Genomic DNA, 57671 nt, shown 5'->3' on the forward strand with positions numbered 1-57671 from the left:
TGCGGGAACGGCCTATTTGCTCAATGTGTTCGGCTGAGATCGGAAATCAACCCTTTAGCGATTTTTTATACCGCCTGCCGCCTCAGAACGGCCGTTGACGAGTTTGGGGGGTTGACGTTATTGTCAACCCCCCAAATACCAACCAGCTATACGATCACCAAAGACGCGAGCTCAAGCATGATGGGCATGGCGACGAGCGACAGAATCGTGGACAGCGTCACCAAACCGATTCCAAACTTATAGTTGCCGCCGTATTTCTCGGACAAGATGGCCGCGAACGATGCGACAGGTGCACCGAGAGCGATAAGCATCGTGAGGCGAACCTTGGCATCAATCCACGGGAAGAGCGCCAATATGCCAACAACGATCGCCGGGATGATGACGAGTCTCACCAAGCTAACGAGATAGGCCTTTTTGCTCGTAACGACAGCGCGCATATCGCTCTGCGCCAAATAGGCTCCAAGCACAAGCATCACAAGGCCCGTATTGAGCGCACCCAGGTCATCGAGAATCGTCGCCATCAACGCGGGCGGATGGATTGAAAAGAAAAAGCAAACAAGACCAATCAAGATCATGATGAGATTGGGGTTAGTAATGCAGTTCTTAAAGGACATCTGGCTCTTATCACCCGAAACCAACCATACGCCATACGTCCAAATGAAAAACGTGAGGCATGAGACTCCGATGGAGAGGTAGAAGACGTATTCGGACCCGAACACGCCCATAACAATGGGAACCCCGATAAAGCCGCTGTTGGAGAAGATGGCACCGTAACGGGCGACACCATCCTCCTTTTTAAAAAACAGACGCGTGAGCGGAATCGAAATTAGTGTGACCACAACGGTAAGCACAAAGCAAAATCCCGCGTCGCGGATCATGTTGGGTTCGAAGTCGACCATAAGGGTTCTCAGCGTAATGCAGGGATACGCCACATAGATGACCACATTGGCCATCTGGCTCGTGCCCTTGCGGTCGATAATCTTCATGCGGTAGAGAAAATAGCCGATCGCCATCAGGATAAACATGATGACGATCTGACTGATAAGCGCGGCAACCGCTCCTCCCATTACAGCTCCTCGCCGTTGGTCTCAATAACCTTCTTGTACCAGTAGAAGCTCTTTTTACGCGAGCGCTCCATAGTACCGGTGCCGTCATCGTGCTTATCGACATAAACAAACCCGTAGCGCTTGGCCATCTCTCCATCGGCATTGCTCACCAGGTCGATGCAGCCCCAAGGCGTGTAGCCCCAGACCTCAACACCATCCTTGATGGCCTCGGCCATGGCCTTGATGTGATCGCGCAAGTACTCGATACGATAGTCGTCGTCGATGGATCCATCCGGATTGACCTCGTCGCAGCAGCCGAGGCCGTTCTCAACCACCATAATGGGAATTTGATAGCGCTCGTACACCTGGTTGAGCATGATACGCAGACCCATAGGGTCGATTGGCCACTCCCATGCAGTCTCCTTGAGGTAAGGATTCTTGGCGCCCCCGAGAAGGTTACCGCTCGTCTCCTCGGCAGGGTCAGTGCTTGCGCACTGGCTCTGATAGTAGCTGTGCGTATAGAAATCGACCGTACCCTCTTTGAGAATCTTACGGTCCTCGTCGGTGATATCGAGCGTCACGCCCTCCTCGTCCCAGATGCGCTGGGCAAAGTAGGGGTACTCGCCGCGCACTTGGACATCTGAACAGTAGTAGTTGCGATACTGGTTACGCTCGCGGGCAAGCTCGACGTCCGCAGGATTGGGCGTGAGCGGATAGGCCAGCATGTAGGCAATCATACAACCCATCTTGTTGTCGGGGTCGATCTCGTGCCCCGCCTTGACCGCAAGAGCACTTGCGACAAACTGATGGTGCAGCGCCTGCAAACGCTTCTGCGGGTCATCTTTCTGATGGCGAAGGTCAAAGGAGCCCGGATTCAGAATGCCGAGACTCATGTAGTTGCCAAGGGACATCATGCCGCAATTGATCTCGTTGAACGTGAGCCAGTAGCGACACTTGCCCTTGAAATGCTCCATGACGGTCTTGGCATACTTCACGTAGCAGTCAATAGCCTCGCGCGAAGCCCAGCCATCGACTTTCTGGCACATGGCAAAAGGCATCTCGTAATGACTCAGCGTCACGAGCGGTTCGATGCCGTACTTATGGCACTCGTCCATCACGCAATCGTAAAACGCAAGGCCAGCCGCGTTGGGCTCATCTTCGAATCCCGTTGGGAAGACGCGAGGCCAGTTCATCGAGAAACGAAAGACCTTGAATCCCATCTCGGCGAGCAAGGCGATGTCCTCTTTGTAGTGATGGTAGAAATCGACACCATCGTGACAGGGATAGAGCTTGTTGGGGTCGAGCTCGGGCGTGATCTCGCGCGGGTGGTGATGGTTGCCGTTAGTGGCCATATCCATGCAACTCGGACCCTTGCCGTCTACGTCCCAGGCTCCCTCGAACTGATTGGCAGCAGTCGCGCCGCCCCAAAGAAAGTCTTTTGGAAAAACACCCATGGTCGTCCTCTTTTCTATAGGAAACGGGCCGTCATCGCGACGGCCCTCACACTTGTTGAATGAAAGCTAGTCGAGGTCAGCACCGTTGGTGGCGATAACCTTCTGGTACCAATCGAAGCTCTTCTTCTTAGAGCGTGCATAGGTACCGTTGCCCTCATTGTCGAGGTCAACATAGATAAAGCCGTACCGTTTGTCCATTTCGCACGTCGACATCGAGACCAGGTCGATGCACCCCCACGGGGTATAGCCCATCACGTCGACACCTTCCTCGATAGCAGCGCCGATGGCCTTAATGTGCTCACGGAAGTAGTCGATGCGATAGTCATCGTCAATCGTGCCGTCTTCGTTGACCTTATCGTAGGCGCCAAGACCGTTCTCGACGATAAAGAGCGGCTTATGGTAGCGGTCCTGCATATCGATCAACGCGTAGGTGAGGCCATCGGGGTCGACCTGCCAACCCCAGTCAGAAATGGGCAGGAAGGGGTTCTTGACGCCGGTAGCAAGGTTTCCTCCGACTTTCTCGCGCTTGTCCGCATCAATGGAGTCAACCATCGACATGTAATAAGAAAACGAGACGAAGTCGACCGGATACTGCTTGAGAATGGCCTCGTCACCCATGCCGAACTCGACGTGGATGCCCTTGCGCTTCCAATAGTTGAGCACATGCTGCGGATACTCGCCAAGTACCTGGACATCGCTATAGAAGTAGTTATCGCGGTTGTCCTTCTGCGCAAGCAGCATGTTTTTGGGATTGCAGTTCTCGGGATAGGTGAGGGTGCGCGTGACCATGCAGCCCATCTGAGCACCGGGAACCATCTCGTGCAGCATCTTGGTGGCAAGGGCGCTCGCCACAAACTGATTGTGCACGCACTGGTAGATAAGCTCCTCGCGCTTATCCTCGGGATAACGCTCGGTGCAAACGCCGATCGTGGTCCAGGGGTGGCGGAACACAGAGTCGATCTCATTGAATGTGAGCCAATAGGTAACGTACTTTCCAAACTCGCGGAAGCAGACTTTGCAGAAGCGCAAGAAGAAGTCGATGACTTCGCGCTTGCCCCAACCATCGTAGTGGTTTGCCAAATAGAGCGGCATCTCGTAGTGGTGAAGCGTCACAAGTGGCTCAATGCCCGCATCCTTCATGGTGCGGAACAGGTCGCGGTAGTAGTCGATGCCGGCCTGGAGCGGCTCTTCCTCTGTACCCGTGGGGAACAGGCGAGTCCACTGGATGGATACGCGCAGCGTCTTGAAGCCCATCTCCTGGAAAAGCGCAATGTCCTCCTTGTAGCGATGAAAGAAGTCGATGCCGTGACGCTTGGGGTACACGTGGATATCGGTCGAAGCCTCGGCCTCCTTGATCTGTTCGTCAGTGATGCCGTGAAGGGCCGCGTAGTCCTTTTTGTCGACCTCGGGCTTATAGGTGGTGCAGTCGGCGACCGAAAGGCCCTTGCCATCCACATCCCAAGCACCCTCGCACTGGTTGGCGGCAGTGGCACCGCCCCACAAAAAGCCTTCTGGGAACACGTAGCTCATAGTTATCTCCTTAGTTAAAAAGAGGGGCACGGCGCTCCCGTGCACCGCGCCCCTCGAAGTTACAGGCATATTATCGGACAGCCGATAGGTGTAGCCATTAGGCCTGAGCAGCCTCTTCCTGCTCCTTCTTGGCCAGCTTGCTGTTGGCGAGGACGAAGGGGATCCAGATAAGGACGCCCACGACGAGCTCGACGACTTGGACCACAACACCCTGCCAGCCATGGCCAACAAAGGCATTAAGCAGGATGGGCACACCAAAGGGCACGTCAACGGTGTTGCAGGGAAGGAAGCCGATAGAGGTGGCGAACATGGCGATGGCGACGCAGATACCGGAACCAAAGGCAAACGGAATCGCGTAGATCGGGTTCAAGACCAGAGGGATACCGAAGACGACGGGCTCGGAGATGCCGCAGATGCCAGGCAGGAAACCGAGCTTGGCGATAGCCTTTTCCTCATCGCGCTTGGAGCACAGGAAAATAGCGATGATGAGGCAGAGGGTCATACCGGCGCCACCGGGAGCAACGAAGCAGTTCCAAAAACCCATGGTGAACGGAGAATCGGGCATGGTGCCAGCGGCAAGGGCGGCGGTGTTGGCGGCGATTGCGGCATTGAACATGGGGTTGCGCACCGGGGAAACAATGAGACCGCCATGGATACCGAGAACCCAGAAGAGCTGGGACACGACAACGATGATGACAACGCCAGCCGGAGTCTTGAAGGCCGCCTCGAGCGGAGCCTGCATAAGGCCGTAGATCCAATCGTTGATATAGGAGCCGGTAAGGGCCTGGAAGCCAAGGCCGAAGATAGCGCTCACGACGAGGACAATAAAGACCGGGATCATAACGTTGAAGGACTGGGAGATACCAGAGGGAACCGAAGGAGGCATCTTGATCTTGATCTGGTCGATCTTAGAGAGCCAGCAGAAAAGCGAACCGAACACAACGGCCGTGATCATGCCGACAAAAAGACCCTGAGCGCCCATCTGAGTGGTAAGAAGACCAGACACCGGAGCCTCGAGAGCCGTGCCGGCACCGTCGACCTTGATAGAGGTGCAAATCATGGAGATGTAGGCCGCCACGGAGACGAGCGCCGTCGGATACTCCGGAGCCTTCTTGGCACGGGCCAGGTAAAGGCCAATCAGGAAGGTGATGGGCACCGTCATGAAGGACATGGTGCAGTAGTTGATAGCGGAAAATGCCGGCTCAAGCCCCGCGAGCGCGGGCACCCATTGTGCAAGCCCCGTCGTGGTGGAAGAGACCAACGTCTTGAGCAGCGTGCCCATAGAACCCACGATAACGAAGGGCATAAACGCGGTAAAGGCATCCTTAATTGCGGAGAGATATACGTTGTCGCCTACTTTTTCTGCGACAACCATCATCACATCTTCGAATTTCTCGGAGAAAGCCATATGATGTACCTGCTTTCGAAAGTTAATGACGTGCTTTCGGATGTAGACCGCTGTCGAGTGCTAGTCGCACAGCGGCGATTTTGGGCTATTGAGCCCTTATGCCTTGGCGACCAGGTCCTCCGCCTGCTTGAGGACCTTGGCGCCATCGCAGCTGCCGTAGGCAACCGGATCGATTACGGCAACGGGAGCTTTGCCGTCAACGACTTTGGTGAGCTTGCGCTGAAGATGGCGGACCTGCGGGCCAAGCAGCAAAACGTCAAAGTTTCCGAGTTCCTCGGCAACCTGGCCTTGCTCGACGGCCCAAATCTTGTAATCATCCTTGCCCTGGGCCTTAGCGGCCTCCTCCATCTTGCTCACAACGAGCGAGGTGCTCATACCAGCACAGCAAGCCAACATGATGTTCATAACGGACTCCTTTCAAAAGCGCTCATCTTGGGCGCCCGATTGACCAAACTCGGTATTTTAGGGTTACTTGCCCTCGTACTTATCGCGATAAAGCTCGATAAAGCGCTCGGCAAAATCACTCGCCATGATGGCCATCGTCAGATGGTCTTCGGCATGGATCAAGATGATGTTGATATCGACGGTATTGCCGTTCGCTTCAGCCTGAGTGAGCTCGAACTGCATCTTGTGGGCAGCGCTCATCTCGGACTGCGCCTCGGCGAGCTGTTTCTCGGCCTCTTCGAAATCGCCATCATGGGCGGCGTCGATTGCCATGAGCGCGGCGGACTTGGCGTTGCCCGCATGCAGGATGATTTGAAGGGCATTTTCATATTTGCTCTCGTCCATCGGTGTCTCCTTCTACTCGTTGTTGTCTGTTTTTCCATACATATTCAAAAGCTTGACGACGGTCTCCCATCGTTGGTTGTCGACAAGCCCCTGGATAGCCTCTTTGCTGGTAAGCATCTTGGCCATACTGCGGTAGAAACGGTCAAGCTTCTTGTCCTTAGCCTTTGAGACTGATACTAGAAAGACCGCCCGCACCGCTTGCCCGTTCCATTCGACCGGCTCGCGCAGCAGTCCAACGCAAACAAACGTCTCGTCCGTCACGGCCTTGACCGAATGGGGCATGGCGACCTGATTGCCAAAACTCGTCTGCGCGAGTTCCTCGCGACGCATGACCAGCTGCTTAAACTCGTCAGGCACGTTACGCATGGCGGCGACCTGCTCGCATAGAATTGAGATGACCTCGTTCTTGTCTGCAGCGACCATATCGGAGACAAAAAGGTCAGCCGAAAAATAAGGTGCAAGGTCACCGGTAACATTTGCACCGGCAAGAATCTCACGAACATCGTGCATATCATCGGCATCGAGAAAGAAGCTCACCTCGCGCACGGGCACCGGAAGCGCTCGATGCAGGGGCACCGTGGTAAAAACGTAATCGATACCCGTCATATCAATACTGTCGACATGGGAGGCATCGCAGGTCACAATCTTGTCCACGAGAGCACCGAACTCTTGGCGGTATCGGTACTCAAGGAGCTTGGCGCTTCCCTGTCCGCTCGCGCACACTACGAGGATATTCTTACGCGGGACCTCGCTCTTCTGGCGCTCAAGCGCCAAGGCGAAGGCGAGTGCGATATAGCCGATCTCGTCATCCGAAAGACGACTACCGTAGTGCTCGGCAAGGATGACCGACGAATCGAGTGCCATCGAATACGCGAGCGCGAATCTCTCCTTGATATCGGCAAGCAGCGGATTATCGATATGCATGCGATATTTGAGACGCACGGCAAGCGGAACGATATGACGCGCGAGGTTCATGCGGAGCTCAAGATCGCCGCGAAAATCAAAGTGATAGGAATCCCAGATGCACTCGAGCATCTCAGTGACCACATCCCAAACCTCGTCGGAAATTACGAGACCTTCATCTGCACCGTCGGAACTAGCATACAGAGATTGCTTTCCCGCAAGGTGAATGGCGATGTAGGCAACCTCCTCCTCTGGGAGCCGAATGTCGAAAGCTTTCTCGATACGCAAAGCCACACAACCGGCCACCGCAAACTCGCGCGCTGTACGCAGCTTCTCAATATGTTCGGCTTCGAGCGGGACGTAGCACTGCTCGCGGATTCGCCAAATGGCGACCGCGATATGAACCAGCAAGTTTTGATAGGCCGCTGAGTTGATTTGGAAGCCTTCCTCGGCAATGACCTCATTCACACAGGTGGCAATCGTGTCGAGGGTCACCTGGTTCTGAGAATCGCTCTCACGATGCTCTGCAAGCTTGTCGAGCGTAATGCTTGCCAAGCAGAGGCGACGCGACATCTCCGAGCCGCTCACGCGAATCCCGTAATGAGGACGCCGTTCAAGCTTGAGATCGAACTTGGCCAGCTGTGCCTCAACCCGCTTGAGATCGCCTGAAATAGCATTGCGGGATACATAGAGGATCTCCGAAAGATCGTCCAGGGTGATCCAGTCGACGCGACTCAACAGGTCGTTCAGCAAGTACTCAACGCGCCCCTCGCTCGTAGAGGGAATTGACTTGAGACCCCCATTGGATGCATCGTCCTTGATCGAGCGGTATGCGTCGCAATCGCTGATATTGAGGGTATAACCCCCGCCACGGTGTTTATGGATATGGGCCTGAGGCTCGAGGACAGCGTTGAGCTTCTTGACATAAGTACGAATCGTGCGATCGCTCACGCCAAACTCTTCGCAAAGACGAGCGGGCGAAACATCGTGATTAGCCTCTATGTAGTCAAGTACTTTTTGAACCTGTGAATCTAACACCAACGTTTCACCTCCCCGTATCTATCCGACAATTAGAAAGATACAAGGTTTATGAAAGGTGTTCCACAATCCCGATTTCCCCAGAAGTCGGAAGTCTCTTGGGTGGAAACGGAAACTGTCTAGCGCATGAACGGGTTGCACATGAGTTCACGCGCCATAGTGGTCGAGGGACCGTGGCCAGTCAAACAAACGGTATCGGGTGGAAGCATGTGGGCGAGCTTGGAGAGCGAACGCAGAATCGCCGCCTCGTCGCCACCGGCAAGATCGGTGCGGCCGTGGCTGCCCGGGAATAGCGTGTCGCCCACAAAGGCAATGTTCCCCTGCTCGGTGGCAGCAAACAAGACGATCCCTCCCGGCGTATGCCCTGGCGTCTCGATCACCTGCAGGCAGATATCGCCCACCTCGATAGCATCGCCCTCGGCGAGCAGGCGCGTCGGCTCCCCGGGGTCAGGCGTCTCAATGCCCCACATTGCTCGCTGTTCCTCGATATTCGCATGCGGCACCGCCACATCCTTAGCACACAGCTCATACTGACAGCCCTCGCCAACGGTGGTTCGTACGCCGACAACACCACCAACATGGTCGGCATGGCCATGAGTGCATACGGCGCCAAGCGCGCGTACGCCGGGATGCTCGGCTCGAATATGCTCCACCAAGCGCTCGCCTTCCCATGCGGGGTCGATAATCACGCACTCATTGTCCGAAATAACAGCATAGCTATTGGTCTGAATGGGACCGTTTACGAGCGTCTCAATCTCGACCGATCCCTTGGGAGTTAAATCCAAGGACACAGCACTCATGTCCCTCTCCTCTCTATAGAACTCGAGGCATCAAACGATGCCTCGAGTGTAGCGAATATCGATAATGTGGCACGTTCGTCGCGACTAAACGCGGCGCTTAAGCTGGGCTCCACCCTCGCCGGGCATCAGGCGGCGCGCGTCGTAGACCGAGTCAACGCTGCTGATGGAGGCCAGCAGCGGATCCAGACCACTCGCGTCCGAAATCTCGACCATAAAGCGCAGGGTTGCAATACCCTCGCGGTTGGTCGACGTGGCGGCAGAAAGGATATTGCCGCCCGCATCGCCAATGGCGATGGTGACGTCCTTGAGCAAGCCCATGCGATCCAGGCACTCGACCACGATCTCGACCTGGAAGAGGGTGTCGGCAGCGCCGTCCCACTCCACTTCGATCATGCGCTCGGGATGCTCCATAAGACCCTTGACGTTGGGGCAGTTGGCGCGATGCACCGAGACGCCGCGACCGCGCGTGATGAAGCCGACGATATCGTCGCCCGTCACCGGATTGCAGCAATGCGCCAAACGGACCAGCAGACCGCTGTTGCTCTCGCCCTTGACGATGATACCGTTGCTGGCGCTCTTGCCACGCTTTTGGGGCTTGCGGTTGGATCCGCGCGCGGGCTGCTTCACGACCTCGGCAATGGCCTCGGCCTTGGCGAGCTGCTCCTCGGGCTTGGGATCCAAGATCTGCTCGACTTTGTTGCCCACGGCACGCGGGGCGACTTTGCCCGCCCCAACGGCTGCGAACAGGTCCTCGAGCTGCTTGTAGTTAAACTGCTCTGCCACGGCATTGAGCGCACGCGTAGATCGCGGCGTAGAGATGCCGTACCCGCGCTTGCGCAGGTCCTTGGCCAGTATATCGCGGCCGGCGGCAGCGTCATCGTCTTTGGTCGCGGCAGCGAAGTAACGGCGAATCTTCGACTTGGCCGAAGGTGTCTTAACGATCTTGAGCCAATCACGCGACGGCTTGGAACTCTTGTTGGTCAGAATCTCGACACGGTCGCCCGTCTTGATCTCGTGCGTGAGCGGGGCCACCGCACCGTTGATCTTAGCGCCGACGCAGTGGTTGCCCACCTCGGTGTGAACGGCATAGGCAAAGTCGAGCGGCGTGGAGCCGGCACGAAGCGCCATGACCTCGCCCTTGGGCGTAAAGACGAAGATCTCCTGATCGAACAGATCGACCTTCAGCGAATGCAGGTATTCCTTGGCGTCGGTGATCTCATCAGACGCAGCCCAATCGAGCGAATGTTTGAGCCAGTTAATCTGGTCGTCCAAGCGCTGGGCATCATTGGTCTTAGACGCAGACGATCCGCCCGACTTCTTATAGAGCCAGTGAGCGGCAATACCGTACTCGGCCTGCTCGTGCATCTCGTAGGTACGAATCTGAATCTCGAGCGGACGAGCCGTGGGGCCGATAACCGTCGTGTGGAGCGACTGGTAGTTATTGACCTTGGGCATGGCGATATAGTCTTTAAAGCGCCCGGGCATGGGGTGCCACAGCGTATGCACCGCACCGAGCGTGGAGTAGCAATCGCGCACCGAATGGGTGATAACGCGCAGCGCCACCAAGTCATAAATCTCGGAGAATTCCTTGCCCTTGCGCTTCATCTTTTGGTAGATGGACCAATAGTGCTTGGAACGGCCGTTGATCTGGAAGTCTTCCAGACCAATGCGGTTAAGCTCGTCGGTGAGCGTCTTGATGGTCTCGGCCAGATAGCGCTCACGGACCTCGCGCGACTCCGCCACCATGCGTGCGATGCGCTGGTAGGCGTCGGGCTCCAAATAGAAGAAGGACAGGTCCTCGAGTTCCCATTTAATGGAGCTCATGCCCAGACGGTCGGCCAGGGGCGCATACACGTCCATGGTCTCGCGGGCCTTAAACAGGCGACGGTCCTCACGCAGGGCCGCAAGGGTGCGCATGTTGTGCAGACGGTCGGCAAGCTTAACGATGATGACGCGGATGTCCTTGGACATGGCGAGGAACATCTTTCGCAGCGTGAGCGCCTGTTTCTCGTCCATGCTGTCGACTTCGATGTTGGTGAGCTTGGTCACGCCATCGACGAGCTCGGCCACCGTATCGCCAAACAGGCCGGAAACATCGGCAAGCGAGGTCTCGGTGTCCTCGACGGTATCGTGCAGCAGCGCGGCGCACACCACATCGCAGTCCATCTTGAGATCGGCCAAAATGATGGCCACCTCGACGGGATGGTTGATGTACATCTCACCCGAGCGGCGCTTTTGGTTGCAGTGCTTCTCGGCAGCAAAGCAATAGGCCTGCTCCACCTTAGAAAAGTCGTCCTCATTCATATATTTGAGGCACAGGCGCTCCAGCTTGTCGTAGCTGTCCGCCATAATCTCGGGCGGCAGCTCATCGGCATGCTTATAGTGCTCCATCTCCGAGAACGGCTGGAGGGCGGAATCATGGGCGGTACGGGCTGCGGCATCCATCGAGGTCCCCTTCCCCTAGGCCCGCGGTACGATCGGGCGGTTAACTTTGGCTAGCATATCAGAAGCGCACGAATCGAGCGCCCAACTCCGGAAAGCCGAGAACTCCATGCGCGAACGCAAACCCTCCAAATAGCGAATTGACCTGCTCAATTGCACACGGCCGGGGTTTTCGGCCATCGCGATGCGACGGGTGTCGTCAAACCCCGAAACGCGACAGAAGCCAAGCTCTTCGAAGATTCCCAGGCCACTTTCCACCGAGCGCTCGTCGACCGGCGTGCGAGCATCGATGGCAAGGCACATCTGCGCGATGTCGATATCGCTCGCGCTAAAGGAATCGTCCCCGGTCTTGCCGCGGTTGGAGCGCCACATGGTTTGCAGCGCGCGATAGAGCGTGACGAGCTCGTCGCGCTCAGGCGCATAGCAGTCGAGTAGGCGCTCGTTAATGCGGGCGTCGCGCGACGAATAGAGCAGGTGAATCACGGCGGGCTGTCCATCGCGACCGGCGCGGCCACTCATCTGGTTAAACTCAATCGCGCCAAACGGCATGTGATAGAGCACGACATGGCGAATATCGGGAAGGTTGACGCCCTCGCCAAAGGCCGAAGTCGAGACGATGCAACTGAGGCTGCCATCTCGAAACGCCTCTTCGACGCGGCGGCGATCGGAGCGCGCAAGCCCGGCGTTATAGAACGCGATATGGGTCGCACAGTCTGGTACGCGCTTGCGCAACGTCTTGGCAAGCGCCACGGACTGGTCGCGCGAGTTGACGTAAATGACGGTCTTCTCCCCCGTCGCCACAATCGACACCAGGCGATTTTCGCGGCTCGCAAGGTCGCGATCGTCCTCGAGCTGCAGGTTCTCGCGAACGGTCTCGTCAACCACCGTGCTGGTAATCGGCAATACGCGAGCGAGCTCTGCCACGACCGGAGCCGTCGCGGTGGCAGTCGTGGCCAGAACGACCGGATCGCCCAGGGCCTTGAGGATATCGGGCATGTCGAGGTATGCGCTTCGGTCGCCGCCCTTGGCAAGACCGGCATGATGCGCCTCATCGATAACGACAAAACCGATGCGCCCCGAACGCGCAAAGCGGTCGCGGTGAATAGACAGGAACTCAGGCGTCGTGAGTACGATGCCGGTGCGGCCCGAAGCCAGGCCGGCAAACACGTCATCGCGTGCGGCCTCCACGGTCTCGCCGGTCAACACGCCCACGCCAATGCCGAGCGCAGCCATCGTCGATGAGAGGTGATAGGCCTGGTCGGCAACGAGCGCACGCAGCGGATAGACAAAGATGCTCGCACGCCCACGAAGGACCGCCTCGCGCGCGGCGTGCACGTGGAAAATCAGAGACTTGCCGCGGCCCGTTCCCATAACGGCCAAGACGCTCTTGTGGTCAGCCAGGGCGTCAAGCGCCTCGACCTGCGCGCGGTGCGGCTGGTTCGATCCGATAAAGCTGTGAATGAGCGAGCGCGTGAGCTCGGTATAGGAAAGCTGGGCGAGCGTTTGGCGCTTGCGGGACTCCAGACGAAGACCGGCGTCCGCAGGCTCCACGCCGCGGCGAAGCTCACATGCCGGGTCGTCAACGCTGGGCGCCGTGGTATCGCGGACCAAGACATCCTTGATCATGAGCTTTGGCTTTACGCGACCTTGCCAATGCTCGGCCACGGCCTCGAACACCAAGTCGACGGCGCTGTCGCAATTGATGAGCCTATCGATCTGCGGCACGCGAAACATGATGGCCGGCACACTCGCGGCGCCATCGGTCGCCACAAAGCGCATGTGCTCGCCGGTTTTGCCCACCACGGCGCGATCGCACATCGTCACGCCCTCGGCGGCCAGAAGCGGCACCTTATTGCCCTGGCCAAACGGCTCAAGACGAGAAATCTGCTCGATAGTCTCGATATTCAGCTCGGAGAGGTCGACGGTGGCGGCAACCTCGTCGGTGTCCTCAAAGTCCTCGGCGGGAAGCTCGGACAGCACGGCGGAAAGGCGACGACGGAACTCATCGAGCTTGGACGCCTCGATGGTCACGCCCACCGCACCGGCATGCCCGCCGCGGCGAATCAGCAGGTCGGAGCAACGCTCGACGGCGTCGAACAGGTTGACTTTGCCCACCGAGCGGCCCGATCCGCGTGCAATGCCGTCCTCAATCGAGAAGAGCAGCGCCGGCACGTGGTAGCGATTGGTCAGGCGGCTCGCCACGATGCCCTTGACGCCCTCGTGCCAGCCCTCACCGCCCACGACGATTGCGCGCCCGCCGTCATAAGTCTCCTCGACCTTCGCCACGGCATCGCGCGTAAGCTCGGCCTCGATCTCGCGGCGTTGGCGATTGATTTCCTCGAGCTCGGCGGCAAGAGCGCTCGCTTCGATGGGGTCGCGGGCAAGCAGCAGGTCGAGCGCCAGCTTGGGATCAGCCATGCGGCCGGCAGCATTCAGACGAGGGATGAGCGAAAACGACAGGCCGTCGGCCGTAATGGTAGAAAGGTCGGCCTTGGCAAGTGCGGCAAGCGCGATATAGCCGGGGCGGGCCGTCACGCGCATCTGCTGGATGCCCTCGGCGACCAGTGCGCGATTCTCGGGCGTGAGCGGCATCATGTCGGACACGGTGCCCAGCGCTGCGACCTCTATCAGCGAACGCCAATACGACGGCTTGCCCAAACGCTCGCCCAGGACCTGCACCAGCTTGAGCGCCACGCCGGCACCGGCAAGCTCGCGCGAGGGACCCTCGTCCTCGAGCTTGGGGTCGGTCAGGGGCACGCCCTGCGGCACCTGGTCGGAGGGCTCGTGATGGTCCGTGACCACCAAATCGATCCCCAGGCTCTCCAGATAGGAAACCTCTTCCTTGGCGGCAATGCCGTTATCGACGGTCACAATCAGGTTGGGTTGGGCGAGCTCGTTGACGCGGTCGAGCGCCGCACGCGACAGGCCGTAGCCCTCGTCAAAGCGATGCGGAATAAACGGCGTGACATCGGCGCCAAACGTGCGCAATGCCTCGGTCAACAGGCAGGTCGACGTAATACCGTCAACATCAAAATCGCCAAAGACCGCAATGTGCTCGTGGCTGCGAATAGCGCGCTCGACGCGGTCGGCGACGACCGCCATGCCCGGAATAACGAGCGGGTCGGCCCAGTCGCGATCGAGCGAAGGCGTCAAAAACAGCTGGCCTTCCTCGATGGATGCAATGCCGTGCGCAACCATAATGCGCGCCACCAGCCCGGGTATGCCCAGGCCAGCCGAAAACTCCTTTTCGAGCTCGGGGTTTTGCCGAGCGACCGCCCAGCGATGCGTCGTCTTAAGCGATGACATAGGCGCCCACCCCCGATAGGGGCAGGTCGCCGCGATACCTCTCACGGTTCATAGCGATGAGTCCTCTGTGTATGCCCGCTTCGGCAGGCAGATCTGTTGAACGGATTTATTATACCGTGCGGCACGGACGCACAACGTCCAGCACGCCGCGGTTTCGATAAACGAGGGCGGTAATAGCCTCGAAATATTCGAGCGTTTCTGACGCACGGACGCATGCGAGCGTCTAGCATATCCATTCAAAACGGATTCACGAGCAAAGGGAGTCACAAGAGCATATGAAGCAATGGGTTGGACTGGGCAAGTTTCTCGCGGGGCACATGCAGGTCATCGTTCCGATTTGCGTGACGCTCGGCGTGCTCTTTCCCCAGCAGATCGGCGTGCTCAAGCCAATCGTTCCCGCCCTGTTTGCCTTTATGACGTTCCAAGGTGCGCTCAGCAACACCTTTCACCAGGTGGCCGAGGTGTTCCGCCGTCCCCTGCATCTGATTTTGGCGTTATTTGTCTCGGCCGTGCTCATCCCCATCGCGGCGTATGCCATGGGCTCACTGTTCTTTGGTTCCAACCCAAACCTTGTCTGCGGCATCGTGCTCGAGTACAGCGTACCCGTGGCAGTCACCGCCTTTATGTGGATCAGCATGTTCGGCGGCAACGGCCCGCTCGCGCTCACCATCATCCTGACGTCCTCGGTCATCTCGCCCGTCACGATTCCGCTCACGCTTAAGCTCCTGCTGGGTGCCACCGTTGCAATCGATGTTACGGGCATGATGCAGAACATGGCCTTTATGATCGCCATCCCCGCCGTGCTCGGCATCGTGATCAACGAGTTCACGCGCGGATGGGGACACGAGAAACTCTCCCCCGCGCTTTCGCCCGCCTGCAAGTTTATGATGATGGGTGTCATCGCCTCCAACTCCACCGCCATGAGCGAGTACGTGCTACACATGAATGCGGTGCGCCTGGAAGTCGCCCTCTTTATTTTGACCTTCGCCATCAGCGGCTTTGTCGTCGGCATTCTGGTCGCCCGCGCGTTGCACCTGCCGTATAGCGAGACGACCACCATGTGCTTTACCTGCGGCATGCGCAATATCTCTTCGGGCGCCGTCATCGCCACGCAGCATTTTCCCGGCGAGGTCGTGTTTCCCGTCATGTGCGGAACGCTGTTTCAGCAGGTGCTCGCCTCGGTTATCGGACATCTCTTTGAGCGACTGACCGGCGAGGAGCGCGCCGCCCAGCGCAAGCGCGTCGAGGCCGGCCGCGACGCCATGGGACGCTAGACTGTCCGCATTACGCGGGTGATAGTCTTGCTATACGAGCGTTTCCAGATGCGCACGCAGGCGCTCTGCATCGATATCGAGCGTGGTCTCGGCATTGACCTGGGCCAAACGATAACCGACAAAGTAGGGCGAAACCACCCAACGCGGCAACACCTTGGCAATTGTCCGGCCGTCCATGTGGTAGAAGAACAAGTTGTACGACTCCGCGCGGCCGCCGTGGTGCTCGTGCAGGATATAGCGCAGGGCCACCTGAATCGCATCGGCAAACAGGTCCGCTTCGGCTTGGTCGCGGGCGTCGTCGCTGGCGGCAATTCCCTGTGGAGCCGAGACGTTGACCTCAAAGAATCCCATAATCGGTTCGGTTGAGATGTTGACCGAGATTCTTCCCTGTTGCCAAACATTGATGCCTTCGAAATTGGCGGAAGTCAGCGAAGCATAGCCGTCTTCCTGCTCCAAGCCCACAATCTGCATGTGTGGATGGACGAGGCTGCCGCCCGAAAGCGGACCTTTGTTCTTGTACATGAGCACACTGCGGTACTGTTGGGAATCGATCATCTGCTGCCAACAGCCCAGAGCAAACCGCATCACATGATGCAGCTCATCCGGTTCATAGGTCACCAGGTCGGCGTCGTGATTGGCAGACTCGATCAATACGGTCTGACGGGTGGCCCGCAAGGTCTTGAACTTATTCTCGAGCCAGATGCAGTCACCATCGCGCTGGATGATGTTGGCGAGCCCCTCCGTGTCGCAAAAAGGGCACGCGGTGCCAGGGCGACGATTATCGTCGGGCTTGCCGCTCGCCTGCTGAACGTCAAATACCAGCGCCACGGGTTATACCTCCAGCGGCACGATCTTGGTGCCATGGAGCTCGGAGACGCCTAGCGCCGCCGCGACCGCGTCGCGATTTGCCGTAGTGATGCCGCCGCCGGGAAGGATGGTCAAACGATCGCCCGCATACTCGATTAAACGAGCCAGGTGATCGAAATTATCCTCGATCGACGTACCTGCCGCGCCGCCATGCGTGAGGATGCGCGTAACGCCGCAGTCGGCAAGTGTATCAATCGCATCGAGCTGAGCCTCGGTCGAGAGCTGGTCAAATGCCATGTGGAAGGTGATGTCGATGGGCTCGCGCTTGCATTCCTCGGTCGCGCAGCCCGTAGCCATAACGAGGGCGCCGAGGGTGAGCTCGTCGAGCGCCCAGCCGCTGGCACAGGGCTTGCAGCAGCCAAAGACCAGGCCATCAACGCCGGCGCTCACAGCAAGGCCCAGGTCCATCTCCATCATGCGCAGCTCGTCCTGGTTGTAATGAAAGTCGCCACCACGCGGACGAATCATGCACATCACTCGCGCGTCATGCTCGTGAGCGTAGCTGACTGTAGCGCTAATAACGCCGGCGGAAGGCGTGGTGCCGCCAACGGCCAAGTTGTCGCACAGCTCAATGCGACCCGCACCGGCCTTGATGGCCACCGGTACCCGCTCAAAGTTCTCGGCGCAAAATTCATATAGCATAGATAGCCCCCGGGAGACATTTCGATTTCCACACGGCATTGTCGCACGTTAAATAGCAACCCGCACGATGGAACAAAACCTTGACAAGGAGTGTCCCAAAGTGCCGGCACATAAGGAACGTCCCCAGGTGCCACCTTGAGCGATGGGTACTCATTTAAGTACGTCCCCAATGAGTACCCGCAGGGGACAGACAGACCGGACTCCCTATACGACAACTGTTGACATCATATACTATGTGTCATATAGTAGGTGTTACACAGTATACTACGAAAGGAGGTGTGCGGATGGATGCACAGATGAAGCGCGGCTTCCTCGAGGCCTGCGTGCTCGCGGCCGTCTCGGGCGAGGAATCCTACGGCTATCAGATCGTGAAGGACGTGCCCGCGAGTATGGGGCTCACGGAATCCACGCTCTATCCGTTGCTCAAGCGCCTGGAGAAGGCGGGCTGCATCACCGCGCGCTCCGCCGAGCACAACGGGCGGCTGCGGAGGTACTACCGCATCACGGACGCCGGGCGCGAGCGTATCGCCGAGTTCCTCGACGAATGGCCATCCGTGCAGGAGATCTACCGTTACGTGGAGGGGGCGCACCATGACGCGCGATGAGTTCTTGAACCGGCTGGGCGAGCTTCTGGCCTGCCTGCCGGCAGATCAGGTAAAGGAAACGCAGGAGTTCTACGCGGAGGCCATCGCCGACCGTATGGAGGACGGCATGACGGAGGCCGAGGCTGTGGCCGCCATGGGCACGCCCGGTGAGGTCGCCGAGGCAACGCTCGACGAACTGCCCGCCGTGCCGCGCGCGATCGCGAGGACCAAGCGCAAGAGCACGGCACTTCTATGGGCGCTCGCCATCGTGGGCTCTCCGGTATGGATTCCGCTGCTGCTCGCGTTCGTCGCCGTTGCCGCTGCAGTCTACATCTGTATTTGGGTTCTTGCGCTCTGCGTGTGGATCGTGGCCGCGGCATTCGGGGGCGCGGGCCTGGTAGGGCTCCTGTTCGCCGTGGACGGCATCATTATCGGGCATGTTCCGTACGTTTTGGCCTCGATGGGAATGGGATTCGCTTCCATCGGTGTGGCGCTCCTCACGGGAGCCGTCGCCTGGACGGCGTCCAAGCAGATCGCGCGCCTCTCTGCCCTTTGGGCGAAGAAAGCCGTTTCGCCCTTCTGGAAAGATCGAGGCAATAAGAGCCGCATGGGCGCTGAAGCGGCGCCGCTCACGGCATAGGAAGGAGTGCAAACATGTCCAGCGTAAAAAGGATTTACCTTGCCGTAGCGGGTGGGCTTGTTGCCACGGGGCTCGTCCTGGCTGCTATCGGATTTGTGGCCTCCGGCTTTAACCTCGCTGTGTTCAACACGCAGATCGACCTGCGCGATGACACCATCATTCTGGGTGGTGTTGAAATAGACGACCCGACAGGGCTTCCACTCATCGAGCAGCTTGCCGAGGTCGGCGAGATCCATATTGGATCTGCAACGACTGGTTCGTCTTCTCCTCGCAAATGATCGAGCTCGTAGCAGCCGTCCCCCCCCTCGGGCGCACCACGACGGGCGTGAGCACACCGCGCTCGGAGCCTTTTTGCGAGACCTTCCGTCGCGCTCTTCCTGCGTGGTGAACCGGTCATCGACCGACGAGAGGCTGATGGGAATCTCTCGACTTCGGGCCAATCCCGCTCACCGATCTGGTCTTCCTTCGTGATGCGCACATAAGCGAGCAGACACCGCGCAGAGCTTCAGCGCGGCCGCACTTCCACGTCTATGACGGAGGTGCCCGGCGGCGTCTTGGCGATCCCTTGTTTGCAGGCGTTAGCGCGTGGGGATCGCCCACTCGGGGGCCGAGGCCGCCGAGGACGGCGGCGAACCTCGCGGTGCCATTCGACATCGCGAGGTTCCCGGACCATGACCACCTGGCCTCGTACCGCGGCATAGCCCCAAGGGTGAGGAGCTTCGGCACGTCGATCAGGGCGCCCGCACAGCGTCGGCCGGTCCGCCGTTCGGCAGAACGGCGGAAGTCCCTAGCCGCCCAGATATGCCTTGCGAACGTTATCGTCGTGCAGGAGCTCCTGTCCGGTACCGGTCATGGTAATCTTGCCGGTCTCGAGCACGTAGCCGCGTGTGGCGATGGAAAGAGCCATCTGTGCGTTTTGCTCGACCAGAAGCACCGTGGTCCCGGCCTTATGCAGATCCTCGACAATCTGGAAGATCTGCTCAATCAGAATTGGCGCCAGGCCCATGGAAGGCTCGTCGAGCATGAGCAGCTTGGGGTTACTCATAAGGGCGCGGCCCATAACGAGCATCTGCTGCTCGCCGCCCGAAAGGGTGCCGGCGACCTGGCGACGGCGCTCCTTCAGGCGCGGGAACTGCTCGTAGACGCGCTCAAGGCCCGGAGCCACCGTTGACTTGGGCTGCGTATAGGCGCCCATTTCCAGGTTCTCCTCGACCGTCATCTGCAAAAAGGCGCGACGACCCTCGGGAACCTGAGCCAGACCCTTACCAACCAGCTTGTCGGCGGGCGTATGGGTAATGTCCTCGCCCATAAACTTGATGGAACCGGTCTTGGAACGCAGCAGGCCCGAGACGGTTTTAAGCGTCGTGGACTTGCCGGCACCGTTCGCGCCGATCAAGGCCACGATCTCGCCCTCGTTGACGTTAAAGGAGATGTCCTTGATGGCGTGGATAGCGCCGTACCAGACGTTGATGTTGTAGACGGAAAGCATCGGCTCTGCCATTTAGTCCTCCCCCTTATCCTGCTTGCCCAGATATGCCTCGATAACGGCATCGTTGTTCTGGATCTCCTCGGCCGTACCCTTGGCGATGACCTTGCCAAAGTTAAGCACGCAGATACCCTCGCAGATATTCATGACGAGCGACATGTCGTGCTCGATAAGCATGATGGCGATACCGAAGGTGTCGCGGATCTTGACGATGTTCGCCATGAGCTCCGCGGTCTCGGACGGGTTCATGCCGGCGGCAGGCTCGTCGAGCAGCAGCAGCTTGGGGTTGGTGGCAAGCGCGCGGACAATCTCCAGACGACGCTGAGCGCCATAGGGAAGCGAGCCGGCCTGTTCATTTGCCAAGTGCTCCATATCAAAAATGGACAGCAGCTCCATGGCGCGCTCATGGGCGGCCTTCTCGTGCTTCCAATACGTCGGCAGGCGCAGCACGCCCTCAAAACCGGAGTAACGCTCCTGGTTGTGCAGGCCGACCTTTACGTTATCCTCCACCGTCATGGTGTTAAACAGGCGGATGTTTTGGAAGGTACGGGCGATGCCCATACGGTTGACCTGGTAGACGGACTTACCCGAGGTATCCTCACCGTCGAGCAGGATGGTTCCGTGCGTGGGCTGGTACACCTTGGTAAGCAGGTTGAAGACCGTGGTCTTGCCGGCACCGTTGGGGCCGATCAGACCGGCGATCTCGGTCTTGCCGATGGTCAGGCTAAAGTCATCGACCGCCTTGAGGCCGCCGAACTCAATGCCCAGGTGGATGCACTCAAGCGCCGGGCGATGACCCAGGTCGCGATCGGGAACAATGGCGCCAGAAGGATACGGGACCATCTTGCCCTTGTTGAACTCAAACTTACTGGGCATCGGCTGCCACCTCCTTCTTGGAAGCAAAACGATCCTCAATACGTGCAAAGAATGCCTTGAGCTGCGGATTGTTGGTAAAGACCATGACCAGAATCAACACGATGGCATAGATGAGCATGCGGTAGTCCGAGAACTGGCGAAGCAGCTCGGGCAGCACCGTGAGCAGTGCGGCCGCAATGACGGAGCCGCGCATATTGCCCAGACCACCCAGGACCACGAACACCAGGATGAGGATGGACGTGTTGAAGTCAAACTTGGTGGCGGAGAGCTGCGAGAAGTTACCGCCAAACAGGGCTCCGGCAGCACCGGCGAGGGCAGCTGAAACCACGAAAGCGATCATGCGGTACTGGGTGACAGAGATACCCACGGACTCGGCAGCGATCTTGTTGTCGCGCACTGCCATGATGGCACGACCGGTACGGCTGCGAACCAGGTTGAGCACAATCACGAGCGCCACCATAACCAGGATGGCACCGGCGAGGAAGGTCGAGTACGTCGACACGCCCGATGCGCCCTGGGCGCCCTTGATGATGGCGGTGCCGTCCTCGAGCAGGTGCAGATCGTCGATTGTGGAGTTACCCGTGATGTTAAAGATCACGTGCAGGCCGCGAGAGTCGACGCCCACGATAAGGCAGGTAACGATCTCTTTGATAATCTCGCCAAAGGCCAAGGTCACAATGGCCAGATAGTCACCGCTCAGGCGAAGGACCGGGATGCCGATCAAAAAGCCCAGGATGGCAGCGGCGATGGCGCCGACCACAATGCTGATGGCCAGGCGAATGGGGTCGGAGGGCACGACGCTCTCGAGGGCGACGGCGGTAACGATGCCCGTATAGGCGCCGACGCTCATAAAGCCTGCGTGGCCCAGCGACAAGTCGCCCGCGATGCCGACGACAAGGTTGAGCGAGATGGCCATGACGATGTAGGCCGTGATGGGGACCAGCTGACCGGCGATCATGCGCGGGATCATATGGTTGGACTGCATAAAGAACACGATGGCGAATGCCACGATGCACATGGCGTACGTGACAAAGTCGTGACGCGTCTGCTTGTCTTTAAGGAACTTCATAGCGCTCACCTACACCTTCTCGGGGACGTACTTGCCCAAGAGGCCGGCAGGCTTGACGAGCAGGACGATAATCAGAACACCAAAGACGATGGAGTTGGCAAGACTCGTGGAAATGTAGGCCTGGGCCATCGCCTCGATGATACCGATGAGAATGCCGCCGACAAAGGCACCGGGAATGGAGCCGATGCCGCCGAAGACGGCAGCGTCGAAAGCCTTGATGCCGGGCATGGCGCCCGTGGTGGGCTGCAGCACCGGCGAGTAGGAGCACAGAAGCACGCCGGCGATAGCGGCAAGTGCCGAGCCGATGGCAAACGTCATCGAGATGGTGCGGTTGACGTTGATGCCCATGAGCTGAGCGGCGGCCTTGTCCTCGGACACGGCACGCATGGCCTTGCCCATCTTGGTCTTACCCGTAAAGAATACCAGGCCGGCCATGATCACCAGGCAGGCGACGATGGTGACGAGCGATACGGCGCTCACGTTGTACTTGGCCAAGAACTCCGGCACTGGGAAGGTGACGAGCGAAGTAAAGTTCTTGGGCGTGGCGCCCCACAGGAGCTGCGCGGCATTCTGCAGGAAGTAGGACACGCCGATAGCCGTGATCAAAACGGCCAGCGGGCCCGCCTGACGCAGCGGCTTATAGGCCAGGCCCTCAATGAGAACACCGAGAACCGTGCAGACCGCGCAAGAGAGAATTACAGATGCCCAGCCCGGGAGGCCGAGATACGACGTGGCGCAGAACGAGACATAGGCACCAACCATGATGACGTCGCCGTGAGCGAAGTTCAGCATCTTGGCGATACCGTAGACCATGGTGTAGCCCAACGCGATGATGGCGTAGACGCTGCCCATGGACAGGCCGTTGACCAGGTATTGGATAAAGACCGTCATGTTCCACATCCCCCTTTCGAATAGGTTTCCAGTTGATGTATGAAACAGGGACGTTACGTTGCCCCTAGATACCAAGCAAGCAGGGAAGGCCAAAACCTCCCCTGCTTGGGACCAAAACCGCTCTATGTAAGGCGGCCAATTAGGCCTGTACGTACTTGCCGTCAGTGATGACGTACGCAGTCGGGTCCTTCTGGACCTGGCCCTTGTCGTTCCAGGAGAGCTTGCCGGTCAGGCCGTCAACGGTAATGTTGCACATGGCCTCGGGCAGTTTCTCGGCGACTTCGGTTGGATCAGCGTCGACGCCAAGGCCGGCCTCCTTGAGGGCCTCGGCCACAGCATGCACGCCGTCATAGGCGTCGGCGGCAAACTGGTCGGGAGTATCGCCGTACTTATCCTTGTAGGCATTGACGAAGTCGGCGTTCTTCTCGTCGTCGGCGGAAAACGGGGTCATGAGCAGCAGGCCCTCGGCAAGAGAGGTGTCGAAGCCCTCCACGCCCAGGATGCCGTCCATGCCGTCGCAGCCCATCATCTTGACGTCATAACCCATATCCTTGGCATTCTTGAGCAGGACGGAGGCCGGAGTGTAGTAGATCGGCGCGAAGATCATGGTGGCGCCAGCCTGCTTAGCCTTGGTCAGCTGGTTGGTAAAGCTCGTGGCGGAGTCGTCCTTAAAGGTCTCCTCGTCGACAATCTCGAGCTTGGACTTAGCAGCCTGGGCCTTAAAGGCATCCGCGACACCCGAAGAATAGGCGTCGCCGGAGTTATAGAACAGCACGAACTTCTCGTCCGCATACTTCTCTGCCAGGAATTTGGCGGCGTTGACGCCTTGGTTGGGATCGGTAAAGCAGACCTGGAAGACGCAATCCTTGCCGTCGGTGACGTCCTCGGAGGACGCGGACGGGGTAATCATAAACGTCTGGGGGTTGTTGCCGCACTCGGCGGCAACGGCAACCGACGCACCCGTGGTGGTCGGGCCGACGAGGGCCTGCATGCCCCAGTCGAGCAGGGTGTTGAAGGCGTTAACGGCCTTCTCGCCGTCGGCCTGGTCGTCCTCGGCCTTGCTGACAAGCGGTAGCTCCTTGGTCGAGAAATCCTTGCAGCCAAGCTCGACGCCCTGGGTAACGGACTTGCCGTACGACGCGGCGGCACCGGTCAGCGGGCCGATGGTGCCGATCTTAAACGAAGCGTCGCTCGAAGCGGAACCGCTGTCGCCGCCGTTGGAGGAGCAGCCAGCTAGAATGGACATTGCCCCCAGACCTGCTGCGCTCGCGATAACGCTCCTGCGATTCATAACAGGGTTCAATGACTTACCGGTGAGGCTCGACATGCGGCTCTCCTCTCAAATCTCGTCGGGTTTTGGCTGCCCGACAGGCCATCCTTCGCCGTGCTCGGCGTTCGCAAAATAGTAGACGCTTTAGTTAGGAAAAGTGGCGATTATTTCAACTTTTCTTTGGATTTGTTCATTTATCCATAGTTCTGCGTATTCCTACTACTTTATGCAGTAATGCCACTTTATTATGTAAAAGTAATGTTTCCATTCTGTTACAAGCGTTCCCGCTCTCAATAAACATGGTGCCCCCCCTTTCGCTGGCCGCGACGCGTCCGTCTTGCGGTACAGGGCAAACCTTATGGCGCAAACGCTGACAGTTTGTTATGGGAGTTCGTTTGTAGCGAGCGTGTTTCCAATATTTCCGCAGCGTTTCGGGGGTAGCGTTTTGCACAGCTCCGGCTGCCTGGCAAGCACGCGCCCGCACTTCACGCTAGAATGCACTCAACCTATAAGCAGTTAATCCATCCACAAGATGCACGAAGGAGCTATCTATGAGCGAACCCCTGCGCACCGTGAACGTCGGTCTGATCGGCCTGGGAACCGTCGGCGGCGGCGTGGCCCGTCTGATCAAGAGCCACCACGATGAGTACCTGGCAGCCTACGGCATCGACCTTAAGCTGACCCGCGCCTGCGCGCTTGCTTGGGAGCAGGCCGAGGCGGCAGGCATTGAGCGCGAGGCCTTTACGAGCGACTGGCACGACGTCGTCACCGACCCCGCCATCGACATCGTCGTCGAGCTGATCGGCGGCGAGCACCCCGCAACCGAGATCTTCACCACCGCCTTTGAGCACGGCAAGCATGTCGTCTCTGCCAACAAGGCCCTGCTGGGCCGTCACGTCGAAACGCTTGCCGAGAAGGCGCGCGCGTGCGGCGTGCAGATTAAGTGCGAGGCCAGCTGCGGCGGCGGCATCCCCATCGTCAGCACGCTTGAGCACGACCTGGTGGGCAACAAGATCCTGACCATCGCCGGCATCCTCAACGGCACCACCAACTACATCCTGTCGCGCATGGACGCCGAGGGCGCCGATTACGCCGATGTGCTCGCCGACGCACAGGCCAAGGGCTATGCCGAGGCCAACCCGTCCGCAGACGTCGACGGCTTCGACGCCGCCAGCAAGACGGCAATCCTCGCCTCCATCGGCTTTGGCACCCGCGTGACCACCGACGATGTGTACCAGCAGGGTATCCGCACCATCGGCGCCGAGGACATCACCCAGGCCCGCGAGCTCGGCTACACCATTAAGCTGCTGGGCATCGCCCGCAACACCGACGTCGGCGTCGACGTCCGCGTGCATCCCACGCTGATCCCCGCCGACCACATGCTTGCCAAGGTCAACGGCGCCATGAACGCTGTCTACGTGGTAGGCGACGCCGTGGGCGAGACCATGTTCTACGGTGCCGGCGCAGGCTCCTTCCCCACCGCGAGCGCCGTCGTGGGCGATATCCTGTCGCTCTCCGAGCAGATCAGCCGCGGCGTGGCTCCGCTGCCCGAGATTGAGCCCTATGGCCACAACCTCGCCTTTAAGCCCATGGACGAGCTCCAGACCAAGTACTATGTGCGCCTGAAGGTCGCCGACCGCGTGGGCGCCCTGTCCGAGACGGTCGATATCTTTGCCAAGCACAACATCTCGATCTCGCTCATCAACCAGGTCGAGGACGGCAAGTCGGGCGTCAGCGATGCCTGCTCGGTCATCTTCCTGACGCACCGCGCGCTCGAGAAGGACGTCCAGGCTGCCGCCGCCGAGCTTGCCAGCGTCGACTGCGTGGCCGAGGTCGCCAACGTCCTGCGCATCGAGGACGTCGAGGCTTGGACCGAAGGCGTCATGGCCAACTAACCCAACGCTCGCCCAGCAATACGCACTTTGAGGGCTCCCGTCCGACGTGGGACGGGAGCCCTTTTGTCACCTGCCCTAAGCACAACGGCAGAGCATATTTGCGCGAGCCGCTCATCGGTAACACGGGCTACCGTTCACCGATATGCAAACGCGACCGATTCCGGCTACCGCTACGCTGTGCTGCGTATATCCGCCCGCAAAGAGAGGAAGCACCATGTTGCTCGAGGGCAAGAAAGCGATCATCACCGGAGGCACGCGCGGTATCGGCTATGCCATCGCCTGCCGTTTTATCGAGGAAGGTGCTGCCGTCACCGTCTTTGGCTCGCGCCAGGAGACTGCCGACGCTGCCGTTGAGAAACTGACGACCGCTTATCCCGAGGCCAAGGTCTGGGGCCGCTCCTGCGACCTCACCTCGCTCGAGGCCGTAACCGAGGCCTTCGCCGCGGCTGCCGACGATATGGGCGGCTTGGACACCGTCGTCAACAATGCCGGCATCTCCCAGCGCTCTCCCCTTTTGGACTACACGGCCGAGGAGTTTGCAAAGGTCATGGACCTCAACGTCGTCGCTGTCTTTAATGGCCACCAGGCTGCCGCCAAGATCATGACCGAGGCCGGCCACGGCGGCACCATCACCACCACGAGCTCGATGGTCGCCAAGTACGGCCAGCCCTCCGGTGTCGGCTACCCCACGTCCAAGTTTGCCGTCAACGGCATGGTCCAGTCGCTCTCGCGCGAGCTCGCCCCCATGGGCATTCGCGTCAACGCCGTCGCCCCCGGTGTGACCAAGACCGATATGGTCGCCAACCTGCCCGAAGAGGTCATCAAGCCCATCATCGCCACCATTCCGCTGGGCCGCATGGGCGAGCCCGAGGATGTCGCCAACGCCTTTGTCTTCCTGGCGAGCGACATGTCCGCCTACGTCACGGGCGCCATCCTCCCCGTCGACGGAGCCGCCCGCTCCTAAAGGTCGCAAGCCACAGCTTTAAACCTCAACCGAGCTCAACGCAAGAAGGTGCGCTGCCTGCATCAACCGCAGGCAGCGCACCTTCTTCTATTCGAAAAGGAAACTGCGTCCCATAATTCCGGCTCAGAATGGGATGCGCTTTCCCTAACGAGCCTCTCGCGGAAACTGCATCCCACTCTGAGCGCCCATTCCGGGACACAGTTTCCCAACGCTCCCCGTTTCGGAAACCACATCCCGTTCCGAGCCTTCAAAGCGGGACGCGGCTTCCCCGAGAAAGTATCGACTACTTACCGTCGTCGTCTTCGGCTTCTTCGCGCGCATAGAGCTCCAGCATGCGACGGCGGTATTCGCGCACAGCGAGCTTGGCGCGCTCCAGGCGGCGGCGCTCACGCGGAGTCAGCTCGGACGGGTCGACCTCGTCTCCATAGGTCTTATCGGCAAGCAGGTGCGCCGCGTCCACAATGCGCGCATCGATGTGGCCGCTCGCTGCCTCGGCGGAAAGACGCTCGGCAATCGTATCGAGCGTAGGCAGGCCCTCGAATACGCGACCATGGCCATGCGAGGTCAGCAGCTCGTGCTCGCGCGCGAGCAAGCTCGCTAGGTCGTGGTGGGCGCGCAAGATGTCGAGCGCATCGGATGGATGCTCGGCAACCTCTGCCACGGCGGCGACCGGTGCGGCATCCACCACGCGGTAGAAGAGCTGCGCGAGCAATGGCATCAAGAACACCGTGATGGCACCGGCGGCAACCATAACCGACGCGATGTCTTGCGACAGCGCGCCCGCGTTGACGGCAACGCTCGTCACGGCAACGATGATCGGCAGTGCCGTGGTGCAGTACAGGGCAACGGTAATGCGACCGTACGCCGACACATCGCGCGTCGCAGGACAAATGCTCATAGAGATAAGAATGGGCACCGCGCGAATGATCAACAACGCCACGATAAAGCCTACGAGTAGGCCAGGGCGCGATGCTACAGCCGTCAGGTCAATCTTGGCACCCGACACGGTAAAGAATACCGGGATCAAAAAGCCATAGGCAAGGCCATCGAGTTTAAGCTCGAGCGTATGGTTGCCCTCGGGGATGATATAGCGCAAGACAAAGCCGGCGGCAAAAGAACCCAACACGATGTCGAGATCAAAGACGGCCGAGAACGCCACGAGTGTGACCAGGATGAGCACCGTCAGGCGCACGAAGGTCTGTGACGTGGTATCGGCGCGTTCCTCGACAAACGCAAAGAAGCGGCTGCCGACGCGCTTGGAGCGGCTTGGGACCACGGCCAGCAACACGCAAACCACCGCAAACAAGCCAAGGATTACAAGCGTTTGAATGCCAGTGCGGGCAGACAGCAGCACCGACATAGCAAGCACGGGCCCAAGTTCGCCCCAGGTGCCATACGCGAGAATCGAGTCGCCCACGCGTGTGCCGGCGAGCGAACGCTCACGCATGATGGGCACGAGCGTGCCGAGCGCCGTCGAAGTGAGGGCAAGCGTCACGGCGATACCGTCGAAATGGCTGACCGAGAACCACGGGGTAAAGCGCACGGCGAGCCAGGCGATACCAAACGTGACGACCCACGTCGCCAAACCGTAGCGTCCCTCGACGCCCGTGATGCTCTTGGGGTCGATCTCAAAGCCGGCAAGCAGGAACAAAAAGGCCAGACCGAGCTCGGACACGAGCGAGACCTCGGCATCTACATGGATGACGCCGAGCATATGGGGTCCCAGCACCGCGCCGAGCACGAGCAAAAAGACCGTCTCGGGAACGGGTTTTCCAGGAATCGCCGAGGCGATAAAAGGACTCGCAAAGGCCACGAGTGCGATGATGGCGAGCGAAACGAATGCCATGTGATGCCTTTCTCTTGTTTGCGCTTCACTGTAGCACCCTCGCCGTCCTCAACGCGCCGCGAGCTGTCGTATCATAGTGAGGTTTACAAACATGTGGCTCAAGGCGACCGCAGGGCAGACCCCGCAAACCGACCGCTGCCGCATACCGTACCGTACGCCCAACCGATCAGGAAGGCAGGAACCAATGGTCTCTCGTATCTACGTGGAGAAGAAACCCGGGTTCGACGTCGAGGCTCAGCAGCTCAAGGGCGAGCTGACCGAAATTCTCGGCATCAAGGGCATCGAGGCCCTGAGGATCATCAACCGCTACGACGTCGAGGGCATCGACGAGGAGCTTTTCCGCTCCTGTGTGCCGACCGTCTTTAGCGAGCCCCAGGTCGATGTGACCTACGACGAGCTCCCCGCAAGCGATGGCGCCGTCTTTGCCGTCGAATTCCTGCCTGGCCAGTTTGACCAGCGCGCCGACTCCGCCAGCGAGTGCGTGCAGCTCATCAGCCAGGGCGAGCGCCCCGCCGTGCGCTCCGCCAAGGTCTATATGATCTCGGGCGCCCTGGACGAAGCCGCCATCGAGGCCATCAAGCACTACGTGGTGAACCCCGTCGAGGCGCGCATCGCCTCGCTCGACCTGCCCGAGACGCTGTACATGGAGACCCCCGAGCCCCAGCCCGTCGAAGTGCTCGACGGCTTCCGCGAGCTCGATGAGGCCGGCCTTGTCGCCTTTATCTCCGAGCGCGGTCTTGCCATGGACGAGGCGGACATCGCCTTCTGCCAGCAGTACTTCCGCGATGAGGACCGTGACCCCACCATCACCGAGATCCGCGTGATCGACACCTACTGGTCCGATCACTGCCGCCACACCACCTTCGGCACCGTCCTGGATGATGTGACGATCGATGACGCCGTGGTGCAGCAGGCCTTCGACCGCTACATGGAGATGCGCCACGAACTCGGTCGCGACGCCAAGCCCGTCTGCCTCATGGACATGGGCACCATCGGCGCCAAGTACCTTAAGAAGACCGGCGTCATGACCGATGTCGATGAGTCCGAGGAGATCAACGCCTGCACCGTCAAGGTGAAGGTCGATGTCGACGGCGAGGACCAGGACTGGCTGTTCCTGTTTAAGAACGAGACCCACAACCACCCGACCGAGATCGAGCCCTTCGGCGGTGCTGCCACTTGCGTGGGCGGCGCTATCCGCGACCCGCTCTCGGGCCGCAGCTATGTGTATCAGGCCATGCGCGTCACCGGTGCCGGCGACCCCACCGTCCCCGTGTCCGAGACGCTCGAGGGCAAGCTGCCGCAGCGCAAGCTCGTAACCACCGCTGCCGCCGGCTACTCCAGCTACGGCAACCAGATCGGCCTTGCCACCGGCCAGGTCAACGAGCTCTATCACCCCGGCTACGTGGCCAAGCGCATGGAGGTCGGCGCCGTCGTGGGCGCTACCCCGGCAAACCACGTGCGCCGCGAGTGCCCCGCCCCCACCGACAAGATCATCCTGCTGGGCGGCCGCACCGGCCGCGACGGCATCGGTGGCGCCACCGGCTCCTCCAAGACCCAGAACACCGAGTCCATCGAGACCTCGGGCGCCGAAGTCCAGAAGGGCAACGCCCCGGTCGAGCGCAAGCTGCAGCGTTTGTTCCGCCGCGGCGACGCCTGCCGCCTGATCAAGCGCTGCAACGACTTTGGCGCCGGCGGCGTCTCGGTTGCCGTGGGCGAGCTTGCCGACGGCCTGTATGTCGACCTGGACACCGTGACCAAGAAGTACGACGGCCTGGACGGCACTGAGCTCGCCATCTCCGAGTCCCAGGAGCGCATGGCCTGCGCCGTCGCCGACGATGACGTCGAGGAGTTCATGGGCTACGCCGCCGAGGAGAACCTCGAGGCGACCGTTATCGCCGAGGTTACCGCCGAGCCGCGCATGCGCATGGCCTGGAACGGTGTCGCCATCGTCGACCTGTCCCGTGAGTTCCTCAACTCCAACGGTGCACCCAAGCACCAGGTCGCCCACGTCTGTGCCCGCAGCGTGTGGCAGCCCAGCTGGGCCGGCACCACGCTTGCCGAGCGCATGACCTCGCTTGTCACCGACCTCAACGTCGCCTCCAACAAGGGCCTTTCCGAGCGCTTCGACTCCACCATCGGTGCCGCAACCGTGCTCATGCCTTTTGGCGGCAAGACGCAGCTCACCCCGAGCTCTGCCATGGTCGCCAAGTTCCCCGTGGATGGCGAGACCACCACGGCGAGCGCCATGGCATGGGGCTTCAACCCCTACCTGATGGAGGCCGACCAGTTTGCAGGCGCCTACCTGTCCGTGGTTGAGTCCATCGCCAAGCTCGTGGCCGCCGGCTTTGAGCACAAGCGCGCCTATCTCTCCTTCCAGGAGTACTTCGAGCGTCTGCGCACCGAGGCCGAGCGCTGGGGCAAGCCCACGGCAGCCGTCCTGGGCGCCCTCATGGCCCAAGTCGACCTGGGTGCCGGCGCCATCGGTGGCAAGGATTCCATGAGCGGCTCGTTTGAGGACGAGGCCGGCGAGCTCAACGTTCCGCCGACCCTCATCAGCTTCGCCGTGGCCGTGGGCAAGGCCGCCCGTGCCGTCTCGCCCGAGTTCAAGGGTCTGACGCACCGCGTCGTCCGTATCGCCCCCGCCACCTATGGCGAAGACTACCGCCCCGACGCCCAGCAGCTGCTCGCCGCGTTTGACGCCGTCGAGGCGCTCACTGCTACCGGCGACGCCCTGGCCGTCTCCACGCCCGGCTACGGCTGCGGCGCCGAGAGCCTCTTTAAGATGTGCGTCGGCAACCAGATCGGTATCGAGCTTGCCGAGGATGTGGACGTGGAGAGCTTCTTCACCCCGCTCTACGGCAGCTTTATCGTCGAGCTCGCCGATGACGCCGAGCTGCCCGAGGTCGCCGACGGCGTTGTCGTCGAGCCCCTGGGCACCACCGTCGAGGGCTATGCCATCGATACCGGCTCCGAGGTCATCGAGCTCTCCGAGCTCCAGGAGGCCTGGGAGAGCGGCATCGAGGGCGTCTTTGCCTACCGCAGCGCCGGCGAGACCCCCGAGGTCGAGACCATCAACTTCCGCGCCAAGGATATCCACGTGTACGGCGGCGCCAAGATCGCCCGTCCGCGCGTGATCATCCCGGTGTTCCCCGGCAACAACTGCGAGTACGACAGCGCCCGCGCCTTCCGTGCCGCCGGTGCCGAGGCCGACACCTTCGTGATCAACAACCTCACGCCCGAGGCCGTCGCCGAGAGCACCCACGAGCTTGCCCGCCGCATCCGTGCAAGCCAGATCGTCATGATCCCCGGTGGCTTCTCGGGCGGTGACGAGCCCGACGGCTCCGCCAAGTTCATCACGGCGTTCTTCCGCGCTCCCGAGGTCACCGAGGCAGTCCGCGACCTGCTCAAGGCCCGCGACGGCCTGATGCTGGGCATCTGCAACGGCTTCCAGGCTCTGGTCAAGCTCGGCCTGGTGCCCTACGGTGACATCGTCGACGCCACGCCCGATACGCCCACGTTGACGTTCAACACCATCGGTCGCCACCAGAGCCGTCTGGTGCGCACCCGCATCTCGTCCAACTTGTCCCCGTGGCTGTCGCAGTGCAGCCTGGACGACCCCTACACCGTCGCCATCAGCCACGGCGAGGGCCGCTTTGTCGCCAATGACGAAGTGCTCGCCCAGCTGATCGCCAACGGCCAGGTCGCCACGCAGTACGTGGGCGAGAACGGCAAGCCCAGCATGGATCTCTCCGTCAACCCCAACGGCTCCGCACTCGCCATCGAGGGCATCACGAGCCCCGACGGCCGCGTCCTGGGCAAGATGGGCCATGCCGAGCGTCGCGGCGACAACCTGTACCGCAACGTGCCCGAGCATGTCCCCGGCGATAAGTTCATGCCAATCTTTGAGAGCGGCGTGGCCTACTTCGCTTAAACCTTTCCCATCGGGTACAATCCCCTCGGGTAACAACACCCGCCACCGACACATCCGGTGGCGGGTTCTTTTTTGCTTCGCGCATGTAGGAAGGACATCATGGAAAGCCGCAAGCCGTATCTCGCCACCCTGCCCGGACTCATCCTGGGCTGTCTTGTTTGCTGTGCACTCTGGGGATCGGCCTTTCCCTGCATCAAGATCGGCTACGCACTCTTTGGGATCCCGGCGCACGATAGCGCCTCGCAGCTGCTCTTTGCGGGCTTGCGCTTCACGCTTGCCGGCGCCCTGGTTATCGTTGGGATGAGTGCGGCCCAACGCCGCCCCCTCATTCCGCAGGCTCGCGACATCAAGCCCATCTTTGTCTTGTCGCTCTTCCAGACTATCGGGCAGTACTTCTTTTTCTATCTGGGCCTCTCGCGCGCCAGCGCCATGTCGAGCTCCATCATCGAGGCCAGCGCCAACTTCCTCGCAATCCTCTTTGCCGCCCTGGCATTTCACACCGAGAAGCTCAATACGGCCAAGGTGCTTGGCTGTGCGCTGGGCTTTGCCGGCGTCGCGCTCGTCAACCTCTCGGGCGCAGATGGCACCTTTGGCTTCAGGCTCGATGGCGAGGGCTTTATCCTAGCCTCCACTGTCGCGGGTGCTCTTTCGACCTGCCTGATCGGCATCTTCTCGCGCAAGCACGACGGCGTCTTGCTTGCCGGGTGGCAGTTCTTGGTCGGCGGCCTGGTCCTCACCGCCATCGGCTTTTTGATGGGTGGCGCGCTCTCCCCCACGGCGATTGTCCCCGCCATCGTGCTCATCATCTACATGGCGCTTATCTCCGCGGTCGCCTACTCGCTGTGGTCGCGCCTGCTTGCCGTCAACCCCGTCAGCCGCGTCTCGGTCTTTGGGTTTATGAACCCGGTCTTTGGCGTACTGCTGAGCGCACTGCTGCTTGGCGAGGGCGCCGGCACGAGCCCCGTTACCGTCATCGTTGCCCTGCTCTTGGTCTGCAGCGGCATCATCATCGTCAACAAACCCAAAAAAGCCTAGCGAACTGCCCTTATTTAGCAGAGAGATTCACATACTTTAGTTTAATGGAGTACATCGGTGAGTTGAAGGCCACCACGCACGCAAGCGTGCGCCCCTTTTTCTAGCGTATCTGGACGCCGGCTTTCTTTTTCTCGGCCTTGACGCGGTAGAGCTCCGCATCGGCAGCGCGAAGCAAGTCTTGCCAGGTATCGACACCGTCACCGACCCGTGCGTAGCCGATGGACATCCGCAACAGATACGGCACGTCGGCACGTGCGAGCTCATCGTTGATTGCCGCACACAGGCTTATGATGTCCTGCTCCGCCGTCGCCTTTTGGAGCACCACGAACTCATCGCCGCCATAACGTGCGATAAAGCCGCCAGACGCCGAGCAGACTTCTTTGAGCGCAGCGGATATGACCTGAAGAGCGTGGTCGCCCTCCACATGCCCATAGCGATCGTTAATCTGCTTAAAGCCGTCGGCGTCCATCATAAGCAGATATACATCTTCGGCCTGATCCACATTTGAGAAGAGCGACAGCATATAGGTCTCAAAACGGTTGCGATTGTTAAGTCCAGTCAACGGGTCGGTCGAGATGAGCTGCTCCTGGTAGATGATGTAGAGCAGCAACATGCTAATCATTATGCCGACACAAAGGCCGGGCACCGAGTATACGACCTGAAAGGTACCGCCCACCAGGGCTGGAATGGCGAAAAATGCCAAGGTTCGATAGATGGCCTTCGTCTGCAGGCTCTCGACCCTGCGAGATTGCACAAACGCATGCAGGGACGTATGTATAACGTAACAGTAGCTGACGATGGGCTGGATCATATAGGCAAAGCCGCGACGATATACGCCCTGCGCATCGATATAGAACATAGTGTGCGTCCAGTAGCTGGTAAATGCCAGCACGACCACCAGAGCCGTAGGCAACGCTACAAGCACCACCCTATAGCGCGAGGTCAAAAGGCGAGAACCCTGCACCGTCTCGGAATAGATAAACCAAATGAGACACGCGATAGCAAAGAGCGAAAACGAAACCGCGTTGGAAATCCAGTTGGCAGCAATGCCCAACGTGCCGTCCACACCGTCCGAAAGCGTCCAGATCATATCGAATAATATGTACGCGGCAGAGGTGTAGCCAAGCATGCTAAACAATAGCTGCTGGGTGCTCGAGAACAAGGAGCGACGACTTCGCACGGCAAGCCCGATAAGAACAATCATGCATAGCACGAATATCTCAATCTTGAGTGCCTTAACCACTAGCGCCATCCCTTCAATACCCAAGTGGTCAGAATCGCCCAATTCGAATCAGGGCAATAAACACCCCTTTACTCCGCAGGGGTAAAGGGGATAATAGCAGAGCGCCCGAACATCACTGCAAAACAGTTTCTGTTCGGGCGCCCATACGGCGCGAATTGCACACGCCGGCATCATTGATGGGTATCGATTGCTACTCGCCATCGATGTCAGTCGCGACGGCCTCCTCTATGGCCTCTACACCGACAGGCGACAGATCCTCCTTGCCTTGGCAGAACTTCTTGTCGACCCAGCCAGTCAGAATCGGAGCCATAATCGCCGTGATGATAACGGCGGTGGCGATCTGCGCATACGCGGTGGGCGCAAGCTCGGCATAGCGCGGCGCGACCTCAGCAAGAGCAACCGGCGTGGTCATAGCCGTGCCGGCGATGGTGGAGCAAGCAACGGCGGCCTTGCCGTTGCCGCCGCACAAGCGCTCGAAGGCAAAGGTGATGGGGCCAACGATAAAGAGGGTGATGAGGCCCAGAAGGATGCCCGAGATGCCGCCGGTGATGAAGCTCGAAAGGCTCATGGACGCACCGAGCTGAAATCCGATGACGGCAATCGCGGGATTGGCACCGGGAACCAGCAGGTTCTTGATAAACGGGAACAGGTTGCCCAGAACCATGCCAATAACGAGTGGCAAGATGGAGCCGATAATGGTGCCAATGGGAATGTTGGCGAGGCCGGAAACACCGAGGATGATCATCGTGACGGCGGGGCCAGCCGTAAAGAACAGGATACCGACGGCGCCCTGCTCGGACTCATCGCCGAACTCGCCCATGATGCCCGTATAGAGCGCCATGTTGCAAAACGTGATGCCGCCGATGATAGACACGGAGCTCAGACCCAGGAAGTTGTCGTTAAAGAAATATGCCACGCCCAGGCCGAGAGCCGCTGCGACGACCAGCTTGGGGATCAGCACAACGATACCGGTCTTGATGGCACCCGGCGTGGACTTAAAGCTGATGCCGGCGCCCACAAACAGCAGGATCGCGGCGACGATGGTATTGGAGCCACCGCGGCAGGCAGCCGTAAAGAAGCCGCCGATCTCAAAAACCTGCGGGCAGAAGGTGTTGAGCAAAAGACCGACGATCATCGGATAGATCATGATGTCGCCCGGGATGCGCGGGACCTTGAATTTCTTTTGCTCGTTGGCGGTCGCTTCCTGTGCCATGAAACCCCCATTTCCGCTGACGGGGTACAAAAGCCCACGTCACACTTTGCTACAGTAAAGTTTGACCATGGTACCAGAAGAAATAGACCAGCTCGGTGAGAAATTCGATTCGTTGGACAGGGGCGCTAAACGTGCCCCGCTCTTATATGAGGCTCAAAACGATATAGAACACGATGCCCGAAACACAGCACCACAGCATCGATTTTGTCTTGACCGCCACGGCCACGACGCCGGCAGCCGCAATCCAGGGAACCAAGGCAGGCCAGGGTCCCGCGTCGAACGCGCCGGGGCTCACCAAGTCGTTGGCGACCAGCGCGGCAAAGGCAGCGGGCGGGATATAACCCAGGGCCTCGGTAATGCGGGGCGACAGCGTTCTCCCGCGCAAGGCAAACGCCGGCGCGATGCGAAAGAACGCGATAGCAGCCCACGACAACAGCCACAGAACCAAGAACTCGTTAACGGGCATCGCGGGCACCTCTTCCGTCTAATACAGCATCGCACGCCAGCGCAATGGCAATGCCGACCACGACGCTTGCCAGCACGGCAATATTCGTGAGGCCCAAGAACTTGCATACGGCGACGGACACCGCGCCCGAAACCGCCGCGACAACGTTGCCGCGCGACAGCCGCTGCGAAAAGAGTAGACAGATAAAGAGCGACGTGCAGACGAAACTCGCAATAGCGGTGGGAACATCGACAACGGCACCGACGATGGCACCCATCGTGCACGAAGCGCCCCATGTCGCGATGAGGATCACGTTGAGCACGAAGGATTCGCGCGGGCCCCAATCCTCCCCCTCAACCAGCTTGGCAAGCGAGATGCCGTATGCCTCCTCGGTGAGCGTCGCGGCAACAGCCAGCGTCTGACGCTTCGAGGCGCCCGCCAGATGGGGTGCGATCGATGCCGAGTAAAGAGCGAAGCGCGAGGAGATGGCGGCGACGCTCGCGATAATCGAAGGTGCCGGTACGCCCGCCAGCCAAAGATTGCAGATCATAAACTGGCCGCTGCCCGTCACAAACGTGCTGCTCAGAGCAAAGACCATCCAGGGCTCCATTCCCGTCTGCCCCATGATCATTCCGCACGGCGCGCCTATTGCAACATAGGTAAGCATCACTGGCCAGACGGTTCTAACGATTTTGAGCACCATACACTTCTCATCCTGATAAAGTCTCCGAGCCGCATGTAGCGACACGGCAGAATCATCATCCGACAGCAACCGAGTTCACCTACAATTGCCACCGGATCGAAAGACACAACTTTTTAGGAAGTCATTATGACAGCTATCGATCGAGACCGGGCGCGCGCGGCCTTCAAAAGCTACACCGATGCCTACGACGCCACCAACCCACGCATCGCGCTCAAAATCGAGCATACGTACCACGTGGCCGAGGCATGCGATGCCGTAGCGCGCGAGCAGGGCTGGTCGTCAGAAGATATTGACCTGGTATGGCTTTGCGGCCTGCTACACGATATGGGCCGCTTTGAGCAGCTGCGACGCTGGGACACCTTTAAGGACGCCGAGAGCATGGGCCATGCGGCGCTGGGCATCGAGGTCCTCTTTGGCGAGAATCCCGCCGATGCACCCGTCGTAACAAGCATCCGCGACTTTATCGATGACCCGGCAGAAGATGAGCTCATCCGAGCGAGCATTGCCTATCACAGCGATTTCCGTCTACCCGCGCAGCTCGACGTGCGCACGCGAAGCTTCTGCGATATCGTGCGCGATGGTGACAAGATCGACATTATGCGCACCATCGCCGACAGCACCGTCGAGACCATCCTCAAGGTGGATGAGGACACGTTTCTCGCCAGCCACTTCTCGACACCGGCGCTTACCGCCTTTGACGAGCATCGCTGCGTCGCGCGTGACGAGCGCAACGAGCCGGCGGACTACCTGGTGGGGCTCATCTGCTTTATGTTTGAGCTCGTCCATCCGGCAAGCCGTGCACTGGCGCGCGAGCAAGGCGATATCTATCGCCTGCTCGACGCGCCCTTTGGCATTACGCGGCCCTTTACCGACCCCGCCACGCAGGCAACCTGGAGCCGCCTAAAGGACGAGATGCGCGACTGGCTGACGCGCGCTTAGCGCTCAAGCTGAGCCAGCAGCTCCTCAACGATCTCAACGGCATCGCCGACGACCTTGTACTGGGCGGCACCAAAGATGGGGGCATCCGGGTCCTCATTGATGGCGACAATGCACTCCGCCCCACCGATGCCGGCGAGATGCTGGATAGCGCCCGAGACACCGATGCTCACGAGGAGCTTGGGCGAGACCGATACACCCGTCTGGCCAATTTGGTGGCGATACTCCAACCAGCCTGCCTCCACAATGGGACGCGTGCAACCAAGCTCGGCACCCAGGGCATCGGCGAGCTTTCGCATCAGGGGCAGATTCTTCTTGGAGCCGATGCCGCGGCCCACCACGACCAGACGCTCGGCATCGGCAATTGAGGCCTGCTGTCCCCACTCCTCGGCGGGAATCGAGATCTCGACGCGGGCCTTAACGTCATCCGCAAGCACTACCTGGGCAATCGTGCCGGAGCGGCTATAGTCAAACTCGGGCGCCTTAAAGATGCCGGGGCGCACCGTTGCCATCTGAGGACGGTGGTTGGGGCAGATAATGGTGGCCACCAGGTTGCCGCCAAACGCCGGGCGCGTCTGCTGCAGCAGGCCCGTCTCCGTATCCATAGAAAGCACCGTGCAATCGGCCGTAAGGCCCGTCTGCAAGCGCACGGCCACACCGGGCGCCAGCTCGCGACCAAAGGCGGTCGCGCCGTACAGAATGGCCTCGGGCTTGCGCTCGGCTACCAAATCGCAGATCAAGCGGGCGTAGACCTCCGCGTCGTTCTGACGCAGGCGCTCGTCACGACAGACCAGAACTTCGTCCGCACCGGCGCAAATCAGATGCTCCAGGTCCCCGAGTGAGCCCTCGGGGCTCATGCCGACCAGTGCCACCAGACGGCAGCCGCGGGCATCGGCAAGCTCGCGCCCCTTGCCCATGAGCTCGAAGGCCACGGATGCCACGGCATCGTGCTTGTCAGTTTGCACGAAGATCCAGATGTCTCGATATGCGTCAAGGTCTGCCGCGCCGGCGGCCTCGTCGCGCTCAATCGAGATGGCGTTGACGGGGCAGGCGTCGACGCACCCACCGCACAGGATACAGCCGTCGGTTACGCGGGCACAGCGATTGGGGCGCTCACCCTCCACCACAATGCCGCCCGAGGCGCAGGCGCGAACGCAGCGACCGCAGCCGATACAGGCTTCGCTATCGATAATCAGCCCGCTCATCTATGCCATCCCCTCAATAATCTTGGCAAGTTTTACCGCCTGCTCGGACGCCGTTCCCTCAACGGCCTCGCACGTTTGGTCACGATCGGGCACAAACGAGCGCACGACCTGCGTCGGTGATCCGGCAAGACCGCAACGCGCGGGGTCGGCGTTCACGTCGGCGGCACTGACCACGCGCACGTCCGCCTCCTCCGCCGCGCGAATACCGGCAATACTCGGCATACGCAACTGGCCAATCTCCTTGGCAGTCGTCATCGCGCACGGCATCTCAAGACACACCGTCTCCTCGCCGGCATCGCATCCGTGAACGAGCGCCAGCGAGCCACACGTCGTAAAGCCCGCGCTTTGCACGCAGCTCACGTCGGTCACGCAGGGAATCTCAAAGGCACCGGCAAGCTCGGGACCAATCTGGGCCGTATCGCCATCCACCGCCATCTTGCCGCAGATGAGCAGGTCGAAGTCCTCGTCGAGTGCCTCGATGCCGCATTTGAGAGCATAGGTGGTCGCCAGGGTATCGGCACCTGCAAAGGCGCGATCGGTCAGCAGCAGCGCGTCGTCGGCGCCTCGAGCGATGCAGTCGCGCAGCAGCGACTCGGTCGCGGGGATGCCCATCGACACCACCGTCACGCGCACATCCATGCCAAAGCCGATAAAGTCGTCCTTCAGCGCCAGCGCGCATTCCAAAGCGCTCGCATCAAAGGGATTAATGACCGCCTGCTTGCCATCGCGCACGATGGTATTGGTCTTGGGGTCCATCTTGACCTCGGTGCTGCCCGGCACGGCCTTGACGCACACCACCATATGGAAATCGCTCATCTTCACGCGCCCCCTTTCTGGACGAGCTCATCCAAGAGCTTCTCCGAAAACAGGTTGCCGCGACCCAGCTGCCCGTCGGGATCGAGCTGGAGCTTGAGCCGCGCCGACTCGACCATGGCCTCGTGACCGTACATCGTCTCTAAGAAGCCCGCCTTGATCTTGCCGACGCCGTGCTCGGCAGAAACGGCACCGCCCATAGCCGTTACCTCCGCAGCCCACTGGGCAAACAGCTCGCCACCGCGACGGTAGTCCTGCGCGTCGCGCGGCAGGATGTTCACATGCAGATGGTTGTTACCGATGTGCCCCCAGGCAGCAGATTCAAGCCCACTTTCGGCTAACGTGCGGCGATAAAGGCCGATGACATCGTCCAAGCGTGCGTTGGGCACCGACATGTCCGAGCCCAGCTTGGTAATGGTGGGGTCGATGCGGCGACGCTCGTCAATGAGCATATTGACGCTCTCGGGAACCGCGTGGCGGAAGAACCGCTGGCACTCGCGATCGACTTCGGTGCGGGCGACCCATGTCGCATCGTCGCGGCCGCCCGCAAACTCCAGCACCCATCCCAGGCGGTACAGCTCCTCGGTCGCCTGCGCCTCGTCATCGCAGTCGAGCTCCACGTAGACACAGACCTTTGCCTCGTCGTCGAGCGCCGGCAGCGAGGCAAACGCTGTCGACTGCTCGCGCTGGCGACGCAGGATATCCAGGGCGCCAGCATCGAAATACTCAATAGCGGCGGCATGGGACAGCACGGGACGCACGGAATCGGTAAAGGACACGGCCTTGTCTTCGCTATCGAAAAAGCAACTCACACCCCATACGACCGAAGGTGCCGCCTGCAGGGCGATCTCGAGCTCGGTAATGACGCCGAGCGTGCCGCACGCACCGATAAAAAGATCGATGGCGTCCATATCGTCCGCAACAAAATACCCCGAGGCATTTTTGGTCTTGGGCATGGTGTAGTCAGGAAGATCAAGCTCGAATGTATGACCCTCTGCCGTCACGAGCGACAGGTGGCGGCCCTGGGCAAAAGCCTCGCCGCGCTGAAGCTCAAGCAAATCGCCATCAGCCAGCGCGACGTGGAGTCCCGTGATATGCGGGCGCATGGGGCCGTAAGCGTAGCTGCGGGCGCCGGAGGCGTTGCATGCCGCCATGCCACCCAGACAGGCAGATGCCTCGGTGGGATCGGTGGGAAAGAACTGCTCGGGGGACTCTTGGAACTCCTCGTAGGCCTCAAGCGATGCCTGGTCCCAACCAGCGGTCGGCAGTACCTTCTTGCTCAGCTGCTTACGCAGCTCCGAGAGCACAACGCCCGGCTCCACGCGCAGCAGAAATTGGCCTTGTTCATCGCGGCGAAGGCCCAAGTAGCGATTCATACGGGAAGTATTGAGGATATGCCCACCGTGGGGCACGGCACCGGCGGCAAGGCCGGTTCGGGCGCCCTGAACCGTTACCGGGACACGCTCGGCATGGAGCGTTTCCAAAATGGCACGGACCTCGTCTTCCGTTGTCGGAAACGAGATGCTCGATGCTTCGCCCGATGCACGAGATTCATCGCGGCCATACTCTTCGAACTCATCGGTGAAGGGTTTAATGGTTGCAGACACGCGAACTCCCCCTTTAGCTAACTACAGTGTTTGCAGGGAGATGTTACCGCATCGTTTCGTCGACGTGTTCGAGACCGTCTCCATAATTGGCGATTTTTACGTTTGTGCAATTCGGCGAACGGCAAGGCTTCCTCGGCAGACGATGCTTTTGACACATATCGCCCCGCCGTCGCCGACCGCTCGATTGTCGCTCGAAAAAAGTTGAAGTAATTTTTCCACCTTTTACCTGCGGAGATGTCAATCCGTCAAGCATTTGGTCAGAAATTGGTCAAGTAGCGGCTGATACGGTCGGCGTCGACGGCCAAAACCGATAGAAGTTTTGGCCCCAGAAGCAGGGAGGTTCCCATGGCATATTACTGGCCCCAGTACGGCGTCGCCATCGAGGTCGACGACGATCCCTATCTCCTGCCTTTCGACGAAGAGGCGTTCCCCGATACGGCGGTCTACCACGTCACCACCGATGTTATCTGCGACCCCGAGTCGTTCTCGGCGCTCGCCCACCACATCGCGCGTATCCACGACATCGAGCTCCCTCACGACTTTGACGAGCTCATCTACTCGCGCCGCCTGATGCTTCACATGCTCTTTGGAGCGGACCCGTCCACGTTCGCACGTGTCTACACCACCAAGGACGCCGCATGAGTGCGAAGAAGCCGCCCCGCCTCGCAGGACTGGGGCGTCGCAAGAAACTCGTCGTTGTCTGCCTGGCTATCGCCTGCGCCCTCATCGCCGTAGGGCTATACGCCTGGCAGTCGCAGCCCGTGCCCGAAGCGGGCGCCTCAGTCACGACGGCCGGGGGCAAAACGCGTCAGGAAATCCAAGATGAGCTCGATGCCATCGTCCGCGACAACATGATGACGATTTCGGTCGCGCCGGTCGCTCAGCTACAGGAGGACGGCAAGCTGCGCGTCAACGTGCAAAACGTCCAAGACAATAAATTTCCCCAGCGATTCCGCGTCATCCAAAACGACGAGACCATGTACGAATCCGGTGTGGTCGAGACCGGCAAGACAATCGAGACGTGCCCCGCCGGCGACATCAAAGAAGGCGAGGCATACATCGAGATCCAGGCACTCGATGCCAAGACCCTCGACAGCCACGGCAATCCGACACGTGTCAAGGTACGGGTTGAGCAAGCCGAGAACTAGCTTTTTCGGCCGACGCGACACCGCACGCAATTCACCAGCATTCGTCCAATCATCGCGGGGACGGCCCGCGGCGAATAGAAAGGAACGACCATGGACATCACCAGGAACATGAACGGAGCCAGAGCGCTCGTCGTGGGCGCAGGGCTCGCGCTCGCGCTCGCAATGGGCGCCGCCCCGACGCCAGCTCTGGCAGCCGGGCGCGTTGGAACCACGAAAGTAATGGTCAGGACCGAGATCGACAACGTAGAGTTCAAAGTTCCGACGGTTATTCCCTTCGTCGCCAAGGCCGACGGCACGCTTCAGGGCCCCTCAGAAGACGCGACCACCATCGACAATCATTCGGCCTACGGCATCCATGTCACCAACATGAAGATCGACGCCATGAACACCTGGACCATTGCCGCCGACGTCAAGGCCGGAACCGCGCAGAATTCCATCGACTTTAAGGTCGGCCCCGACGGCGCACTCCAGAACGCCAGCGCCGCAATGCAGGAGACGGGCCTCGATCTTTCCAAGAATGCAGCCTTCGACATGGGCTACCAGGGCATTGCCGGCGGCACGGACAAAATTAAGCTCAAGACAAGCGGAAACGTCGCCCGCGTCACGCGCGACATCTTCCGCGTAACCGGCGAAGGCGATCAGGTTGCAACGATCACCTGGACGGTCGAGCCCGGTGCGCACACGGCATAAGGCCGTCGCCCTGGCCGCCGTCAGTATCCTAGCGTTTGGGCCAGCCATGGCCTTTGCCCAGCAAGAACAGGCGCAGGCCGCCACGCAAGTGACGGTCGACCTCTCGGAGCTCGACCGCGGCAACTGCAAGGAACCGTTGGCACAGACAGACGACAGACGATGGCTCTTGGCAGCAGGCGCCACGGCAGCAGGTGCGGGAACCGCCGGCCTCGGTCTGCACATCAAACGCAGCCAGAAACGAAACACGGACAGGCCGCACTAAATTAGCTAAGGAGACCCCATGGCATCGAAGAACCTTTTGCCCGTCGTCGCACTCTGCGGCGCGCTCGCAACCGGAACGCCTGTCGCCGCTTGGGCGACTCCCGTCATGGCAGACTCCTTACCAGCAGCCCTAAGCTCCGCACCAAATCCGTCGAGCGCCATTGCGTGCAAGCGTTTTTCGTTCGCACAGGCCGCAATCTCAACCTCGGGATGCCTTCGTCGTAATACGGACGGCTCGATAGTCGTGGATATCAATCGTTCGAACAAGGCAAACGGCTCCCAGGCGGGGTGCGCCGTCTGCACATGGCGCTCGATTGTGCTCGATGCAGATGGCGATCCGTGCGATTTGGGGTTGCGCATCGATATCGCTTCGGTCGATGACTCGGCGAACGGAGCGAAGGTCGCCTTCGACGGTGCGTTTTTCGAGAAAGGAGGCGGTATATGTCTGGGCTGCGCCGCCGCGAATGCAGACGATGTGCAGCCCACCCTCTCATTCACGGCATCGCTGCGGCTGACCAAGGCGGGCACCGATGCCATCGCGGCGGGAGAAGCATCCCTGCTGTTCTACGCCGCCAGTACCGAAGACACAGACATTCATTTCGAGAAGCCGGCCGGATCGCTCAGCCTTACGCGCGGGACGGAGGCAGGCCCTATTGCGATCGATACCCACACGCTAGGCAGGCAACGCATTCTTGCCGACCCGGCGCTTCTCGAGATGGAGTGGAACGGATCCGGAGCCATCGGGATTGTCCCCTCCGCGCTTGACGCCAAGACGCTCCCCTCAAACGACGAACCCATCAACGCAACCATACAAGAAGAGAGCACGGACAAAGAAGCAGGTGCGGGCGACACGCCGTCGCCGACAAACAGCGTCCCAGCTTCTTTCGAAGCACCGAATGAGCCCGCTACCGGTCCAAACGATCCCGAGCTCGCGGACAGTCTGGGACTTGCTGATCCTCAGGAGATCGATGAAGGTAACTGCTGCGTGCTTGCCGCCCTCGACCACACAGAGGTCATCGATGCTGCAAACATCGAAGTTGCCGCCGCCAATCAGCCCGTCCGCAAGTCGGCCATCATCGCATTTCCCGAATCCATCGAAGTCGTCTTTTTGCCATCGGGCGAGGTCGTGGCCCCAACACTGCTCACCTTGTTGGGCGCCAAGAATACTCGAAACGAAATTAAAAAGGTCACGGTTGTCGACCCTGCAACCACCGCTAAACTGCGTCTATACGCCGTTGCCCCAGACGGAGGCAAGACCTTGGAATTCGATGGCGACACACTTCTAGCCTGGCGACGTCTGGACATTATGCAAGACGTCTCGTATCAGATCGAACTCGAAGGGTTTGATCGTGCCCGCGATGCCAATATCATCGCCGCGGCTATTGAATCCCCGCAGCGGCTTATGACACTGCGCTTTGACTACTACCCCTATGTCCCGACAACCACCTGAGGCTTAAATGCTGCGCATCATTCCTAATACCACTTATATAACGTATTAGATGAGTCGCGATGTGCCTCGCATTTCGTTCTGCTACGATTGCCACGTTGGCATCAATACAGGAGGGCTCATGCCGGGCTTGGGAACAATCATCAACGTTGCGCTTTTAGTTGCGGGCGGTCTTTTGGGATTAGCGGGCGGCCGCTTCATTACACCGCGCATCCAAGACACGCTCATGAAAGCATCGGGGCTGTGCGTCCTGTTTATCGGCCTGGGCGGCACCATGCAAAAGATGCTCATCATCGATGGAAAGGCGCTAGCGACCACCGGTACCACCATGCTCATCGTCTCATTTGCGCTCGGTTCGCTCATCGGCGAGGCCATCAACTTGGAGGCCGCCATCGAGAACCTTGGCGAATGGCTCAAGCGCAAGACTGGCAGTGAGGGCGATAACGAGTTCACCAACGCTTTTGTCTCGACTTCACTCACCGTGTGCATCGGCGCCATGGCCATTGTGGGATCGATCCAGGACGGCCTGCTCGGCGACTGGTCAACGCTTGCCCTCAAGGGCGCACTGGACTGCATCATCGTCTGCACCATGACGGCCTCGCTTGGCCGCGGCTGCATCTTCTCCGCCCTGCCCGTCGCCGTGTTCCAGGGGACGATCACGTTGTTTGCCGGCGCGCTCTCCCCCATCATGACCACAGCAGCCCTCAACAGCCTTTCGCTCGTAGGCTCCATGCTCATCTTCTGCGTCGGCGTCAACCTCATCCGTCCTCAGACCTTCCGCACGGCCAATATGCTTCCCTCCGTCGTCATCGCCGTCATATACGCCCTCCTGTTCTAAATCTAGCAACGCAGCGGTATCTCGAACATCTGTTTGATGCTGTGCTATGATATGAGGTCACCGTAGCTGCGTTCGAGAGGAGGAGCGGTGGCCGACCAGGACATCAAGATGCTCATCGAGCGCATTATGGCCGAGGCCCGGACCCATCAGTCCGCCCGCTTCTCAAACGAAACCTACGCAGACGAGCCGATTCTCAAAACCGGCCGACAGATGCAGAATTTCCTCCCCGACCAGTACCGTAAAATGCGCGAGATATCGCGCTGGCAGGATGACCCCAAGGGCGGTGCGGGCCGCTGGCTTTCGGAAGCCGAGCTTTTTTACCGCCAGGGCCTGCTGATGGCCGACTTTGAGGACGACTGTCCCTACAACGGCACCTTTAAGTCGTACTTTCCCACCTACAACGCCATGAGCGACCGGCAACTGCGCGGCTACTTTACCTGGCGTGCCCAAGTGCGCCGCGGAACCGTCGAGGAAACGTCTACGTCCTTTGCCTTTCTGTATCTCTATGAGCTGATCTGCGGCATTGGCGTAGATAATCCACTCGATGGTTTTAACAAGATCAAGGCTTTTTGGGATGTCTATCGCGCCTTCGAGCCCGGCATCGACCGGTTTGCGCGCGTGTGGCTGCAAGATTACGCCGTGTTCCACGGGCTCGACCCCAAGCTGCTTCGCGACTCTAAAACCGTCATGTTCGATAACGCCCTTATCGAACTGCGGCGCGCGGCACGAGACCTTGTACCGGCACCGTCCGGCCAGACCCCTAAGCGTCGCAAAACCTCCGAGCCCACGCTCCCCCTTCCGCCCGATGAGGTGCGCGAGGAGCGACTCATGGCCGCCATCAACGCCCTCTCCACGTACAACCTAAGTAGCTCGCGGCTCGACCGCAGCCACCACCGTGATCTGCGCCACGTGGCGTGCGCCGTGTATGTCCGCATGGCGCGCTACTATGACACGCACCGAAAGACCGGCATCGTGGCAAGTTTATTTGGGGAGGAGACGGCCATGCCCTACACCATGTTTGCCTCGGCCGTATTCTTTGCGCCCGAGCGCCACGAGGACTGCGAATACCGTCTGGACCCCATCCATATCTACCGTTGCCAAAACGGTTTTTGGGAATGCATGCGGATTCACGGTAGCAGGCAAAAGAGCAGCAAGCTCGGTGAAATGATGCGCGCCTGCGACCAACGCCTGCGCCTGGCGCTGGACCCCGCCCATCCCCTTAAGGAAGAAAAGGTCCCCAAATATCTGGCCAAGATTATCGATGACGAGATTGTGGCATGGCTTTCGTGGGACGCCGCACACCAGCCCGTCAAGATCGATATCGATTTGAGCCAGCTGGGGCACATTCGGAGCGCTGCCGCACAAACGCGCGAAGCGCTTTTGATCGACGAGGAACGCGAGGACGGCACGCTTGCGGATGCCGAGGTGACAGTTGCCGAACGACGGGAAGCCAAGCCCGTGGCCGGCACGATCGCCGAACCAGTCGCGACGACCATGCAGCAGGACGAGGCTAGCGAGCCGACCATCTCCACCGAGCAGTTTGGCGTCGTGGCCCCGCTCCTCGCACCAGCACCCACGTCCGCTGACACCGCGTCCGCACTCGATCCCGCCGCAGACGCCTATCTTCGAGCACTACTCGAGCAAAACGCAGCGCAGACGGCATCGGCGGTGGCGCAGTCGGGCAAGAGTGAGGACATGCTTGTCGATACCATCAACGAGGCGCTCTTTGACCTGGTGGGAGACACCGTTATCGAATTCGGCGCGGCAGGGCCGCAGATTATCGAGGACTACGAAGCAGACGTGAGAGGATACCTAGACCATGAGTGATACCGCATCCGCAGCACCCCGCGTGCCCAAGCGCGTCGCTGCCGTCATTCTCAACTCGCTCAAGGGCGGCGTGGTCCCGCGCATCGGCCTTCCTTACATCACCGTAGGGCGCGAGGTCGAGATCCGCGCCCTGCTCACCGATTTAAGTCTCATCGCCGATGGCGGCGCGAGCTTCCGCTTTTTAGTCGGTCGCTACGGCGCCGGTAAGAGCTTTTTGCTCCAGACCATCCGCACGCACGCCATGGGCGAGGGATTCGTCGTCGCCGATGCCGACTTGTCGCCCGAGCGACGCCTGCAGGGCGGTCAGGGGCAGGGCCTTGCCACCTACCGCGAGCTCATCCGCAATATATCGACCAAGACGCGCCCCGAGGGCGGTGCGCTCAACCTTATTCTGGATCGCTGGGTCGCCTCGTGTGCCAACGTCGACGAGTCGGTCGTCAATGCCCAACTGACCCCGCTCGAGGAGATGGTCCACGGCTTCGACTTCACCCGCATGCTTCGCCGCTATCGCACGGCCGTATCCGAGGGCGACGAAGAGGCCATGAGCCGCGTGACCAAATGGATCCGCGGCGAATACCGCACCAAGAGCGAGGCTCGCGCCGAACTGGGGTCCTCAACCATCATCAGCGACGATGACTGGTACGACTACGTCAAACTCATCGCGCGTTTTTTGGTTTGCAGCGGCTACAAGGGCATGCTGGTGCTCATCGACGAGCTCGTGAATCTGTATAAGATTCCCAACGCCATCACGCGCCAGTACAACTACGAGAAGATCCTGACCATGTACAACGACACACTTCAGGGCAAGGCGCAGTACCTGGGCATGATCATGGGTGGCACGCCGACCTCCATCGAGGACCGCCGCCGCGGTGTGTTTTCCTACGAGGCCCTACGCAGCCGACTCGCCCAGGGCCGCTTTGCGCGCGAGGACCTTAAGGACATGCTTGCGCCCATCATCCGCCTGCAACCACTCACCTACGAGGAGTTGCTGGTGCTGATCGAAAAACTCATGCAAATTCACGCCGGCTACTTTGGCTGGACGCCCACGCTGACCGAAAACGACTTGGTTGACTTCCTCAAGATTGAGTTCGGTCGTGTGGGAGCCGACACGCACCTGACGCCGCGCGAGGTCATTCGTGACTTTATCGAGTTGCTCGACATCCTATGCCAAAACCCCGACGCCAACGTGGCCGAGCTGCTGCAAAGCGTCGGCGGCGACGCGCTGGCGCCGGCAGCCGCAACAGGCGACACCGGCACCGCAGGCGGCGACCGCAACTTCGCCGAGTTCACCATCTAACCTACCAAAAAGGGACAGGTTTATTTTGGCAGGTTTTATCTGGGCAAACGTTGAAGCAGTAATGCAGCAAGCCGTTGCCAGCCGCGTTGAGAAATTCGTTGTTGAAAGGAGGCCCCGTGAACGCCTTTGACCGCTACGCCCCGTTTATCCAAGGCTTCATCTACTCCCACGATTGGGAGAGCTTGCGCTCTATCCAGGTTGCGGCGGCAGATGCCATCTTCAACACACAGGACAATGTGCTCCTGACGGCGTCAACGGCTTCCGGCAAAACCGAGGCAGCCTTCTTTCCCATCCTGACCGAGTTTTGGGAGAACCCGCCCGCAAGCGTGGGCGCCCTCTACATTGGCCCCCTCAAGGCGCTCATCAACGACCAATTCGTCCGCCTCAACGACCTGTGCGAAGAAGCCGATATCCCCGTCTGGCACTGGCATGGCGATGTCTCACAATCACACAAGGCCAAACTCATCAAAAAGCCGAGCGGTATCCTACAGATTACGCCCGAATCGCTCGAGGCGCTCCTGATCCATAAGCACATGGCAATCCCGCGCATGTTTTGCGACCTGCGCTATGTGGTTATCGACGAGGTTCATTCGCTCATGCGCGGCGACCGCGGCGGTCAGACGCTCTGTCTTATCGAGCGACTCTCGCGCATGGCCGGCGTGCAGCCTCGCCGCATTGGCCTTTCTGCCACCATCGGCAACCCCGAGCGCACGGGCGCCTTTCTCTCACAGGGAACGGGACGCGGTTGCATCATCCCCCGCTTTGAGGAACCGCGCCGCGTGTGGCGCATCTCCATGGAGCACTTCTACAACTCGGGCCCCCAGGCTCAGCAGCGAGGATTCGTAGGCACAGGTCCACAAGAAGCCGAGGTGCTTGCTTGCGAGCGTATTGAGACGGCGGCGCCCGCGGCGCTGCCCGCATCCGGACAAGACATGTGCCACAGCGGACAGCTTACACAGGAAGAACACCGTCAACGTCGTGAGCAGGCGCGGGGCAAGGCCGCTCCCAAAGACCGTCGCACTTCCTCGGCCCCCGAGGGCGAAGTCGACATCCCACGTGCGACCGAGCAGGCGCTTCTCAACCCCACCGACACGGCGCCCGACAACGCCGACCCCGGCATGGGTTATATCTTTGAGCATACGCGCGGCCGCAAATGCCTGGTCTTTGCCAACTCGCGCGAGGAGGCAGAGGCCGTGTGCTCCATGCTGCGCAGCTACTGCGAGAGCCGGCACGAGCCCGACCGTTTCCTCATCCACCATGGCAATCTTTCGGCATCGCTGCGCGAGACGGCCGAGGAACTCATGCGCGATGAGGAGCAGGCACAGACAACCGTCACCACCTCTACGCTGGAACTCGGCATCGATATCGGCCGTCTGGAGCGCGCGTTCCAGATCGATGCGCCGTTTACCGTCAGCTCCTTTTTGCAGCGTATGGGCCGCACGGGACGCCGCGATCTTCCGCCCGAGATGTGGTTCGTCATGCGCGAGGAAGAACCCGAGCCGCGCACGATGATGCCCGAGACCATTCCCTGGAAGCTCCTCCAGGGCATCGCACTCGTACAACTCTATCGCGAGGAAAAGTGGGTCGAGCCGCCCGAGCTCGATCGACTCCCCTACAGTCTGCTCTATCACCAGACTATGTCGACGCTTGCCAGCACCGGCGAACTCACGCCGGCAGAGCTTGCCCAGCGCGTGCTCACACTCAGCTATTTCCATCGCATCTCGGCCGATGACTATCGCGTGTTGCTGCGTCACCTCATTACCATCGACCATATCCAAGTCACCGAGGGTGGCGGGCTCATCGTGGGTCTCGCGGGCGAGCGCATCATTAACAACTTTAAGTTCTACGCCGTATTCCAGGAAAACGAAGAGTTCACCGTTCGCAGCGAGTCGGCCGAGTTGGGCACGATCGTCAATCCGCCACCGCCCGGTGAGCGCATCGCCATCGCCGGACACTGCTGGATTGTCGAGGAAGTGGACTGGAAGCGTCATACCGTCTTTGCCACGCAGGTCAAGGGCCGGGTGCCGGCCTACTTTGGCGACTGCCCCGGTGACATCAATACACACGTACTCGAGCGCATGCGCAAGGCGCTCAACGAGCACGCGACATATCCGTACCTTATGGGCAACGCGAGAGCCCGCTTGGCGCAGGCTCGTCATACGGCCGATATTTCGGGTGCGGGAACTAAGCCGCTCATCAACCTGGGCGGCGATACCTGGGCACTTTTCCCCTGGCTGGGCAGCTACGCCTTTTTGGCGCTCGAGCGCATGCTCAAAATTAAGTGTGCCGCGGAACTGGGCCTTCGCGGACTTGACCCGTCACGCCCGTACTTTATGCAGTTTAAGATGAAGGCCGACGAGGAGACGTTCTTTGAGGTGCTCGCCGCCGAGGCCGAGAAGGACTTCGATCCCATCGAGCTCGTCTATCCCGGCGAAGTGCCTTACTTTGATCGTTACGATGAGTTCGTTCCCGAAGAGCTCGTGCGTAAGGGCTTTGCCGAAGGCGTGCTCGACATCGAAGGCATGAAGCAGCGCGTTCTCGGCTGGTGCGACCACACATAAAACCAGTCTTTTTGGTACGGGGAGACTTACTTGTCGTGAAGGACGGTGCCGAGGAAGTCGGCGTTAAAAGGCACGGCTTCGGCGAAGACATAGTCGCCGTCGCTGGCGATGAGCAGGTAGTTCTCCTCGCCGCCAAATTCCGCGTCGCCGCAGGGAACCACCCAGGCATGCGCAAACACCTCGAGCGCCGTGGCAACGCAACCGCGCAGGAACGTCACATCGCTCCCCTCGTTCGCACTCACGATATTGGCCGCATAGATACCGCCGGGGTTCAGGCTGCCCCGCACCAAACGCAGCGCCTCAATCGTCGCCAGCTCGCGCACGGGCTCGGCACCGCCAAAGCAATCGCTCACGACCGCATCGTAGCGACGATGCCCCACACTCGTCACGCCCAGATACGAGCGAGCCTCAGCGGTAATCACCCGCAGGCGATCGCCCACCGCGTGCTCCAGCTCGTCTAGGTAGAACCAACGACGCGCCAGACGTGTAATCTCGGCGTCGTACTCAATGACGTCCATGCGCAAACTCTCGTGCGACATCAGCGCGAACTTGGGATAGGCAAACCCTCCGCCGCCCAGCATAAGCATGCGGTCGATGCCATGACCATAAGCATCGCGCATGGCATCCTCGGCCTCAAACACATCGTCAAACGCACGATAGTACGCAAAGACGGGCTCTGCCCAACGCTCGCCAACGTAGGTCGCGCTTTGGTAGACGCTGCCTTGCACCAACACGCGGACTTCCTCACCGCTCTCATCGTGCACGCGCTTCACACGCGCCAACCCATTGCGGGTCCTCGCGACCTGCAGGCAGGCGGCGCGAACAGCGACGGCGGCCGCACCAAGCGCCGCGGCTCCCAGAGCAACGCCGGCAACGACGCCGGCAGAAACACTCGGCTTGTTCATCTAGAGCTCCTTTTGCAGATAGAGTCCATGGTCGTAAAAACCCAAATGGCGATAGTACTCACGCGTGCCGATCGCACTGATCACGTTGATGCGTGCATAACCCGCATCCCGGGCAATCTCGCACGCACGCTCTACGAGCAAACGCCCCAATCCATGGTGCTGGGCTGCCTGGCCTTGATCCCCCACGCGCGCCGCCATGCCATACACGTGTACCTCGCGAATCATCGCCTCGTCCGGCGTCGTCGGCAACTCGTCCGCATGCGCGGCAACAAATGCGCGATCGGGCAGCGACAGCCGCAAAAAGCCCGCAATCTTGCCCTGCGGCGTCACCCACTGCAAAAAGCGCTCGTGCGTCACCGGCGTCTCGTACGTCACTTCTTCGTCAAGGGCCAACTCGTTCAGGTCGGCACCCGCCGTGCTGATCTCGCGATAGCGAATCTCACGCACCGTCGCACCGTCACCCCGAGCAGCCAGGCGGTTCTCAACGAGCTGACGCAGGTTGGGCTTCTTGTTGCCCACCATAATGTCGTCGGAGCTAAAGTCGCGAATCATGCGGCTGATGCGGCAGAACGCCGGCGTCACCACGATGTCATCGGCCAGTACGTCGAGCAGCTCTTCCTCGGTATAGGGGCGCCACTCGCCACGCTCGTAACAGCCCACCAGGCGCGAACCCTCGATGAGCGCACACGGGTAGACCTTGACCTCGTCGGGCATAAAGGCGCCCTCGGTCATAAAGCGCTCGTAGTCGCGCTTGTCACCCTCGGGCGTGGCGCCCAGCAAGTTGAGCATAAAGTGCGCGTGAATCTTAAAGCCAAACAGGCGCGCAAGCGAAAACGCTCGCTCGATCTGTGCCACCGTAATACGGCGCTCGTTGATATCGAGCAGGTGCTGGTCGAGGCTCTGGATACCCATCTGAATCTTGGTGCAGCCCAGGCGGCGGATAAGCGTAAGCGCCTGCGGCGTTACGGCATCGGGGCGCGTCTCGATAACGAGTCCCACCACGCGATGCTTCGCCGTCTCGTTGATGCGCTGCTGTTGCTCAAGCTCCTCCATCGTTGCCGTCTGCCACTCGGCGACTGCGCCCCAAGGCGTGCCGGGGCCGTACAGACGACGCACCGCGCGGTTATAGCCACCCTCGGCAGCATCCACACGCCCTTGCACGCCGGCAACGCCGGCGGCAAGCTCGGCCTCATCGGTCGCAATACCGGCAGCCCTATAGCGCTCGCGACGCTCCGCCACCACCGGCGGCAGGGCATCGGCGGGAGCGTCATCGAGCAGGCGCCCCGCCTCGGCACGGCTGATGCCCGGACGTGCCAGCATGGGGTTAGCCGCCACGCCCGCCACGGCGTCTTCATTGAGCGCACGGAAGAGCTCCGACATAAACCATGCCTGATACCCCTGCGGATAGTCGCTCCAGGTACCACCGAGCACAATGAGCTCGATCTTATCGGTCGCATGCCCCATCTGCGAAAGCGCGGTCAAACGAGCGCTCACCTGCAAATACGGGTCGAAGCAGTTTTGCTCCGCACGGGCGCATGCCGGCTCGGCGTGCAGATAGCTCTTGGGCATGCGCAGGTCGTTGGGGCAAAACAGGCAATCGCCCGAACAGGGCCACGGCTTGGTAATGACGGTAATGGTCGCCACGCCCGAGGCCGTTCGGCGCGGCTTCATACGCAGCACCTGCAGCAGTCGACGTTCCAGCTCGGCATCGACATTCCACCCAGCCCAACGAGCCGGCTCCTCACGCTTCACCCGCTGGTAGAACGGCAGCAGACGGCGCTTGGCCAAATCGCGTTTGTCGGCACCCTCGCGGCGCGCCTCGGCATGTATCAACTTGACGAGCGCCTTGTCGTCCACGGTCTCACCGCGACGCAGAGCCTCGAGTATGTTCAAAATAATCTGTTCCATGCCCCCATTGTAAAGGCAAAGGCGCCGGAGCCCGTCACGGCCCCGGCGCCTCCATCAAAGAGCATGCCTATATGCACCGATCTCCGAAAACCGCATGTCACTCCGGATCAAACGACATGTCGCCCGAACCGACCTCAAAACGATACGTAGCAGACTTATCGCCGTTATCGAATTCAAGATTCAAAATGGTCTCGCCGTCGTAGTCAAGCGGAAGGAAATCGCTCTCGAAGTCGCCGCTGCCCAAGGTGAGGCTCGCCTTAAAGCCCGTCGAGTTCGGAACCGTCATCTCCACATCGCCCGAGCCCACACTCACGTCCATCGACTTCGCGGGGGCCTGGTAAAGCTCGAACGTCACATCGCCCGAACCGACCTCAGCGCTGAGCGCATCAGTCACGCTGCCCGTAAACTCTACATCTCCCGCACCCAGGAAAAGGTCGAAACCATCACAGATGACACCGGCAATCTGCAGATCGCCCGAGCCCACGTGCGCGTTGACTCCCTTCAGATGTTCGGCAACACGGCGCGGCAGCTCGACCGTAACTGAGCGATCGATTGCCTTACCGTCGTCACTTCCAAACTGGGAAACCTTGAGCGTCGAGTCCTCGACGGATGCGATGTTTTGCGTCGCGGCCTTGGAGGCATCCATACCCTCGGCAACGCGCCCCCGCTCGATAACGCGAGCCTTGTTGCCATCAACAACCTTGACGTCCACCGAAGCCGCATTGATATCGAAATCGAGGTAGCGGAACTCATCGGCATCAAAAGTCGTGCTCGAAAGCTGCTGAGGCTGAGCGGAATACTTACCGCCATCGTTCAAAACATCGGCGTCAACCGCATCGTCCCTACCGGACAAGCCGGATGCAATAGTGCCGAGATCCCACGGACCATCAAAATGAATCCATGTCCGCGAAGCGCCAAAGACAAGCCCAACAATAAGCACAAACGCTCCGATGCCAACGCCCAGACGCACCTTCGATTCATGCGAGAGTTTCATTATTCATCACCTTCTTTGGCGCTCGGATCAACGGGGGTCGCGGTAGCCACGTCGGTATCAACCGCAGGGGAATCATCCTGAGCCCTGGATGCCACCGGCGCCGGACCAACCTGAATATTCCCGCGCGCCCAATCGCCGTCGAGCGCACGCGCCACCCAGTGATAGATGGGGATCGTAAAGAAGATCAGTGCGGCAAAGGGGGCACCACCAAACAGGAACATCAGTAAAAAGAACAGCAGCCAGCACACGGCCCAATACGGAAACGACTGGAACGGACCTTTCACTGGAGTCGGATTGACCGCGCCAGCGCTCGTCGCTTGCGCCGTCGCGGCGTTAGCCGCCTGTGCGCTCCAACTTGCAGCTTGCGCCGCCTTGGCCGCAGCATCACTCGCCTGTGTTGCCGCCTCGGTAGCGCGCGCTGCCGCCTCGTGGGTACGGGCGCGCTCGGCCGCCTCGGCCTCGCGCTGGCGAGCACGGTCCTCGTTCTCAAACTCGATATCGTCCTCGATCTCGTCGCTCGGATTGAGTAGCTCGTCCAGACTCACACCATAGAGCTTGGCAAGCGAGATCAGGTTCTCGGTATCAGGCGAGCTCTCCGCGCGCTCCCATTTACTGACCGCCTGGCGCGACAGTCCCAGCTTTCGCGCCAATCCTTCTTGGCTAAAGCCCTTGCTGCGGCGAAGGTCGGCGAGCCGCTGAGCAGTTTCTACATTCATGGTTCCTCCTATGCGATGCCAGCCGTGCCGCCGGACCGTTTTTGTTCTTAAGGCGCCTTGCACAGTTAAAAATCTATCCGCCACCGCCAAAAGCATGCCACCTATTCTAGTGAGATTTTTGACAACCGGAGGTTGCGGGCGCATATGAGCTGCGGAAATGTGTCCAAACAAAGCAATGACCCGCAGCTCGGTTGTCCCCGTTGCGGCGTTAACGGTAGTATGGTCGTACTGTTTATTCCGCACCGCCAACGGAGGGAGTTCCGCGCCGTGAACCGCGATTTCGCATCATCGCTCATCCAGCTCAACAATACGTTCTATCGCGAGCACTCCGCTTCCTTTTCCGATACGCGCCAGGCCCCGTGGCCCGGCTGGGTGCGCACCATGGACATCGCGCTTGATCAGCTCGATGTGGCCACGATCGAGCATCCCGTCCGCGTCTTCGACCTTGCCTGCGGCAATATGCGATTCGAGAACTTTGCCGCCGGCGGGGCACTTGCCGCCAAGGGCGTCGACGGCGCAAACCCCTCGGCAGATGCCAGCTGCCCGTTTGAGTTCTATGGTGTCGACTCGTGCCAAGATCTGGCAATAGACGCCCACGGCCACGCCCTGCGCATTCCCAACCTGCACTTCCAGGAACTCGACGTGCTCGACGCCCTCATGAAGCTCAACCCCGCCGAGACACCCGACGTGCTTTTCGACGCCCCGCTCGCCGACATCTCGGTCTGCTTTGGCTTTATGCACCACGTGCCGTCATGCGAGTACCGCGTACGCGTGCTCGACGCCCTGGTGCGCCAGACGCACCCGGGCGGCATCATCGCCATCAGCTTTTGGGAGTTTATGAATGACGAGCGCATGGCGCGCAAGGCCGTTCGAGCCGAAGCCCGCGCCGAGCTCACCCCGCCGTTTGAGGGTTACGATTCCGCGCAGT

Annotated in this window: 48 protein-coding genes (1 of these 48 running past the window's edge); 19 read left to right on the top strand and 29 right to left on the bottom strand. The window is 60.2% G+C overall.

What is annotated here, in order from left to right:
* Window positions 1–146: 146 nt before the first annotated feature.
* From DW645_RS04020 to recJ, 10 genes are all read right to left on the bottom strand, one after another.
* The gene (locus DW645_RS04020) at window positions 147–1067 is read right to left on the bottom strand and encodes an AEC family transporter (protein ID WP_117655166.1); all 921 of its coding nucleotides are present in this window, start codon (window positions 1065–1067) and stop codon (window positions 147–149) included.
* Window positions 1067–2500, bottom strand: coding sequence for a glycoside hydrolase family 1 protein (locus DW645_RS04025; protein WP_117736935.1), 1434 nt, complete (start codon window positions 2498–2500; stop codon window positions 1067–1069). Before DW645_RS04025 ends, DW645_RS04020 begins: the two co-directional genes overlap by 1 nt.
* A gap of 66 nt (window positions 2501–2566) precedes the next feature.
* On the bottom strand, window positions 2567–4030 hold the full coding sequence (locus tag DW645_RS04030) for a glycoside hydrolase family 1 protein (protein WP_118226414.1): 1464 nt from the start codon (window positions 4028–4030) through the stop codon (window positions 2567–2569).
* Between the two features lie 97 nt (window positions 4031–4127).
* Entirely contained in the window at window positions 4128–5438 is a 1311-nt protein-coding gene (locus DW645_RS04035; RefSeq protein WP_117655169.1) for a PTS sugar transporter subunit IIC, read from the bottom strand.
* A 96-nt stretch (window positions 5439–5534) separates the two neighbouring features.
* The gene (locus tag DW645_RS04040) at window positions 5535–5843 is read right to left on the bottom strand and encodes a PTS sugar transporter subunit IIB (protein ID WP_117655170.1); all 309 of its coding nucleotides are present in this window, start codon (window positions 5841–5843) and stop codon (window positions 5535–5537) included.
* Between the two features lie 63 nt (window positions 5844–5906).
* Window positions 5907–6227: a PTS lactose/cellobiose transporter subunit IIA gene (locus tag DW645_RS04045; RefSeq protein WP_117655171.1), complete on the bottom strand. Its 321-nt coding sequence runs from the start codon at window positions 6225–6227 to the stop codon at window positions 5907–5909.
* Window positions 6228–6239: 12 nt separating this feature from the next.
* Window positions 6240–8168, bottom strand: coding sequence for a BglG family transcription antiterminator (locus DW645_RS04050; RefSeq protein WP_117655215.1), 1929 nt, complete (start codon window positions 8166–8168; stop codon window positions 6240–6242).
* Window positions 8169–8287: 119 nt separating this feature from the next.
* Complete coding sequence (locus DW645_RS04055) at window positions 8288–8968, bottom strand: MBL fold metallo-hydrolase (protein ID WP_118226416.1); 681 nt, start codon at window positions 8966–8968, stop codon at window positions 8288–8290.
* Window positions 8969–9052: 84 nt separating this feature from the next.
* On the bottom strand, window positions 9053–11413 hold the full coding sequence (locus tag DW645_RS04060; protein WP_118226418.1) for a bifunctional (p)ppGpp synthetase/guanosine-3',5'-bis(diphosphate) 3'-pyrophosphohydrolase: 2361 nt from the start codon (window positions 11411–11413) through the stop codon (window positions 9053–9055).
* A 15-nt stretch (window positions 11414–11428) separates the two neighbouring features.
* The gene (gene recJ / locus DW645_RS04065) at window positions 11429–14716 is read right to left on the bottom strand and encodes a single-stranded-DNA-specific exonuclease RecJ (RefSeq protein WP_118226420.1); all 3288 of its coding nucleotides are present in this window, start codon (window positions 14714–14716) and stop codon (window positions 11429–11431) included.
* A 275-nt stretch (window positions 14717–14991) separates the two neighbouring features.
* On the opposite strand from recJ, the gene DW645_RS04070 reads away from it, so the two are divergent.
* Entirely contained in the window at window positions 14992–15990 is a 999-nt protein-coding gene (locus tag DW645_RS04070; RefSeq protein ID WP_118226422.1) for a bile acid:sodium symporter family protein, read from the top strand.
* Window positions 15991–16020: 30 nt separating this feature from the next.
* Here DW645_RS04070 and DW645_RS04075 read toward each other — a convergent pair whose 3' ends face one another.
* Together DW645_RS04075 and DW645_RS04080 are read right to left on the bottom strand one after the other, a co-directional pair.
* A complete protein-coding gene (locus DW645_RS04075) occupies window positions 16021–16818 on the bottom strand; it encodes a DUF4931 domain-containing protein (protein WP_118226424.1) in 798 nt (265 codons plus the stop codon).
* Window positions 16819–16821: 3 nt separating this feature from the next.
* Complete coding sequence (locus tag DW645_RS04080) at window positions 16822–17499, bottom strand: copper homeostasis protein CutC (protein ID WP_118226426.1); 678 nt, start codon at window positions 17497–17499, stop codon at window positions 16822–16824.
* Between the two features lie 284 nt (window positions 17500–17783).
* Between DW645_RS04080 and DW645_RS04085 the strand changes: the two genes are divergently transcribed.
* From DW645_RS04085 to DW645_RS04095, 3 genes are read left to right on the top strand one after another with little or no spacing between them, the layout of a single operon-like run.
* Window positions 17784–18104 (top strand): PadR family transcriptional regulator, encoded by a 321-nt coding sequence (locus DW645_RS04085; RefSeq protein WP_199575535.1) that lies wholly within the window; start codon window positions 17784–17786, stop codon window positions 18102–18104.
* The gene (locus DW645_RS04090) at window positions 18091–18723 is read left to right on the top strand and encodes a DUF1700 domain-containing protein (protein WP_118226428.1); all 633 of its coding nucleotides are present in this window, start codon (window positions 18091–18093) and stop codon (window positions 18721–18723) included. Before DW645_RS04085 ends, DW645_RS04090 begins: the two co-directional genes overlap by 14 nt.
* 14 nt (window positions 18724–18737) lie before the next feature.
* Window positions 18738–19001 carry a hypothetical protein gene (locus DW645_RS04095; RefSeq protein ID WP_117786370.1) on the top strand — a complete coding sequence of 88 codons (264 nt, stop codon included), beginning with the start codon at window positions 18738–18740 and terminating at the stop codon, window positions 18999–19001.
* 509 nt (window positions 19002–19510) lie between these two features.
* Here the strand turns inward: DW645_RS04095 and DW645_RS04100 are convergent.
* The 5 genes from DW645_RS04100 to DW645_RS04120 all read right to left on the bottom strand — a co-directional run bounded on the left by DW645_RS04100 (window position 19511) and on the right by DW645_RS04120 (window position 24372).
* Window positions 19511–20212, bottom strand: coding sequence for an ABC transporter ATP-binding protein (locus DW645_RS04100; protein ID WP_035137222.1), 702 nt, complete (start codon window positions 20210–20212; stop codon window positions 19511–19513).
* A 12-nt stretch (window positions 20213–20224) separates the two neighbouring features.
* A complete protein-coding gene (locus DW645_RS04105; RefSeq protein ID WP_117786369.1) occupies window positions 20225–21085 on the bottom strand; it encodes an ABC transporter ATP-binding protein in 861 nt (286 codons plus the stop codon).
* The gene (locus DW645_RS04110) at window positions 21075–22154 is read right to left on the bottom strand and encodes a branched-chain amino acid ABC transporter permease (protein ID WP_117786368.1); all 1080 of its coding nucleotides are present in this window, start codon (window positions 22152–22154) and stop codon (window positions 21075–21077) included. The genes DW645_RS04105 and DW645_RS04110 overlap by 11 nt, the downstream gene beginning before the upstream one ends.
* A gap of 9 nt (window positions 22155–22163) precedes the next feature.
* A complete protein-coding gene (locus DW645_RS04115; RefSeq protein ID WP_117736810.1) occupies window positions 22164–23045 on the bottom strand; it encodes a branched-chain amino acid ABC transporter permease in 882 nt (293 codons plus the stop codon).
* Between the two features lie 139 nt (window positions 23046–23184).
* Entirely contained in the window at window positions 23185–24372 is a 1188-nt protein-coding gene (locus DW645_RS04120) for an ABC transporter substrate-binding protein (protein WP_118226430.1), read from the bottom strand.
* A gap of 494 nt (window positions 24373–24866) precedes the next feature.
* On the opposite strand from DW645_RS04120, the gene DW645_RS04125 reads away from it, so the two are divergent.
* Both DW645_RS04125 and DW645_RS04130 read left to right on the top strand, forming a co-directional pair.
* Window positions 24867–26210 (top strand): homoserine dehydrogenase, encoded by a 1344-nt coding sequence (locus tag DW645_RS04125; RefSeq protein WP_117786366.1) that lies wholly within the window; start codon window positions 24867–24869, stop codon window positions 26208–26210.
* Window positions 26211–26424: 214 nt separating this feature from the next.
* The gene (locus DW645_RS04130) at window positions 26425–27174 is read left to right on the top strand and encodes an SDR family NAD(P)-dependent oxidoreductase (RefSeq protein WP_117786365.1); all 750 of its coding nucleotides are present in this window, start codon (window positions 26425–26427) and stop codon (window positions 27172–27174) included.
* A gap of 283 nt (window positions 27175–27457) precedes the next feature.
* On the opposite strand, the gene DW645_RS04135 is transcribed toward DW645_RS04130, so the two are convergent.
* Window positions 27458–29020 carry a cation:proton antiporter gene (locus tag DW645_RS04135; RefSeq protein ID WP_117786364.1) on the bottom strand — a complete coding sequence of 521 codons (1563 nt, stop codon included), beginning with the start codon at window positions 29018–29020 and terminating at the stop codon, window positions 27458–27460.
* A 184-nt stretch (window positions 29021–29204) separates the two neighbouring features.
* Between DW645_RS04135 and DW645_RS04140 the strand changes: the two genes are divergently transcribed.
* A complete protein-coding gene (locus DW645_RS04140; protein ID WP_118226432.1) occupies window positions 29205–32951 on the top strand; it encodes a phosphoribosylformylglycinamidine synthase in 3747 nt (1248 codons plus the stop codon).
* A gap of 99 nt (window positions 32952–33050) precedes the next feature.
* Window positions 33051–33986 (top strand): DMT family transporter, encoded by a 936-nt coding sequence (locus DW645_RS04145; protein ID WP_117582905.1) that lies wholly within the window; start codon window positions 33051–33053, stop codon window positions 33984–33986.
* Between the two features lie 100 nt (window positions 33987–34086).
* On the opposite strand, the gene DW645_RS04150 is transcribed toward DW645_RS04145, so the two are convergent.
* The 4 genes from DW645_RS04150 to DW645_RS04165 form a co-directional block, all read right to left on the bottom strand.
* Window positions 34087–35229, bottom strand: a complete 1143-nt coding sequence (locus DW645_RS04150; RefSeq protein WP_158565220.1) for a diguanylate cyclase — start codon at window positions 35227–35229, stop codon at window positions 34087–34089.
* A 190-nt stretch (window positions 35230–35419) separates the two neighbouring features.
* Window positions 35420–36442: a 2-keto-3-deoxygluconate permease gene (locus DW645_RS04155; protein ID WP_117635479.1), complete on the bottom strand. Its 1023-nt coding sequence runs from the start codon at window positions 36440–36442 to the stop codon at window positions 35420–35422.
* Window positions 36443–36584: 142 nt separating this feature from the next.
* The gene (locus DW645_RS04160; protein ID WP_117563496.1) at window positions 36585–36908 is read right to left on the bottom strand and encodes an AzlD domain-containing protein; all 324 of its coding nucleotides are present in this window, start codon (window positions 36906–36908) and stop codon (window positions 36585–36587) included.
* Window positions 36898–37590, bottom strand: a complete 693-nt coding sequence (locus tag DW645_RS04165) for an AzlC family ABC transporter permease (RefSeq protein ID WP_117786361.1) — start codon at window positions 37588–37590, stop codon at window positions 36898–36900. The genes DW645_RS04160 and DW645_RS04165 overlap by 11 nt, the downstream gene beginning before the upstream one ends.
* 126 nt (window positions 37591–37716) lie before the next feature.
* Between DW645_RS04165 and DW645_RS04170 the strand changes: the two genes are divergently transcribed.
* Window positions 37717–38529 (top strand): HD domain-containing protein, encoded by an 813-nt coding sequence (locus DW645_RS04170; RefSeq protein ID WP_117786360.1) that lies wholly within the window; start codon window positions 37717–37719, stop codon window positions 38527–38529.
* Here DW645_RS04170 and DW645_RS04175 read toward each other — a convergent pair.
* Genes DW645_RS04175 through DW645_RS04185 form a run of 3 tightly spaced genes read right to left on the bottom strand, consistent with a single transcriptional unit; the run spans window position 38526 to window position 42151 of the window.
* Window positions 38526–39731 carry an electron transfer flavoprotein subunit alpha gene (locus DW645_RS04175; RefSeq protein WP_117786359.1) on the bottom strand — a complete coding sequence of 402 codons (1206 nt, stop codon included), beginning with the start codon at window positions 39729–39731 and terminating at the stop codon, window positions 38526–38528. The genes DW645_RS04170 and DW645_RS04175 overlap by 4 nt on opposite strands.
* A complete protein-coding gene (locus tag DW645_RS04180; RefSeq protein WP_117848252.1) occupies window positions 39732–40547 on the bottom strand; it encodes an electron transfer flavoprotein subunit beta/FixA family protein in 816 nt (271 codons plus the stop codon).
* Window positions 40548–40549: 2 nt separating this feature from the next.
* Window positions 40550–42151 (bottom strand): FAD-binding oxidoreductase, encoded by a 1602-nt coding sequence (locus tag DW645_RS04185; protein ID WP_117803728.1) that lies wholly within the window; start codon window positions 42149–42151, stop codon window positions 40550–40552.
* A gap of 345 nt (window positions 42152–42496) precedes the next feature.
* Here DW645_RS04185 and DW645_RS04195 point away from each other — a divergent pair, with 345 nt between their 5' ends.
* The 9 genes from DW645_RS04195 to DW645_RS04235 all read left to right on the top strand — a co-directional run bounded on the left by DW645_RS04195 (window position 42497) and on the right by DW645_RS04235 (window position 52220).
* A complete protein-coding gene (locus tag DW645_RS04195; RefSeq protein WP_089573322.1) occupies window positions 42497–42793 on the top strand; it encodes a hypothetical protein in 297 nt (98 codons plus the stop codon).
* The gene (locus DW645_RS04200; protein WP_117842913.1) at window positions 42790–43299 is read left to right on the top strand and encodes a hypothetical protein; all 510 of its coding nucleotides are present in this window, start codon (window positions 42790–42792) and stop codon (window positions 43297–43299) included. The genes DW645_RS04195 and DW645_RS04200 overlap by 4 nt, the downstream gene beginning before the upstream one ends.
* A 90-nt stretch (window positions 43300–43389) precedes the next feature.
* Window positions 43390–43989, top strand: a complete 600-nt coding sequence (locus tag DW645_RS04205) for a hypothetical protein (protein ID WP_118226434.1) — start codon at window positions 43390–43392, stop codon at window positions 43987–43989.
* Window positions 43990–44035: 46 nt separating this feature from the next.
* Window positions 44036–44251, top strand: coding sequence for a hypothetical protein (locus DW645_RS04210; RefSeq protein ID WP_147325188.1), 216 nt, complete (start codon window positions 44036–44038; stop codon window positions 44249–44251).
* A gap of 18 nt (window positions 44252–44269) precedes the next feature.
* Entirely contained in the window at window positions 44270–45700 is a 1431-nt protein-coding gene (locus tag DW645_RS04215; RefSeq protein ID WP_117842914.1) for a hypothetical protein, read from the top strand.
* Between the two features lie 118 nt (window positions 45701–45818).
* A complete protein-coding gene (locus DW645_RS04220) occupies window positions 45819–46535 on the top strand; it encodes a DUF554 domain-containing protein (RefSeq protein WP_172622415.1) in 717 nt (238 codons plus the stop codon).
* Window positions 46536–46622: 87 nt separating this feature from the next.
* A complete protein-coding gene (locus tag DW645_RS04225; protein WP_233505685.1) occupies window positions 46623–48362 on the top strand; it encodes a TerB N-terminal domain-containing protein in 1740 nt (579 codons plus the stop codon).
* Window positions 48355–49659, top strand: a complete 1305-nt coding sequence (locus DW645_RS04230) for an ATP-binding protein (protein WP_118226438.1) — start codon at window positions 48355–48357, stop codon at window positions 49657–49659. The genes DW645_RS04225 and DW645_RS04230 overlap by 8 nt, the downstream gene beginning before the upstream one ends.
* Before the next feature lie 116 nt (window positions 49660–49775).
* Window positions 49776–52220 (top strand): DEAD/DEAH box helicase, encoded by a 2445-nt coding sequence (locus tag DW645_RS04235; protein WP_118226440.1) that lies wholly within the window; start codon window positions 49776–49778, stop codon window positions 52218–52220.
* Between the two features lie 26 nt (window positions 52221–52246).
* Here the strand turns inward: DW645_RS04235 and DW645_RS04240 are convergent, their stop codons facing one another.
* The 4 genes from DW645_RS04240 to DW645_RS04255 form a co-directional block, all read right to left on the bottom strand.
* On the bottom strand, window positions 52247–53125 hold the full coding sequence (locus DW645_RS04240; protein WP_117842917.1) for a spermidine synthase: 879 nt from the start codon (window positions 53123–53125) through the stop codon (window positions 52247–52249).
* On the bottom strand, window positions 53126–55033 hold the full coding sequence (locus DW645_RS04245) for an elongator complex protein 3 (RefSeq protein WP_117842918.1): 1908 nt from the start codon (window positions 55031–55033) through the stop codon (window positions 53126–53128).
* 97 nt (window positions 55034–55130) lie between these two features.
* Complete coding sequence (locus tag DW645_RS04250) at window positions 55131–56027, bottom strand: DUF4097 family beta strand repeat-containing protein (protein ID WP_117842919.1); 897 nt, start codon at window positions 56025–56027, stop codon at window positions 55131–55133.
* Window positions 56027–56743, bottom strand: coding sequence for a helix-turn-helix domain-containing protein (locus DW645_RS04255; RefSeq protein WP_118226442.1), 717 nt, complete (start codon window positions 56741–56743; stop codon window positions 56027–56029). The genes DW645_RS04250 and DW645_RS04255 overlap by 1 nt, the downstream gene beginning before the upstream one ends.
* Window positions 56744–57010: 267 nt before the next feature.
* Here DW645_RS04255 and DW645_RS04260 point away from each other — a divergent pair, with 267 nt between their 5' ends.
* Window positions 57011–57671, top strand: the 5' portion of a protein-coding gene (locus tag DW645_RS04260) for a hypothetical protein (protein WP_117765960.1). It continues 212 nt past the right edge of the window; only the first 661 of its 873 coding nucleotides appear in the window; the start codon lies at window positions 57011–57013; its stop codon lies beyond the right edge, outside the window.

This window comes from Collinsella sp. AM23-17 (genome assembly GCF_003470945.1).
GTDB lineage: Bacteria > Actinomycetota > Coriobacteriia > Coriobacteriales > Coriobacteriaceae > Collinsella > Collinsella aerofaciens_O.

Excerpts from the sequence above, each read along its gene's own strand:
- DW645_RS04020 (WP_117655166.1), bottom strand. The coding sequence starts at position 1,067 with ATGGGAGGAGCGGTTGCCGCGCTTATCAGTCAGATCGTCATCATGTTT.
- DW645_RS04025 (WP_117736935.1), bottom strand. The coding sequence starts at position 2,500 with ATGGGTGTTTTTCCAAAAGACTTTCTTTGGGGCGGCGCGACTGCTGCC.
- DW645_RS04030 (WP_118226414.1), bottom strand. The coding sequence starts at position 4,030 with ATGAGCTACGTGTTCCCAGAAGGCTTTTTGTGGGGCGGTGCCACTGCC.
- DW645_RS04035 (WP_117655169.1), bottom strand. The coding sequence starts at position 5,438 with ATGGCTTTCTCCGAGAAATTCGAAGATGTGATGATGGTTGTCGCAGAA.
- DW645_RS04040 (WP_117655170.1), bottom strand. The coding sequence starts at position 5,843 with ATGAACATCATGTTGGCTTGCTGTGCTGGTATGAGCACCTCGCTCGTT.
- DW645_RS04045 (WP_117655171.1), bottom strand. The coding sequence starts at position 6,227 with ATGGACGAGAGCAAATATGAAAATGCCCTTCAAATCATCCTGCATGCG.
- DW645_RS04055 (WP_118226416.1), bottom strand. The coding sequence starts at position 8,968 with ATGAGTGCTGTGTCCTTGGATTTAACTCCCAAGGGATCGGTCGAGATT.
- DW645_RS04060 (WP_118226418.1), bottom strand. The coding sequence starts at position 11,413 with ATGGATGCCGCAGCCCGTACCGCCCATGATTCCGCCCTCCAGCCGTTC.
- recJ (WP_118226420.1), bottom strand. The coding sequence starts at position 14,716 with ATGTCATCGCTTAAGACGACGCATCGCTGGGCGGTCGCTCGGCAAAAC.
- DW645_RS04070 (WP_118226422.1), top strand. The coding sequence starts at position 14,992 with ATGAAGCAATGGGTTGGACTGGGCAAGTTTCTCGCGGGGCACATGCAG.
- DW645_RS04080 (WP_118226426.1), bottom strand. The coding sequence starts at position 17,499 with ATGCTATATGAATTTTGCGCCGAGAACTTTGAGCGGGTACCGGTGGCC.
- DW645_RS04085 (WP_199575535.1), top strand. The coding sequence starts at position 17,784 with ATGGATGCACAGATGAAGCGCGGCTTCCTCGAGGCCTGCGTGCTCGCG.
- DW645_RS04090 (WP_118226428.1), top strand. The coding sequence starts at position 18,091 with ATGACGCGCGATGAGTTCTTGAACCGGCTGGGCGAGCTTCTGGCCTGC.
- DW645_RS04095 (WP_117786370.1), top strand. The coding sequence starts at position 18,738 with ATGTCCAGCGTAAAAAGGATTTACCTTGCCGTAGCGGGTGGGCTTGTT.
- DW645_RS04100 (WP_035137222.1), bottom strand. The coding sequence starts at position 20,212 with ATGCTTTCCGTCTACAACATCAACGTCTGGTACGGCGCTATCCACGCC.
- DW645_RS04105 (WP_117786369.1), bottom strand. The coding sequence starts at position 21,085 with ATGCCCAGTAAGTTTGAGTTCAACAAGGGCAAGATGGTCCCGTATCCT.
- DW645_RS04110 (WP_117786368.1), bottom strand. The coding sequence starts at position 22,154 with ATGAAGTTCCTTAAAGACAAGCAGACGCGTCACGACTTTGTCACGTAC.
- DW645_RS04115 (WP_117736810.1), bottom strand. The coding sequence starts at position 23,045 with ATGACGGTCTTTATCCAATACCTGGTCAACGGCCTGTCCATGGGCAGC.
- DW645_RS04120 (WP_118226430.1), bottom strand. The coding sequence starts at position 24,372 with ATGTCGAGCCTCACCGGTAAGTCATTGAACCCTGTTATGAATCGCAGG.
- DW645_RS04125 (WP_117786366.1), top strand. The coding sequence starts at position 24,867 with ATGAGCGAACCCCTGCGCACCGTGAACGTCGGTCTGATCGGCCTGGGA.
- DW645_RS04130 (WP_117786365.1), top strand. The coding sequence starts at position 26,425 with ATGTTGCTCGAGGGCAAGAAAGCGATCATCACCGGAGGCACGCGCGGT.
- DW645_RS04135 (WP_117786364.1), bottom strand. The coding sequence starts at position 29,020 with ATGGCATTCGTTTCGCTCGCCATCATCGCACTCGTGGCCTTTGCGAGT.
- DW645_RS04140 (WP_118226432.1), top strand. The coding sequence starts at position 29,205 with ATGGTCTCTCGTATCTACGTGGAGAAGAAACCCGGGTTCGACGTCGAG.
- DW645_RS04145 (WP_117582905.1), top strand. The coding sequence starts at position 33,051 with ATGGAAAGCCGCAAGCCGTATCTCGCCACCCTGCCCGGACTCATCCTG.
- DW645_RS04155 (WP_117635479.1), bottom strand. The coding sequence starts at position 36,442 with ATGGCACAGGAAGCGACCGCCAACGAGCAAAAGAAATTCAAGGTCCCG.
- DW645_RS04160 (WP_117563496.1), bottom strand. The coding sequence starts at position 36,908 with ATGCCCGTTAACGAGTTCTTGGTTCTGTGGCTGTTGTCGTGGGCTGCT.
- DW645_RS04165 (WP_117786361.1), bottom strand. The coding sequence starts at position 37,590 with ATGGTGCTCAAAATCGTTAGAACCGTCTGGCCAGTGATGCTTACCTAT.
- DW645_RS04170 (WP_117786360.1), top strand. The coding sequence starts at position 37,717 with ATGACAGCTATCGATCGAGACCGGGCGCGCGCGGCCTTCAAAAGCTAC.
- DW645_RS04175 (WP_117786359.1), bottom strand. The coding sequence starts at position 39,731 with ATGAGCGGGCTGATTATCGATAGCGAAGCCTGTATCGGCTGCGGTCGC.
- DW645_RS04180 (WP_117848252.1), bottom strand. The coding sequence starts at position 40,547 with ATGAGCGATTTCCATATGGTGGTGTGCGTCAAGGCCGTGCCGGGCAGC.
- DW645_RS04195 (WP_089573322.1), top strand. The coding sequence starts at position 42,497 with ATGGCATATTACTGGCCCCAGTACGGCGTCGCCATCGAGGTCGACGAC.
- DW645_RS04200 (WP_117842913.1), top strand. The coding sequence starts at position 42,790 with ATGAGTGCGAAGAAGCCGCCCCGCCTCGCAGGACTGGGGCGTCGCAAG.
- DW645_RS04205 (WP_118226434.1), top strand. The coding sequence starts at position 43,390 with ATGGACATCACCAGGAACATGAACGGAGCCAGAGCGCTCGTCGTGGGC.
- DW645_RS04210 (WP_147325188.1), top strand. The coding sequence starts at position 44,036 with ATGGCCTTTGCCCAGCAAGAACAGGCGCAGGCCGCCACGCAAGTGACG.
- DW645_RS04215 (WP_117842914.1), top strand. The coding sequence starts at position 44,270 with ATGGCATCGAAGAACCTTTTGCCCGTCGTCGCACTCTGCGGCGCGCTC.
- DW645_RS04220 (WP_172622415.1), top strand. The coding sequence starts at position 45,819 with ATGCCGGGCTTGGGAACAATCATCAACGTTGCGCTTTTAGTTGCGGGC.
- DW645_RS04230 (WP_118226438.1), top strand. The coding sequence starts at position 48,355 with ATGAGTGATACCGCATCCGCAGCACCCCGCGTGCCCAAGCGCGTCGCT.
- DW645_RS04240 (WP_117842917.1), bottom strand. The coding sequence starts at position 53,125 with ATGAACAAGCCGAGTGTTTCTGCCGGCGTCGTTGCCGGCGTTGCTCTG.
- DW645_RS04245 (WP_117842918.1), bottom strand. The coding sequence starts at position 55,033 with ATGGAACAGATTATTTTGAACATACTCGAGGCTCTGCGTCGCGGTGAG.
- DW645_RS04250 (WP_117842919.1), bottom strand. The coding sequence starts at position 56,027 with ATGAAACTCTCGCATGAATCGAAGGTGCGTCTGGGCGTTGGCATCGGA.
- DW645_RS04255 (WP_118226442.1), bottom strand. The coding sequence starts at position 56,743 with ATGAATGTAGAAACTGCTCAGCGGCTCGCCGACCTTCGCCGCAGCAAG.